53 protein-coding genes and 1 pseudogene (2 of these 54 cut by a window edge) are annotated in these 56,178 nt (G+C 63.6%); 32 read left to right on the forward strand and 22 right to left on the reverse strand.

Annotation, left to right across the window (positions count from 1 at the left end; translation table 11 throughout):
- A protein-coding gene (locus IVB41_RS20875; RefSeq protein ID WP_247434880.1) for a DUF3971 domain-containing protein crosses the window boundary here: on the forward strand, window positions 1-955 show its 3' portion. It extends 2,843 nt beyond the left edge of the window; only the last 955 of its 3,798 coding nucleotides appear in the window; its start codon lies off the left edge, out of view; the stop codon is at window positions 953-955.
- Between the two features lie 118 nt (window positions 956-1,073).
- Here the strand turns inward: IVB41_RS20875 and IVB41_RS20880 are convergent, their stop codons facing one another.
- The 4 genes from IVB41_RS20880 to tyrS all read right to left on the reverse strand — a co-directional run bounded on the left by IVB41_RS20880 (window position 1,074) and on the right by tyrS (window position 6,373).
- Window positions 1,074-2,768, reverse strand: a complete 1,695-nt coding sequence (locus IVB41_RS20880; RefSeq protein WP_247286219.1) for a methyl-accepting chemotaxis protein — start codon at window positions 2,766-2,768, stop codon at window positions 1,074-1,076.
- A 396-nt stretch (window positions 2,769-3,164) separates the two neighbouring features.
- A complete protein-coding gene (locus IVB41_RS20885) occupies window positions 3,165-3,569 on the reverse strand; it encodes a DoxX family protein (protein ID WP_247286218.1) in 405 nt (134 codons plus the stop codon).
- 221 nt (window positions 3,570-3,790) lie between these two features.
- On the reverse strand, window positions 3,791-5,062 hold the full coding sequence (locus IVB41_RS20890; RefSeq protein WP_247434418.1) for an MFS transporter: 1,272 nt from the start codon (window positions 5,060-5,062) through the stop codon (window positions 3,791-3,793).
- Window positions 5,063-5,119: 57 nt separating this feature from the next.
- A complete protein-coding gene (gene tyrS, locus IVB41_RS20895; protein ID WP_027569852.1) occupies window positions 5,120-6,373 on the reverse strand; it encodes a tyrosine--tRNA ligase in 1,254 nt (417 codons plus the stop codon).
- 163 nt (window positions 6,374-6,536) lie between these two features.
- On the opposite strand from tyrS, the gene IVB41_RS20900 reads away from it, so the two are divergent.
- The 3 genes from IVB41_RS20900 to IVB41_RS20910 all read left to right on the forward strand — a co-directional run bounded on the left by IVB41_RS20900 (window position 6,537) and on the right by IVB41_RS20910 (window position 8,759).
- Complete coding sequence (locus IVB41_RS20900) at window positions 6,537-7,640, forward strand: anhydro-N-acetylmuramic acid kinase (RefSeq protein ID WP_247434421.1); 1,104 nt, start codon at window positions 6,537-6,539, stop codon at window positions 7,638-7,640.
- Window positions 7,641-7,747: 107 nt separating this feature from the next.
- Window positions 7,748-8,425, forward strand: coding sequence for a glutathione S-transferase family protein (locus tag IVB41_RS20905; protein WP_247434424.1), 678 nt, complete (start codon window positions 7,748-7,750; stop codon window positions 8,423-8,425).
- A 10-nt stretch (window positions 8,426-8,435) separates the two neighbouring features.
- On the forward strand, window positions 8,436-8,759 hold the full coding sequence (locus IVB41_RS20910) for a multidrug efflux SMR transporter (RefSeq protein WP_247286213.1): 324 nt from the start codon (window positions 8,436-8,438) through the stop codon (window positions 8,757-8,759).
- Between the two features lie 122 nt (window positions 8,760-8,881).
- On the opposite strand, the gene IVB41_RS20915 is transcribed toward IVB41_RS20910, so the two are convergent.
- A complete protein-coding gene (locus IVB41_RS20915; protein WP_007591562.1) occupies window positions 8,882-9,529 on the reverse strand; it encodes an alpha/beta hydrolase in 648 nt (215 codons plus the stop codon).
- Window positions 9,530-9,878: 349 nt separating this feature from the next.
- The gene (locus tag IVB41_RS20920; RefSeq protein ID WP_247434427.1) at window positions 9,879-10,697 is read right to left on the reverse strand and encodes a LytTR family DNA-binding domain-containing protein; all 819 of its coding nucleotides are present in this window, start codon (window positions 10,695-10,697) and stop codon (window positions 9,879-9,881) included.
- Between the two features lie 176 nt (window positions 10,698-10,873).
- On the opposite strand from IVB41_RS20920, the gene IVB41_RS20925 reads away from it, so the two are divergent.
- The 9 genes from IVB41_RS20925 to IVB41_RS20965 all read left to right on the forward strand — a co-directional run bounded on the left by IVB41_RS20925 (window position 10,874) and on the right by IVB41_RS20965 (window position 19,732).
- The gene (locus tag IVB41_RS20925; protein ID WP_247434430.1) at window positions 10,874-12,067 is read left to right on the forward strand and encodes an acyltransferase family protein; all 1,194 of its coding nucleotides are present in this window, start codon (window positions 10,874-10,876) and stop codon (window positions 12,065-12,067) included.
- A gap of 51 nt (window positions 12,068-12,118) precedes the next feature.
- Window positions 12,119-13,258 carry a cysteine desulfurase family protein gene (locus IVB41_RS20930; protein WP_247434433.1) on the forward strand — a complete coding sequence of 380 codons (1,140 nt, stop codon included), beginning with the start codon at window positions 12,119-12,121 and terminating at the stop codon, window positions 13,256-13,258.
- A 116-nt stretch (window positions 13,259-13,374) separates the two neighbouring features.
- Window positions 13,375-14,871: a Fe-S cluster assembly protein SufB gene (sufB, locus tag IVB41_RS20935; protein ID WP_027569858.1), complete on the forward strand. Its 1,497-nt coding sequence runs from the start codon at window positions 13,375-13,377 to the stop codon at window positions 14,869-14,871.
- Between the two features lie 131 nt (window positions 14,872-15,002).
- Complete coding sequence (gene sufC, locus IVB41_RS20940) at window positions 15,003-15,752, forward strand: Fe-S cluster assembly ATPase SufC (RefSeq protein ID WP_027569859.1); 750 nt, start codon at window positions 15,003-15,005, stop codon at window positions 15,750-15,752.
- A gap of 11 nt (window positions 15,753-15,763) precedes the next feature.
- Window positions 15,764-17,068, forward strand: coding sequence for a Fe-S cluster assembly protein SufD (gene sufD, locus IVB41_RS20945; protein WP_247434436.1), 1,305 nt, complete (start codon window positions 15,764-15,766; stop codon window positions 17,066-17,068).
- Window positions 17,065-18,312: a cysteine desulfurase gene (locus IVB41_RS20950; protein WP_247408656.1), complete on the forward strand. Its 1,248-nt coding sequence runs from the start codon at window positions 17,065-17,067 to the stop codon at window positions 18,310-18,312. Before sufD ends, IVB41_RS20950 begins: the two co-directional genes overlap by 4 nt.
- Window positions 18,309-18,680: an SUF system Fe-S cluster assembly protein gene (locus tag IVB41_RS20955; protein ID WP_027569862.1), complete on the forward strand. Its 372-nt coding sequence runs from the start codon at window positions 18,309-18,311 to the stop codon at window positions 18,678-18,680. Before IVB41_RS20950 ends, IVB41_RS20955 begins: the two co-directional genes overlap by 4 nt.
- A gap of 74 nt (window positions 18,681-18,754) precedes the next feature.
- Window positions 18,755-19,165, forward strand: coding sequence for an iron-sulfur cluster assembly accessory protein (locus IVB41_RS20960; RefSeq protein WP_081747958.1), 411 nt, complete (start codon window positions 18,755-18,757; stop codon window positions 19,163-19,165).
- Between the two features lie 135 nt (window positions 19,166-19,300).
- Complete coding sequence (locus tag IVB41_RS20965; protein WP_247434440.1) at window positions 19,301-19,732, forward strand: TfoX/Sxy family protein; 432 nt, start codon at window positions 19,301-19,303, stop codon at window positions 19,730-19,732.
- A 2-nt stretch (window positions 19,733-19,734) separates the two neighbouring features.
- Here the strand turns inward: IVB41_RS20965 and fabA are convergent, their stop codons facing one another.
- The 4 genes from fabA to IVB41_RS20985 form a co-directional block, all read right to left on the reverse strand.
- Complete coding sequence (fabA, locus tag IVB41_RS20970) at window positions 19,735-20,265, reverse strand: bifunctional 3-hydroxydecanoyl-ACP dehydratase/trans-2-decenoyl-ACP isomerase (RefSeq protein WP_247434443.1); 531 nt, start codon at window positions 20,263-20,265, stop codon at window positions 19,735-19,737.
- Between the two features lie 108 nt (window positions 20,266-20,373).
- Window positions 20,374-21,441: a GGDEF domain-containing protein gene (locus IVB41_RS20975; RefSeq protein ID WP_247434446.1), complete on the reverse strand. Its 1,068-nt coding sequence runs from the start codon at window positions 21,439-21,441 to the stop codon at window positions 20,374-20,376.
- A 166-nt stretch (window positions 21,442-21,607) separates the two neighbouring features.
- Window positions 21,608-23,206 (reverse strand): DEAD/DEAH box helicase, encoded by a 1,599-nt coding sequence (locus IVB41_RS20980; RefSeq protein ID WP_247434451.1) that lies wholly within the window; start codon window positions 23,204-23,206, stop codon window positions 21,608-21,610.
- 299 nt (window positions 23,207-23,505) lie between these two features.
- Window positions 23,506-24,453, reverse strand: coding sequence for a helix-turn-helix transcriptional regulator (locus IVB41_RS20985; protein WP_247434455.1), 948 nt, complete (start codon window positions 24,451-24,453; stop codon window positions 23,506-23,508).
- A 210-nt stretch (window positions 24,454-24,663) separates the two neighbouring features.
- Between IVB41_RS20985 and IVB41_RS20990 the strand changes: the two genes are divergently transcribed.
- Window positions 24,664-26,178: a caspase family protein gene (locus tag IVB41_RS20990; RefSeq protein WP_247434459.1), complete on the forward strand. Its 1,515-nt coding sequence runs from the start codon at window positions 24,664-24,666 to the stop codon at window positions 26,176-26,178.
- Window positions 26,179-26,250: 72 nt separating this feature from the next.
- On the opposite strand, the gene IVB41_RS35635 is transcribed toward IVB41_RS20990, so the two are convergent.
- A complete protein-coding gene (locus IVB41_RS35635) occupies window positions 26,251-26,385 on the reverse strand; it encodes a hypothetical protein (RefSeq protein ID WP_256379190.1) in 135 nt (44 codons plus the stop codon).
- Window positions 26,386-26,548: 163 nt separating this feature from the next.
- Between IVB41_RS35635 and IVB41_RS20995 the strand changes: the two genes are divergently transcribed.
- Window positions 26,549-27,760 carry an FAD-dependent oxidoreductase gene (locus IVB41_RS20995; RefSeq protein ID WP_247434882.1) on the forward strand — a complete coding sequence of 404 codons (1,212 nt, stop codon included), beginning with the start codon at window positions 26,549-26,551 and terminating at the stop codon, window positions 27,758-27,760.
- A 179-nt stretch (window positions 27,761-27,939) separates the two neighbouring features.
- Window positions 27,940-28,707, forward strand: coding sequence for an outer membrane protein (locus IVB41_RS21000; protein WP_027569870.1), 768 nt, complete (start codon window positions 27,940-27,942; stop codon window positions 28,705-28,707).
- Between the two features lie 109 nt (window positions 28,708-28,816).
- Here IVB41_RS21000 and IVB41_RS21005 read toward each other — a convergent pair whose 3' ends face one another.
- The 4 genes from IVB41_RS21005 to parE form a co-directional block, all read right to left on the reverse strand.
- Window positions 28,817-29,587: an SDR family NAD(P)-dependent oxidoreductase gene (locus IVB41_RS21005; RefSeq protein ID WP_027569871.1), complete on the reverse strand. Its 771-nt coding sequence runs from the start codon at window positions 29,585-29,587 to the stop codon at window positions 28,817-28,819.
- Between the two features lie 21 nt (window positions 29,588-29,608).
- Window positions 29,609-29,794 carry a hypothetical protein gene (locus tag IVB41_RS21010; RefSeq protein WP_007591540.1) on the reverse strand — a complete coding sequence of 62 codons (186 nt, stop codon included), beginning with the start codon at window positions 29,792-29,794 and terminating at the stop codon, window positions 29,609-29,611.
- 221 nt (window positions 29,795-30,015) lie between these two features.
- A complete protein-coding gene (locus IVB41_RS21015) occupies window positions 30,016-30,798 on the reverse strand; it encodes an outer membrane protein (protein WP_027569872.1) in 783 nt (260 codons plus the stop codon).
- A gap of 465 nt (window positions 30,799-31,263) precedes the next feature.
- Window positions 31,264-33,306: a DNA topoisomerase IV subunit B gene (gene parE, locus IVB41_RS21020; protein WP_027569873.1), complete on the reverse strand. Its 2,043-nt coding sequence runs from the start codon at window positions 33,304-33,306 to the stop codon at window positions 31,264-31,266.
- 274 nt (window positions 33,307-33,580) lie between these two features.
- Between parE and IVB41_RS21025 the strand changes: the two genes are divergently transcribed.
- The 5 genes from IVB41_RS21025 (at window position 33,581) to IVB41_RS21045 (ending at window position 37,747) form a co-directional block, all read left to right on the forward strand.
- Complete coding sequence (locus IVB41_RS21025; protein ID WP_027569874.1) at window positions 33,581-34,111, forward strand: DedA family protein; 531 nt, start codon at window positions 33,581-33,583, stop codon at window positions 34,109-34,111.
- Window positions 34,112-34,334: 223 nt separating this feature from the next.
- Window positions 34,335-35,003, forward strand: coding sequence for an FMN-binding negative transcriptional regulator (locus IVB41_RS21030; protein WP_247434462.1), 669 nt, complete (start codon window positions 34,335-34,337; stop codon window positions 35,001-35,003).
- Entirely contained in the window at window positions 35,000-35,998 is a 999-nt protein-coding gene (argC, locus tag IVB41_RS21035) for an N-acetyl-gamma-glutamyl-phosphate reductase (protein ID WP_247434466.1), read from the forward strand. Before IVB41_RS21030 ends, argC (IVB41_RS21035) begins: the two co-directional genes overlap by 4 nt.
- 100 nt (window positions 35,999-36,098) lie before the next feature.
- A complete protein-coding gene (gene argC / locus IVB41_RS21040; RefSeq protein ID WP_247361204.1) occupies window positions 36,099-37,145 on the forward strand; it encodes an N-acetyl-gamma-glutamyl-phosphate reductase in 1,047 nt (348 codons plus the stop codon).
- Between the two features lie 14 nt (window positions 37,146-37,159).
- Complete coding sequence (locus IVB41_RS21045; protein WP_247434469.1) at window positions 37,160-37,747, forward strand: bifunctional 2-polyprenyl-6-hydroxyphenol methylase/3-demethylubiquinol 3-O-methyltransferase UbiG; 588 nt, start codon at window positions 37,160-37,162, stop codon at window positions 37,745-37,747.
- 22 nt (window positions 37,748-37,769) lie between these two features.
- Here the strand turns inward: IVB41_RS21045 and IVB41_RS21050 are convergent.
- The 4 genes and pseudogenes from IVB41_RS21050 to IVB41_RS21065 all read right to left on the reverse strand — a co-directional run.
- A pseudogene (locus tag IVB41_RS21050) lies at window positions 37,770-37,880 on the reverse strand (MAPEG family protein); the annotation flags it as partial.
- Between the two features lie 74 nt (window positions 37,881-37,954).
- Entirely contained in the window at window positions 37,955-38,722 is a 768-nt protein-coding gene (locus IVB41_RS21055; RefSeq protein WP_027569879.1) for an outer membrane protein, read from the reverse strand.
- Between the two features lie 182 nt (window positions 38,723-38,904).
- Window positions 38,905-39,303 (reverse strand): MAPEG family protein, encoded by a 399-nt coding sequence (locus IVB41_RS21060; protein ID WP_027569880.1) that lies wholly within the window; start codon window positions 39,301-39,303, stop codon window positions 38,905-38,907.
- 65 nt (window positions 39,304-39,368) lie between these two features.
- Window positions 39,369-41,177, reverse strand: a complete 1,809-nt coding sequence (locus IVB41_RS21065) for an alpha/beta hydrolase (RefSeq protein ID WP_247361198.1) — start codon at window positions 41,175-41,177, stop codon at window positions 39,369-39,371.
- Between the two features lie 253 nt (window positions 41,178-41,430).
- Between IVB41_RS21065 and IVB41_RS21070 the strand changes: the two genes are divergently transcribed.
- The 5 genes from IVB41_RS21070 to IVB41_RS21090 all read left to right on the forward strand — a co-directional run bounded on the left by IVB41_RS21070 (window position 41,431) and on the right by IVB41_RS21090 (window position 46,431).
- Window positions 41,431-41,706 carry a hypothetical protein gene (locus IVB41_RS21070; protein ID WP_027517741.1) on the forward strand — a complete coding sequence of 92 codons (276 nt, stop codon included), beginning with the start codon at window positions 41,431-41,433 and terminating at the stop codon, window positions 41,704-41,706.
- Between the two features lie 216 nt (window positions 41,707-41,922).
- The gene (locus IVB41_RS21075) at window positions 41,923-43,143 is read left to right on the forward strand and encodes an LL-diaminopimelate aminotransferase (RefSeq protein ID WP_027569882.1); all 1,221 of its coding nucleotides are present in this window, start codon (window positions 41,923-41,925) and stop codon (window positions 43,141-43,143) included.
- Window positions 43,144-43,172: 29 nt separating this feature from the next.
- Window positions 43,173-44,489, forward strand: a complete 1,317-nt coding sequence (locus IVB41_RS21080; RefSeq protein ID WP_247286182.1) for a homoserine dehydrogenase — start codon at window positions 43,173-43,175, stop codon at window positions 44,487-44,489.
- A 97-nt stretch (window positions 44,490-44,586) separates the two neighbouring features.
- Entirely contained in the window at window positions 44,587-45,588 is a 1,002-nt protein-coding gene (gene glpX / locus IVB41_RS21085; protein WP_007609885.1) for a class II fructose-bisphosphatase, read from the forward strand.
- 123 nt (window positions 45,589-45,711) lie between these two features.
- Window positions 45,712-46,431 carry a haloacid dehalogenase type II gene (locus IVB41_RS21090; RefSeq protein ID WP_247286180.1) on the forward strand — a complete coding sequence of 240 codons (720 nt, stop codon included), beginning with the start codon at window positions 45,712-45,714 and terminating at the stop codon, window positions 46,429-46,431.
- Between the two features lie 30 nt (window positions 46,432-46,461).
- Here the strand turns inward: IVB41_RS21090 and IVB41_RS21095 are convergent, their stop codons facing one another.
- The 3 genes from IVB41_RS21095 to IVB41_RS21105 form a co-directional block, all read right to left on the reverse strand.
- Window positions 46,462-48,282: a peroxidase family protein gene (locus IVB41_RS21095; RefSeq protein ID WP_247434472.1), complete on the reverse strand. Its 1,821-nt coding sequence runs from the start codon at window positions 48,280-48,282 to the stop codon at window positions 46,462-46,464.
- Window positions 48,283-48,475: 193 nt separating this feature from the next.
- The gene (locus IVB41_RS21100) at window positions 48,476-49,447 is read right to left on the reverse strand and encodes an MBL fold metallo-hydrolase (RefSeq protein ID WP_027569886.1); all 972 of its coding nucleotides are present in this window, start codon (window positions 49,445-49,447) and stop codon (window positions 48,476-48,478) included.
- Window positions 49,448-49,637: 190 nt separating this feature from the next.
- The gene (locus tag IVB41_RS21105) at window positions 49,638-50,318 is read right to left on the reverse strand and encodes a GntR family transcriptional regulator (protein WP_346770860.1); all 681 of its coding nucleotides are present in this window, start codon (window positions 50,316-50,318) and stop codon (window positions 49,638-49,640) included.
- A gap of 102 nt (window positions 50,319-50,420) precedes the next feature.
- On the opposite strand from IVB41_RS21105, the gene IVB41_RS21110 reads away from it, so the two are divergent.
- From IVB41_RS21110 to IVB41_RS21135, 6 genes are all read left to right on the forward strand, one after another.
- Window positions 50,421-51,215, forward strand: a complete 795-nt coding sequence (locus IVB41_RS21110; protein ID WP_247434477.1) for an enoyl-CoA hydratase/isomerase family protein — start codon at window positions 50,421-50,423, stop codon at window positions 51,213-51,215.
- 9 nt (window positions 51,216-51,224) lie between these two features.
- Complete coding sequence (locus IVB41_RS21115) at window positions 51,225-52,484, forward strand: CaiB/BaiF CoA-transferase family protein (protein ID WP_247434480.1); 1,260 nt, start codon at window positions 51,225-51,227, stop codon at window positions 52,482-52,484.
- Between the two features lie 51 nt (window positions 52,485-52,535).
- Window positions 52,536-53,528 (forward strand): tripartite tricarboxylate transporter substrate binding protein, encoded by a 993-nt coding sequence (locus tag IVB41_RS21120; RefSeq protein ID WP_247434484.1) that lies wholly within the window; start codon window positions 52,536-52,538, stop codon window positions 53,526-53,528.
- A gap of 133 nt (window positions 53,529-53,661) precedes the next feature.
- The gene (locus IVB41_RS21125) at window positions 53,662-54,144 is read left to right on the forward strand and encodes a tripartite tricarboxylate transporter TctB family protein (RefSeq protein WP_247434487.1); all 483 of its coding nucleotides are present in this window, start codon (window positions 53,662-53,664) and stop codon (window positions 54,142-54,144) included.
- A gap of 11 nt (window positions 54,145-54,155) precedes the next feature.
- Window positions 54,156-55,718, forward strand: coding sequence for a tripartite tricarboxylate transporter permease (locus tag IVB41_RS21130; protein WP_027569892.1), 1,563 nt, complete (start codon window positions 54,156-54,158; stop codon window positions 55,716-55,718).
- Window positions 55,715-56,178, forward strand: partial view of a 4-hydroxythreonine-4-phosphate dehydrogenase PdxA gene (locus IVB41_RS21135; protein WP_247434490.1) — the start only. The gene runs 541 nt beyond the window's last position; the window shows 464 of its 1,005 coding nt (coding positions 1-464); its start codon is at window positions 55,715-55,717; its stop codon lies off the right edge, out of view. The genes IVB41_RS21130 and IVB41_RS21135 overlap by 4 nt, the downstream gene beginning before the upstream one ends.

Raw genomic sequence — 56,178 nt, forward strand, 5'->3', positions numbered from 1 at the left:
CAAGGGCACGATGCGCGGCGACGTATTCGACGGCCGCGGCTTCCTGAAATCGGCGATCTCAGGCAATTCCAAGGACGATGCCAAGAGCAAGACGAAGAACGTCGATTTCGACATGGACGTGAAGCTCGGCGCCGTCATGGGTTTCAACGGCGAGGCGATGCGCAGCGTCGAGGCCAAGATGTCGCGGCGCAATGGTGCGGTCAAAGCCTTCACGTTGAGCGGCAGGATCGGAAAAGACACGCCTGTGGCCGCCGATTTGCGCGGCGGCCGCGCCCAAGGCAACCGCGAGGTGATCTATCTCCAGACCAGCGATGCCGGCAACTTCCTGCGCTTCACAGACACCACTAACAAGGTCTTTGGCGGCCAGATGGTGGTGGCCATGGAGCCGCCGACGTCGGAGCCCACGACCCGGGAAGGCCTGATCAATGTGCGCGACTTCTCGGTCAAGGGAATGGATCAACTCGATCGCGTCGCGGCGGGCGCTCCCAACGGGGCGCAGAGCGGCGTGGCCTTTACGGCGATGCGTGCGGAGTTCACGCGGCAGAACGGCGCGCTCACGATCCGCGACGGCGTGGTCAAGGGGCCGATGATCGGCGCCACCATCGAGGGCTCAATCGACTTTCCCGGCAATCAGGTCTGCATGAGCGGCACATTCGTGCCGATGTATGGCGTCAACAACATCTTCGGCCAGATCCCGTTGTTCGGCATCTTCCTCGGCGGCGGCAACAATGAAGGATTGATCGGCGTGACCTACGAGGTCGTCGGCACCCCGGCCGCGCCCGTGATGCGCGTCAATCCGATTTCGGCGATGGCACCCGGTCTGTTCCGCAAGATCTTCGAATTCAACACCGGCAAACAGAACTCGCCGTTCGAGGAATTCCCGTCGCAGTCGAACGATGGTTCGACCGGAACGACGCGCCAGCTCTCGAGCGGCTGCACCCTCGCGCGGCGATAGCGGCGAGCTGACTTCGTCATGCCCGGGCTTGTCCCGGGCATCCACGAACTTTGTTTCCATAAGCGCGCAGAACGTGGATGGCCGGGACAAGCCCGGCCATGACGACGTGCTGCCCGCCTTACGCCGCGCGCACGCCAGCCAGGAAGGTCCCGACTTCGCCGGAGAGCTGCTCGGCCTGCTTGGAGAGGTTCGAGGCCGCGGCGAGCACCATGCCTGCCGCATTGCCGGTCTCGTTCGCTGCCGTGCTGACGCCGCCGATATTGGTGGTGACCTCCTGGGTCGCCTCCGCCGTCTGCGAGACGCTGCGGGCGATCTCGGCGGTGGCGGCGCCTTGCTCCTCGATCGCAGCGCCGATCGAGGTGGCGATCCGGCTGACCTCCTCGATGGTGGCGGTGATGCCGCCGATGGCGTCTACCGCTTCCTTGGTCGCGCCCTGGATCTGGGCGATCTTGTCGCCGATCTCGCGGGTGGCTTCCGCAGTCTGGCTCGCCAGCGACTTCACCTCCGAAGCGACGACCGCAAAGCCGCGGCCGGCTTCACCGGCGCGTGCGGCCTCGATGGTGGCGTTGAGCGCGAGCAGATTGGTCTGCGCCGCGATGCTGGAAATCAGCTCGGCGACATGCTCGATCTGCTGGGCGCCGTCCGAGAGGGCGCGCACGATGGTGTCGGTGCGGCGTGCGCTGTCCACGGCACGGCCGGTGACCACGGCGGATTGCGCGACCTGACGGCTGATCTCGGTGATGGAGGAGGAGAGCTCCTCGGCGGCGGCCGCAACCGTCTGGACGCGCTGGCTGGCTTCGGTGGCGGCCGAGCCGACGACGGCGGCGCGTCGGTTGGTGCCTTCCGCGGTCGACGACATCGACTTGGCGGTGACCTCCAGTTCGCCGGAGCCCGAGGCCATCAGGCCGACGAGCTGGCCGACGGAGGCGTCAAACCGGTCGGCAAGCGAGATCAGCGCGTCACGCTTCTCCTGTTCGCTGCGGGTCTTGGTGGCGACCTGCTCGGCCTCCAGCTTGCGCGCTGTCAGCGCGGTCTGCCTGAGCACTTCGAGGGTCTCGGCCATGCGGCCGATCTCGTCGCCGCGACCGGTCTCCTCGACCGCCGCGTCGATGGCGCCTTCGGAAATGGCCTGCATGCGGTTCTTCTGGCGGTCGAGTGCGCCGAGCACGTCGCGGGCGATCAGCCAGGACAATGTCGCCATCAGCAGCATCAGGCCGATGCCGATCGCCCCCAGCTCAAGCGTCAAGGCTCGCACGTCCGCATCGATGTCGTCGACATAGAGGCCGTAGCTGATCGTCGCGTTCCAGGGCGCGAATTTGCGCGCGAACACGGTCTTGCGGACGGGCTCCGTCTGGCCGGGGCGGGGATAGAGATATGAGGTCACGCCGCCCTGTGCGGTCTCAGCGCCAGCCTTGATAATGGCGTCGGCGATCAGGACGCCATTGGAGTCCTTCGCACCGGTGATCTTGCCTTCGAGCTGCTGGTTGGCGCCGTTGACGATGAGGGACGTATCGGCGTTATAGACCACCGGATAGCCTTGGCCGCCATTGAAGCTCATGCGGCGGCCGCGCTGGTGGAACTGGACCTTCGCTTCGGCCTGCGTCAGCTTGCCGGCGCCGACTTCTTCTTCAAGTGATTGGGCGAGGTTGTGGAGCATATCGACCGCGGTCCGCATCTGCTGGACGCGGTCCTCAAGCATGCGGCTCTTGCTGAGCACGGACGACACCCCGATGATGGCCGTGACCGTGAGTGCCGAAAGACAGACCATGCTGGCGAGCTTGGTGCGGATCTTGAGGTGGCTCAGCAGCTTCATCACGGCCTCGACGGAATGGTTATTGTTGCTCGCGTCGGTAGCATGAAATTCTTACCAATCATGAATGGACGCGTGCGACGGCTGCCGCGCAAGCGGCGTCCGCGAGCCGCATGCGCAAACATCCATGCGGAAATGCGCCACGTGGGCGCATGGCAAGTCAACTGGGAGAAAGATTGTGTGGGTCTTTAGTCCCGACCGAAGCCGGTGGGAGCGGACATGAACCGATTCGGTCATCGCCTCATCATGTCGATGCTGCTGGTCGCGGTCCTCGTCCTCGTCTGGAACGTGCTGGGCTCGCGCTGAGATGGCACCCCTAAATGTTCGGGTGCCATCCCCTTATCCGCGAATCAATTGCTGATGCCTCAGCGCCGCGGGAACGCGCCGCCGGTTGTGCCGCTAGTCCTTGCCCATCGCCGCATCGGCGCTGACCGAGCCGCCGCCGGCTGCCGAGAGATAGAGGCAGGCGAAGCAGAACAGGATCGCCGCGGTGCCACCATTGAGCAGGGGCAGGAACACCGGCGTCTCGCCCTTGAACATGTGGCCCATGAAGTAGGCGAAGGCCATCTCACCCGACAGGATGAATGCCGCGAGGCGGGTGAACAGGCCGATCATCAGCAGCGCGCCAAGCACGAGCTCAAGCGTACCGGCTGCGTAGATGATCGGCGGGATGTTTGCGAAGTAGGGAAGCACCGGAAACTTGAACAGCTTGGCGACGCCGTACTGAAACAGCAGCAGGCCGGTGACGAAACGAAACAGGCTCAAGAGAACCGGTTGAAAGCGAACGAGATAGGGAAAGTTCATTGGTTTGTGCCCTCCATCCAATGCTTGCGACTAGGACCGCATTCAGTTCTGCCCTGCAAGCCGCCCAAGGGCAATTTGCGCTGACATTTTTGTCATGTCGGACAAAACACCGCAGGAGGGACTTTCACCCGCGCACCATCCACATCTTTTGCAGCTGTTCGCGTCGTGCCCATCCGTAATTTCCCGGTGACGCGAATGCCCGCAGGTTACCTCTGAGACACCTACCGCCGCAGGGCGGGCACCACCAGGAACGGGATCATCCCGAGCACTACGCTCGCAAGCGCGAAGGCGAGCAGCGCGTTGTAGCCCTGGGTCGCGTCATGGATCAGGCCGCCGCTCCAGGAGCCGAACGCCGAGCCGAGTCCGCTGCCGATCGAGATCGTGCCGTAGATGGTGCCGACGCGCTTGCCCCCGAAGATCTTCATCGCGGTCGCCGTGATCAGCGGTCCACGTGAGCCCATCATGCTGCCGAAGCAGACCACGAATCCGGTGAGCAGGAGGAGATTGGCGGAGTATTGCAACAGCCACAGCAGGAAGATGCCGAGGATCGAGATCGCGTAGCTGAGCAGCACCGACGGCCGACGTCCGATCAGGCCATCGAGCGCGGACACGCCGAGCATGCCGAACACCAGCACGACGCCGGAGAAGCCCCAGGCGGTCGCGGCCTGCAACGGTGGAAAGCCGGCATCGATCAGATAGGCCACGATCTGGGCGGCAATCGCGTACATGCCGACCGCGGTGAAGAAGAAGGTCGAGAACAGCGCCCAGAAGGCGTGATGGCGCATCGCGCTCGGAAGGGTCCAGCCGTGATCGACGAAATCCGGATCGGTCTTCTTCGCGATATGCGGCGAGCCCGAGGCGAACAGCCGCCATGGCAGCAGCATGAGCGGCACCAGCAGGCCGAGCGCGGCGAAGCCGAACAGCTGGTAGGTTTCGCGCCAACCGAGATGATCGATCAAAAGCTGCGAGGCCGGCAGCAGCGCCAGCACGCCGCCACCCATGGCCGAGTAGACCACCGCCATCGCGGTCGGCAGCTTTGGGCCGAACCAGCGGCCCAGCAGGATCGAGTTCGGCACATTGCCGATGAAGGCGACGCCGATGCCGACGCAGAGCCCGATCGAGAGCTGGAACTGCCAGAGTGACTGCGCGTGGCTTGCGATCAGGAAGGCCGAGCCGAGCAGCAACAGGCCGAGTGCATACACGATGCGCGGTCCGGAATGATCGAACAGCCGCCCGACCAACGGCGCCATCAGTCCGCTGACGAGCCAGGTCAGCGAATAGATTGAGACCACCTGGGCGCGATCCCAGCCAAAGTTTTCCGAGATCGGCTTCAGGAAGACGGTAAAGCTTTCGCTGAGGCCGCGGCCGAGCACGGCGAGTGTGAAGCAGAGCGCGAGCACCACGAGCGCGGTGCGCACGACGCCCTGCGGCGTCGCCGTGACGCGCTCCCTGGTCGCTTGCTTGGACTGTTTCTCGAGCGTGTTCTGGTCCATTGCCGATCAGGGAGCGCGCTTCGGCGCGCCCTGACAAGCAGCAAAACGCTCATACGCCTATGCAGGCCTGAGCAGGATGTGCTTCTTCTTGCCGAACGACAGCTTGATCACGCCTTCCGGCGTCAGGTCGGCCGCCGACAACGCCATCTTCTCGTCGGTGACGGGCTCGTCGTTGACGCGCAGGCCGCCGCCCTTGATCTGGCGCCGTGCTTCGCCGTTAGAGGCAACGAGGCCCGCCTTGACGAAGGCATTGAGCACGCCGAGGCCGGCGTCGAACTCGCCGCGTGGAATTTCCACGGTCGGCAGGCTCTCGGCCAGCGCGCCTTCCTCGAAGGTGCGGCGCGCGGTCTCGGCCGCCTCGTTCGCTGCGTCGCGGCCATGCAGGAGCGCGGTCGCCTCCGTGGCGAGCACCTTCTTGGCCTCGTTGATCTCGGAGCCTCCGAGCGCCTCGAGCTTCCTGATCTCGCTCATCGGCAGCGTCGTGAACAGCTTGAGGAATTTGCCGACGTCGGCATCTTCGGTGTTGCGCCAGTACTGCCAGAAATCATAGGCCGAGAACTGGTCGGCGTTGAGCCAGACCGCGCCTTGTGCGGTCTTGCCCATCTTGACCCCCGATGCCGTCGTCAGCAGCGGCGTCGTCAGCGCATACAGTTGATGGGTGCCCATGCGGCGGCCGAGATCGACGCCCATGATGATGTTGCCCCACTGGTCGGAGCCGCCCATCTGCAAGTTGCAGCCGGTCCGCCTGGCGAGTTCGACATAGTCGTAGGCCTGGCAGATCATATAGTTGAACTCGATGAAGCTCATCTCCTGCTCGCGTTCGAGGCGTAGGCGCACGGAGTCCATGGTCAGCATGCGGTTGACCGAGAAGTGCCGGCCGATGTCGCGCAGCATCTCGATGTAATTGAGCTTTGTCAGCCACTCGGCATTGTCGAGCATGATGGCGTCGCTCTTGCCCTCGCCATAGCGCAGCACTTTTGCGAACACGCCGCGGATCGATTCCTTGTTGGCCTCGATCTCGGCGACGGAGCGGATCGCCCGCGTCTCGTCCTTGCCGGAGGGGTCGCCGACCATGGTGGTGCCGCCGCCCATCAGCGTGATCGGTTTGTTGCCGGATTGCTGCAGCCAGTGCAGCATCATCATGGTCAGGTAGTTGCCGATGTGCAGCGAGCGGGCGGTGCAATCGTAGCCGACATAGGCCGTCACCTCGCCCTTGGCGGCGAGTGCGTCCAGCCCCTCGAAATCGGAGCATTGGTGGATGAATCCACGTTCCTGCAGCGTATTGAGGAAATCCGATTTGAATGCAGTCATTTGTCGGCGTGCCTGACAATTCTTGGTTTACTGTTTCGGGAGCAATTTAAGGGTCTTCCGTGGGAACTCGGTTGCTGCCCGCTACTTTGGCCTGTGGCATTATAAGATGTGTCCCTCTGGCACAAGATCGGCATGCCGGAGGGGGCTTTGAGGATGCTGATCCATGATGTTGACGGCACTCGGTTTGATGAGCGGCACCTCGCTGGACGGGGTGGACGTCGCGCTGATCGAAACCGATGGAAAGCAGGTCAAGGCGTTCGGGCCGTCCGGCTACCGGCCCTATAGTCCGGCGGAGCGCAACCTACTCCGCCAGGCGCTCAGTGAGGCCGTGCACCTGTCGCAACGCGATGCCCGGCCGGGAGTTCTGGCCGAGGCCGAACGCGCGGTGACGCTGGCGCACGCCGAAGCGGTGGCCGCCTTCGTCGCCCAGAACCGGATGAAGCCGGAAGACATCGACATCGTCGGCTTCCACGGCCAGACCGTGCTGCACCGCCCCGAGAAGCGCCTGACCGTGCAGATCGGCGATGCGCCGGCGCTGGCGAGGGCGATCCATATTCCCGTAATGCATGATTTCCGCGCCGCCGACGTCGAGGCCGGCGGGCAGGGCGCGCCATTCGTGCCGGTCTACCACCGGGCGCTCGTCCAGTCGCTGGAGCGCGAAGGGCCGATCGTTGTCGTCAATATCGGCGGCGTCTCCAACATCACCTATATCGACGGCAACGACACGCTGATCGCCTGCGACACCGGTCCCGGCAATGCGCTGCTCGACGATTACATGTACCGCACCATGAATCAGGCGTTCGACGCCGATGGAAAGTTCGCCGCGCTCGGCAAGGTGGACGAAGCCTGGATCGCGCGGGCGCTGGAATTGCCGTTCTTCGCAAGCCCACCGCCGAAATCGCTCGACCGCAACGATTTTGCTGCCCTCAAGCTGGGCGATATCGCGCCGGCCGATGGCGCCGCGACGCTCACCGCCTTCACTGCGGCGGCCATCGCCCGCATCGTCCCGCTGCTGCCACGCAGGCCGCGAAGCTGGATCGTCTGCGGCGGCGGCGCCCGCAACCGGACCATGCTCGAGATGCTGCGGGAGCGCGTGGGGTCCGCCACTGTCGAGGCCGCCGAGACAGTCGGCTGGGCCTCCGACGCCATCGAGGCGCAGGCCTTCGGCTTCCTGGCTGCCCGCGGCCTAAAGGGCCTGCCGCTGTCGTATCCCGCGACCACGGGCGTGCCGATGCCGATGACAGGCGGGGTGATCGCGCGGCCGTGAGGTGATCCTACATCGATACCGTTCAATGCAAATGCATCGAACTTGACGAATGTATGCAAATGCATCTATATTGGATGCAGTTGCATCCAACCGCCGGGATCTTTGCCATGACCGCTTCACTCAAACTGATCAGCCACAAGCTTTGTCCATACGTGCAGCGTGCCGTGATCGCGCTCAACGAGAAGGGCGTCTCGTTCGAACGCATCGACATCGATCTCGCCAACAAGCCGGACTGGTTTCTCAAACTGTCGCCGCTCGGCAAGGTGCCGGTGCTGGTCGTGACGAGCGAGAAGGGCGAGGTCGCGCTGTTCGAGAGCAACGTGATCTGCGAATACATCGAGGAGACGCAAGGCGGCCGAAAACTGCATCCGACTGATGCGCTCGAGCGTGCCGAGCATCGCGCCTGGATGGAGTTCGGCTCGGCTATTCTCGGTGATCTCTGGGGGCTGGAGACCACGACCGACCCGGCGACGTTTGAGAGTAAGCGCCAGGCACTCGTGGCGAAGTTCGCGCGTGTCGAGGCCGCGCTCAGCGCAGGCCCATTCTTTGCCGGCGATGCGTTCAGTCTTGTCGATGCGGTGTTCGCGCCCGTCTTCCGCTATTTCGATGTGTTCGATGAAGTGACCGAACTCGGCATCTTCAAGGATCTGCCGAAGGTGCGCGCGTGGCGCGCCGAGCTGGCAAAGCGTCCGAGCGTCCGTACTGCGGTGGGCGCGGATTATCCGCAATTGTTACGCGCCTTCCTCGTGCGCCACGACGCGCATCTGCTCAAGCTTGCGGCCTGAGCCCACGCCGATGTCGCAATCCATGGCCTGGCTGATGCTGGTGATCGCCGGCGCACTTGATGTCGGTTGGGCGATCTCGATGAAATATGCGGAGGGCTACACGCGCGCTGGATGGAGCATCGTCTCGCTCGTGCTGCTCGCAGCCTTCGTTGTCCTGCTCGGGCGTGCCTTGAAGGTGCTCGAGGTCGGCGTCGCCTATTCGGTGTGGACCGGCATCGGCGCGGCCGGCACCTTCGTCATGGGCGTCGTGCTGTTCGGCGAGACCTTGAGCGCGATGAAACTAGCGGGCATCGCGCTCGTCTTGATGGGAATCGTCGCGCTCAAGCTGGCTTAAAACCGAGCTTTAGTTTGGTAGCCCGGATGGAGCGAAGCGCAATCCGGGGCCTTGTCTCAGCAGATGGAGCTTCCCGGATTTCGCTTCGCTCCATCCGGGCTACAAGGCTCAGCGACGAGGCCTTAGCGCACGTTGGCGAGGCGCATGTCGAGATAGGCGGTGATGGTTTCCATCAGCGGCTCGAGCTTGGCGTCGAAGAAATGATTGGCGCCGGGGATGACCTGTTGGTCGATCACGATGCCCTTCTGCGTCTTCAGCTTTTCAACCAGCGTGTTGACGTCCTTGGGCGGCACCACCGCGTCCTTCTCGCCGTGCACGATGAGCCCAGAGGACGGGCAGGGCGCGAGGAACGAGAAGTCGTAGAGGTTGGCGGGCGGCGCGATCGAGATGAAGCCCTCGACCTCCGGACGGCGCATCAGCAGCTGCATGCCGATCCAGGCGCCGAAGGAGAAGCCGGCAACCCAGCAGGCGCGCGCTTCGGGATTGATGGTCTGCGCCCAGTCGAGCGCCGCGGCCGCGTCCGACAATTCGCCGGTGCCGTGGTCGAACGAGCCTTGGCTGCGGCCGACGCCGCGGAAATTGAATCGCAGCACCGAGAAGCCACGATGCGCGAACGCATAGTAGCACTGGTAGATGATCTGGTGATTCATCGTGCCGTGGAACTGCGGATGCGGGTGCAGGACCATCGCGATCGGCGCGTTCTTCTGCTTGGCCGGATGGTAGCGGCCTTCGAGACGGCCGGCGGGGCCGGTGAAAATAACTTCAGGCATGATGATCTCTTGATTGATCCCTTGAAGACGCTCTTCAACAATCAACCGATTGTGCGGATTTCATCGGCTGCTGGGCCGATCAAGCCGCGAATGGAAGGGTGGAGCGGCGCCCTCGGATGATGCGCGAGCGGCGCGCGGCGAACTGACGCGCGCGTTCTAACATGAGGCGAGGGTCAAAAAGCAAGCATCTTGAACATCGCCCAATGAGCTCAAGAGCTTACCCGGTCATGCCAGTGTCATGCCGACGGCTGCCGGGACCCAACCAGGTGACGGCCAGGATCGGTGGTGTGGCAACAACCAATTGGAATCACGATTGTTTATCGTTTGTCGGGCGATCGCCGGTGGCGATTCACACCGGCTCGGTGCGATCTCGCAGGGAGGCGACCGCGGGCCGATAGCGGCGGCTGCCCCCAAGCGTCTGCCCATTGTCGAATGTGAGCTCGAAATCCCCTGACGGCTTGAAGTCCACGGCGCTCACCCGGTCGAGATTGGCGAGCCTGGTCCGGTGCACGCGCACGATGGCGAAGCGGGCGAGCTCGCTTTCGGTCGCGGCCAACGTGCCGCGGATCAGGTGCTGGATGCCGCTGGCGAGGTTGTATTCGATGTAATTGCCGGCAGAGGCGACCCACAGGATGTCGCGCGGCACGACGCGAATGCGGCTGGTGCCGTCCCGGAGCCAGATCAGATCGGGGGACGACTGCTCCAATGGAACGGCCGGGATGGGCATCGCCGCCCGCACGGCCTTCCGCAGCTCGCGCCGGCTTTCGAGCAGCCAGAGCGTTGCTCCGAGCAGCAAAGCGGTCACGGCATCCTTGCGGAACTCGTATAGGACCGCCGCCAACGAGAAATGGAAGTCGTAGGCACTTCCCGCGAGCCAGAGCAGGGATTTCCGGACCGCTACCATTCCGGTGATGTGGAGGGCCGAGAAGCCAAGCAAGGCGACCGCGGCGATTCCGATCCGAATTGTCAGCGGCCGTGTCTGGCGCATGCGCCGGACGGCCAGCACCAGGATCGGCACCAGCAGCAAGATGACGATGATGCTCGACAGCTCCCAGAACAGTCGCCGGCCAATGTCATAGCTGTCGCCACGCCAGGCGGCGTCCTGCGCGCCGGAGAGCGCATTGACGATCCCGATGGCGAGCGAGACGGCGGCGATCGCGGCGAACATCGTCCCGTCGCCACTGATCCCGCCGGGCCAACCGCTCGTCCCGGACCCCGACGCCTCGTCCCCTCGCGCCCGGTCCTGATCCCAAACCGTCTCGACACGCTCCGTTTCGGGGGCATTTTGGCCGTCAGCCATGGCCCAAAACCCGTGTTTGCCGTCCCGCCGAGGAGCAGAGAACCATGTCAACACCGCAACAAATTTCGACTTCGGAACGACGCATCGATCTGGATTGGGTGCGGATTTTAGCGTTCGGGCTCTTGATCTTCTACCACGTCGGCATGCTCTACGTGTGCTGGGGGTTTCACATCAAGAGCGAGCACCGGCTGACTTGGCTCGAGCCCCTGATGCTGGTCATCAATCCCTGGCGGCTGTCGCTGTTGTTTCTGGTTTCCGGCGTCGCCACCCGTTTCATGCTGGGCAAGTACAACCTCGGTGCCTTCGTCCGCACGCGCTCGGCACGACTCCTGATCCCACTGATCTTTGGCATGTTCGTGATCGTGCCGCCGCAGTCCTACCTCCAGATCGTTGAGAGCCTCGGTTACCCCGCCGGCTTCGCCGATTTTTACGTCCGGCACTATCTGGCGTTCGGAGCGCAATTCTGCCCGAACCCCTGTATCGTGCTGCCGACCTGGAACCATCTCTGGTTCGTAGTCTATCTATGGGTCTACACCGTCGCGCTGGCCGGCGTGCTCTGGCTGCGGCCCATGCTGGCCGATCGGCTCGGCCCGAGACTGGCTGTCCTCCTCACCGGACCCGGGCTGCTGGTCCTGCCGTGCCTTTTGTTCGCGGCCTGGCGCTTGTTCCTGTTTCCGGCCTTCCCGTCGACGCACGCGCTGTTCGGCGACTGGTACAATCATGCGGACCATGCGACCGCGTTCCTGATTGGCTTCCTGCTGGCGAAAGAGGGCGGTATCTGGCGCGATATCGAACGGCAGCGCTGGATTGCGCTCGCAGTTGCCGCAAGCCTGTTCGTCCTGTTCATTCTGCTTCGTGCCGGCCTGGTCGAGCCATCGCCGATGCTGAGATGGTTCGCGAGCTCGGCCTATGGCTGCTACCAATGGCTGGCGATGGCGGCGGTGCTCGGCTTTGCGCGACGCCACCTGACGGCCGACGGCCCCGTGCGCCGCTATCTGACCGATGCGATCTTTCCCTATTACATCGTGCATCAGACCGCGATCATCATGATCGCGCACGCATTGCAGGGCAGCGGGCTATCAGCCGGAAGCGAAGCCGCCATCGTAATATCAGGCACCGCGCTCACTTGCCTCGTCGCCTACGAGATCGCGCGTCGGATCGCCTGGCTACGGCCACGGTTTGGCCTCCGGACAGAGGTCCGATCCTCGGCCGGAATTGCGCAGCAACAGCCGGCCTGATGTGCGGCGGCTGCCGATTGGCGCGAGGGTAAAAGATGCTAAGAGGGCGCCATGCCGAGCCGCGTCTATCTCGACTGGAATGCGACCACGCCGCTGCGCGCCGAGGCGCGCGCAGCGATGCTGGCCGCCTACGAGCTGATCGGCAATCCGTCCTCGGTTCATGCCGAGGGGCGACAGGCGCGGCGGCTGGTCGAGGACGCTCGTGCCGTCCTCGCCGCAGCCGTAGGCGCGCTGCCGCGGAACGTCGTCTTCACCTCCACCGGAACCGAAGCCAACGCGCTGGCGCTGTCGCCGGGCCTGCGGGGGCCGTCTGGAGGGCCTGTTGAGCGGCTTCTGGTCTCGGCCGTCGAGCATGCTTCGGTATTGGCAGGCGGCCGGTTCCCGGCAGATGAGATCGGTCAGATCAGGGTCACGCCCTCCGGCGTGATCGACCTCGATCATTTGAAGGCGCTGCTCAGCGAGGGCCCGCCGGCGTTGGTCTCCGTCATGGCCGCCAATAATGAGACGGGCGCGCTGCAGCCGGTCACTGACGTCGCGGGAATCGTTCACGGGGCCGGCGGCCTCCTGCACGTCGATGCAATCCAGGCGCTTGGAAAAATCCCTTTTGATATTAAGGTGATCGGCGCGGACCTTGCGACCTTTTCTGCGCACAAGATCGGCGGCCCCAAGGGGGTCGGCGCGCTGGTCGTGGCCGACGGCGGGGCCGGACTTGAGCCGGTGCTGCGGGGCGGCGGGCAGGAGCTGAACCGGCGCGCCGGAACCGAGAATGTCGCCGGCATTGCCGGCTTTGGAGCATCCGTGCGGGTTGCCCTTCAGGCTTTTCCGGAGGATGCGGAGCGCATGGCAACCCTCAGAGATCGCTTGGAAAATGGCATTCGCTCCATGGCCGGCGCAACGGTCTTCTCAGATGACATCAGGCGATTGCCAAATACCGTTCTTTTCACTGCTCCCGGCTTGAAAGCCGAGACCGCGGTGATCGGCTTTGACCTCGAAGGCATCGCGGTATCCTCGGGTTCCGCCTGTTCCTCGGGCAAGGTGCAGCCGTCCCACGTGCTGTCGGCGATGGGGTATGATCCCACCGTCGCCCAGGGAGCGGTGCGTCTCAGTCTGGGCTGGTCCACGGAGCCGGATGACATCAACAGGGCGTTAGAGGCTTGGCGAAAGCTCGGTAATACCCTACTTAAGGGATAAGCGATGAAACACGGCTTGAACGGTTCTAAGCGCGTGCGTCCCGCCAAGAAACATCGTAATAGTCGTCCGAGTTTGATGATCCACCGCGGTCCTTGAAACCGCGAGCGGAGGATAGAATGCCAGCCGTGCAAGAGACGGTCGAGCGCGTGAAGCGCATCGACGTCGATCAGTATCGTTATGGGTTTGAGACCCTGATCGAGTCCGACAAGGCCCCCAAGGGGTTGTCGGAAGAGACCGTCAAGTTCATCTCCGAGAAGAAGAACGAACCCGCCTGGATGCTCCAGTGGCGGCTCGAGGCCTATCGGCGCTGGCTGACCATGACCGAGCCGACCTGGGCCCGCGTCGACTATCCCAAGATCGACTTCCAGGACCTCTATTACTATTCGGCTCCCAAGCCGAAGAAGACGATCACCTCGCTCGACGAGATCGATCCCGAGATTCTGAAGACCTACGAGAAGCTCGGCATTCCCTTGCGGGAAGTCGCCATGCTCGAAGGCGTCGAGCCGAAGCCCGGCGAGGAAGACCCCAACAGGCGCAAGATCGCGGTCGACGCCGTGTTCGATTCTGTCTCGGTTGCGACCACCTTCAAGGCCGAGCTGAAGAAGGCCGGCGTGATCTTCATGCCGATCTCGGAGGCGATCCGCGAGCATCCCGAGCTGGTGCAGAAATATCTGGGATCCGTGGTGCCGACCTCGGACAATTTCTATGCGACGCTGAACTCGGCGGTGTTTTCGGACGGCTCGTTCGTCTACGTGCCGCCGGGCGTGCGCTGCCCGATGGAGCTGTCCACCTATTTCCGCATCAACGAACGCAACACCGGCCAGTTCGAGCGCACGCTGATCATCGCCGACAAGGGCTCCTACGTCTCCTATCTCGAGGGCTGCACCGCGCCGCAGCGCGACGAGAACCAGCTGCACGCGGCCGTGGTCGAGCTCGTCACGCACGACGACGCCGAGATCAAATATTCGACGGTTCAGAACTGGTACCCGGGCAATTCGGAAGGCAAGGGCGGCATCTACAATTTCGTCACCAAGCGGGGTGACTGCCGCGGCAACAATTCCAAGATCTCCTGGACCCAGGTCGAGACCGGTTCGGCGATCACCTGGAAGTATCCGAGCTGCATCCTGCGCGGCGACAATTCGCGTGGTGAATTCTACTCGATCGCGATCTCGAACGGCTATCAGCAGGTCGACTCGGGCACCAAGATGATCCATCTCGGCAAGAACACGTCGAGCCGCATCATCTCCAAGGGCATCGCCGCCGGCAAGTCGCAGAACACCTATCGCGGGCTCGTCACGGCGCATCGCAAGGCGACCGGCGCGCGCAACTTCACCGCCTGCGATTCGCTATTGATCGGCGACAAATGCGGCGCGCACACCGTGCCCTACATCGAAGCCAAGAACTCGTCGGCGACGTTCGAACACGAGGCCACCACGTCCAAGATCTCCGAGGACGTGCTGTTCTACTGCATCCAGCGCGGCCTCACGCAGGAGGAGGCGGTCGGCCTCGTCGTCAACGGCTTCGTCAAGGACGTGCTGCAGCAACTGCCGATGGAGTTCGCGGTGGAAGCGCAGAAGCTGATCTCGATCTCGCTCGAAGGATCGGTCGGCTAGCGCCGGCCTCATCCTGAGGAGGCCACGTAAGCGGCCGTCTCGAAGGATGAATATGGAAAGATTGTTGGCCTCGATCCTTCGAGACGCGCCTGCGGCGCTCCTCAGGATGAGGAGATAGATGGAAACAAGATATGGCTTTGCTCGAAGTGAAAGACCTCAAGGTTCGTGTCGAGGAGCGTGAGATACTCCATGGGCTGACGCTGACCGTGAACGAGGGCGAGATCCACGCGATCATGGGGCCGAACGGCTCCGGTAAGTCGACCCTGTCGCACGTCATCGCCGGCAAGCCCGGTTACGAGGTCACCGACGGCGAGATCCTGTTCAAGGGCGAAGACCTGCTCGCGATGGCCCCGAACGAGCGCGCCGCCAAGGGCGTGTTCCTGGCGTTTCAGTATCCGGTCGAGATTCCCGGCGTCTCCACCATGAATTTCCTGCGCACCGCGCTGAACGCGCAGCGCAAGGCGCGCGGCGAGAGCGAATATTCGACGCCGGACTTTTTGAAGAAAGTCCGCGACGTCTCGAAGTCGTTGAACATCCCGCAGGACATGCTCAAGCGCGGCGTCAATGTCGGCTTCTCCGGCGGCGAGAAGAAGCGCAACGAGGTGCTGCAGATGGCGCTGTTCGAGCCGAGCCTGTGCATCCTCGACGAGATGGATTCCGGCCTCGACATCGACGCGCTGCGCATCGCAGCCGACGGCGTCAACGCGCTGCATTCGCCCAAGCGCGCGATGGTCGTCATCACCCACTATCAGCGGCTGCTCAACTACATCGTGCCTGACGTCGTGCACGTGATGTCGAAGGGCCGTGTCGTGAAGAGCGGTGCCAAGGACCTGGCGCTGGAGCTGGAGTCGTCCGGCTACGCCCAGTACGAGGACGCGTAAGGAATTTTGCGATGAACGTTGCTGTGGCAAAGACCGGAAACGGCCGCGCGGTGAGCGATCTGTTCGCCAGCGCCGAAGGCCGTCTGCCGGGTTCGCCTTCCGTGATCGCCGTGCGGCGCGAGGCGTTCGAGACCTATGAGCGTCTCGGCCTGCCGCACCGCCGGATCGAGGAATGGAAATACACCGATCTGCGCGCGCTGGTCGGCGAGGTGCTGCCGCTTGCGGCTGCACCCGATGCGGCTGCGTTGAAGCGCGCTGCGGACGCCGTGAAAGCGCACGCGATCGCGGGCGCCCGCAAGCTGGTGCTGGTGGACGGCGTGTTCGCTGCCGACCTCTCCGACGTCAAGGCGCTGGCCTCCGAGGTGAGCGTTAAGACCTTGCGGGAGACGCTGGACAAAGATTCCGGTCTGTTGAAGACCGCGGCAACCGATGCGGTGATCGCGCTGAACGCGGCGATGGCCACCGACGGTGTCGTGCTTGATATCGCCGACGGCGTGCAGCTCTCCGCGCCGATCCAGATCATCCACATCGCGATCACCTCTTCCGCGTCGACGTTCACCCGCTCGCAGGTCGCGGTCGGGAAGGGCGCTCGTGCCACCATCATCGAGAGCTTCGTCGCGGCCGGCGCCAAGGCTTACCAGGTCAGCGATGCCGTCATCCTCTCGGTCGGCGACAACGCCGACGTCGCGCATATCCGCCTGATGGATGATTCGCCGGATGCGGTGAACATCACCTCGCAGTTCGTCACGGTCGGTGCGAACACGAAGCTGAATTTCTTCAACATGACCACCGGTGCTGCGGTCAGCCGCCTGCAAGGCTTCATCACGCTGGCGGGCGAGGGCAGCGAACTCTCGGTCAACGGCGTGAACCTGTTGCAGAAGACCGAGCATGGCGACACCACACTGGTGGTCGACCACGCCGTGCCGAATTGTGTGAGCCGCGAGGTCTTCCGCGCCGTGATCGACGACCGTGCGCATTCGGTGTTCCAGGGCCGCATCATCGTTCGTCCCGATGCACAGAAGACCGACGGCAAGATGATGATCCGCGCGCTGCTGCTCTCGGACGAAGCGGAAGCCGACAATAAGCCCGAGCTCGAGATTTTCGCTGACGACGTCTCCTGCGGGCATGGCGCCACCGCCGGCGCGCTCGACGACAGCCTGTTGTTCTATCTGAAGGCGCGCGGCCTGCCCGAGAAGCAGGCCCAGGCGCTGCTGATCCAGGCTTTCGTCGGCGAGGCGATCGAGCAGATCGCCGACGATGATCTGCGCGAGCACGTGATCGGCATTGCCGAGCGCTGGCTGGAGCGGCGCCAATGAGCACGCATCCGGCAGTCAAGAACGGCTCTTACGACGTCGCGCGCGTGCGCCAGGATTTTCCGGCGCTGGCCATGCAGATCTACGGCAAGCCGCTGGTCTATCTCGATAACGCGGCTTCTGCGCAGAAGCCGAGCGCCGTGCTCGATCGCATGACGCAGGCCTACACCTCCGAATACGCCAACGTGCACCGCGGCCTGCATTATCTCGCCAACGCCGCGACCGAAGCCTATGAGGGCGGCCGCACCAAGGTGGCGCAGTTCATCAACGCTGCGCGGACCGAGGAAGTGATCTTCACCCGCAATGCGACCGAGGCAATCAACCTCGTCGCCTCGTCCTGGGGTGAACCGAACATCAAAGAAGGCGACGAGATCGTCATCTCGATCATGGAGCACCACTCCAACATCGTGCCCTGGCATTTCCTCAGGGAACGCCATGGTGCCGTGATCAAATGGGCGCCGGTCGACGACGAGGGCAATTTCCTCATCGAGGAATTCGAGAAGCTCCTGACATCGAAGACCAAGCTGGTCGCGATCACGCAGATGTCGAATGCGCTCGGCACCATCGTTCCGGTCAAGGACGTCGTGAAGATCGCTCACGCCCGCGGCATCCCCGTGCTGGTCGACGGCAGCCAGGGCGCCGTGCATCTGCCCGTCGATGTCCAGGACCTCGGCTGCGACTTCTACGTCTTCACCGGCCACAAGGTCTACGGTCCGACCGGCATCGGCGTGCTCTGGGCCAAGTACGACCACCTCGTCGCGATGCGTCCGTTTAACGGCGGCGGCGAGATGATTCGCGAAGTCTCGCGCGACATCGTCACCTATGGCGATCCCCCGCACAAATTCGAGGCCGGCACGCCGGCGATCGTCGAGGCCGTCGGGCTTGGCGCCGCCATCGACTACGTCAATTCGATCGGCAAGGAGCGTATCGCCGCGCACGAGCACGATCTCGTCACCTACGCCCAGGACAAGCTGCGCGAGATCAACTCGCTGCGGCTGATCGGCACGGCACGGGGCAAGGGCCCGGTGATCTCTTTTGAGCTCAAGGGCGCCCACGCCCATGACGTCGCCACCGTGATCGACCGCCAGGGCATCGCGGTGCGCGCCGGCACCCATTGCGTGATGCCGCTTTTAGAGCGGTTCAACGTCACAGCCACATGCCGGGCGTCGTTCGGCATGTATAATACGCGGGAAGAAGTCGATCATCTGGCACAGGCGCTGTTGAAGGCGCGGGATTTGTTCGCATGAGTGACACGGCCGAAATCAAAGCCAATCCGATGGAAACCCAGTCGGCGCTGCCGCCTGAGGAGACCGAGCGTTTGACCACCGAGATCATCGCCGGGCTCAAGACCGTGTTCGACCCGGAAATCCCGGCCGATATCTACGAGCTCGGCCTGATCTACAAGGTCGAGATCAAGGACGATCGTTCCGTCGACGTGAAAATGACCCTGACGACGCCGAATTGTCCGGCCGCCGGCGAGTTGCCGACGATGGTCGAGAACGCGGTCGCCAGCGTCCCCGGCGTCGGCGTAGTCGACGTCAAGGTGGTCTGGGAGCCGGCCTGGACGCCGGAACGCATGAGCGACGAGGCCCGCCTCGTGCTCAACATGTGGTGACGCGTAACCCTGGCTTTAGATACTCGTTAGATCCTTGGCATTGAATTCGCTCGGCAACGGACCACATCACTGACATGACACAGATATCGTCGGGTTCAACACCAGCATCCACTCCGAAGCCGCGGCGGCCGCGCCCGCAGGTGATGCGGCTGACGGACGCTGCTGCCCAGCGCATCAACGAGCTGACCCAGCGGGCCGATTCCGAGATCGTGGGCCTGCGCGTCGGCGTCAAGAACGGCGGCTGTGCCGGTCAGTCCTACACCGTCGAATACGCCCATGATGTTCGTCCGACCGACGAGGTCGTCGAGGACAAGGGCGTCAAGATCCTGGTCGATCCGAAGGCCGTGCTGTTCCTGCTCGGCACCGAGATGGACTACAAGGCCGACAAGATGCAGGCCCAGTTCGTCTTCAACAATCCCAACCAGATCTCCGCTTGCGGCTGCGGCGAGTCGGTCGAACTGCGCCCGGCGCAGATCGACGGGTAGTTTTTCCGTCGTTGCGAGGAGCACTTGCGACGAACAATCCAGACTGTCTCTGCGGCGACAATCTGGATTGCTTCGCTTCGCTCGCAATGACGGCGGTGGTATGAAGGCTGGCCTGCTCGCCCCGGGAAGCCTGCCATGGACCGCGAATTCCTGATCGACCTGTTCGCCGATTTCGGCCCCGTCGCCATCCGAAAAATGTTTTCCGGCTACGGCATCTCCGCCGACGGCATCAATTTCGCGCTGTTCCTGCGTGCCGGCTTGTTCTTTCGCGCCGACGAGATGACCATCCCGGACTTTGAAGCGGAAGGCTCGAAGCCATTCCAATACGCGACCCGCGCTAAGACGGTGCTGGTGAACTCCTACTGGGAGCTGCCGGCCCGCCTGTTCGACGATTCCGTGGAGCTTGCGCAGTGGGCGAGGGCGGCTCTCGCCGCCGCCCAGCGCGCCAAGGTGAAGAAGCGGCCCAAGGTCAAGAAGGCGGCGAAGAAGGCCGCCAAGCCTGCGAAAGCGCGGAAGAAGGCGAGCAAAAAGAAAGCGGTTGGGAAGCGCGCCAGGCGACTGGGTTAGGTTCAGTCCATGGCCTTTGTCAGGCCAACCCTCATGTCTTTGGCGATGTAAACGCAGACACCGTCAGCCAGCACGCGGCCGTCGGCAAATCCCAGGACCAGCCTGCCGCGCCTCACCTGGCGCATGACGACCTCGTAGCGCACGCATCGTGTGTCCGGTGTGATGGAGCCCGTGAACTCCACCTCGCCGACGCCGATCGCGCGGCCCTTGCCCCCTGAGCCCGACCAACCGAGCCAATAACCGATCATCTGCCACATGGCATCCAGTCCCAGAGACGCCGGCATCATGGCATCGCCGCGAAAGTGGCAATCGAAGAACCAATGGCCTGGCGCGATGTCGAGCTCGCCGACGATATGGCCCTTGCCGAACTCGCCGCCGTCCAGGCTGATCTCCGTGATGCGGTCCATCATCAGCATTGGCGGCGCCGGCAATTGCGCGTTGCCGGGGCCGAAATAGCTGCCCTCGCTCGATCTCAGCAGGTCGTCCCTGGTGTAGGACGGTTGCGGCGTGTGAAAATCATGCGGGTTGGGCAAGACGACAAGTCCTCCGGATGCTCGCAGTCGGACGCCTCGAGACGGCGAGGGAGATGTCGTTCGTCAGGCCAGAATGTCAAGCGCAGGTGGCGGTGCGCGGCTTCGGCGTCACGCCACCCGGTTGTGCGTCTCGACCGCGAATTCCGGATCGGCCTCGCAGATCACGCGGTTGCGGCCGTTGCGTTTGGCGGCGTACAGGCAGGCATCCGCGCGTTCGATCAGCGCATCGGTGTCGTCGCCCTGCTTCAGCATGGAGACGCCGATGGAGATGGTGACGCGGCCTAGGATTTCGCCGGTGGACTTCTTTTTCAATTCCTTAGCCATCACGGCGCGGCGGATGTGATCGGCCACCGTGAGGGCCTGGCGCAGCGCGGTGTTGGGCAGCACGACCGCGAATTCCTCGCCGCCATAGCGCGCGGTGATGTCCTGGCCCTTGATGGTCTGCTTCAGCGACAGGCCGACCAGCCGCAGCACCTGGTCGCCGGTGAGATGGCCGTAGGAATCGTTGAACGACTTGAAATGATCGATGTCGACCAGCAGCAGCGACAGCGGATCGCCGGAGGCGAGCGCGCCTTGCACGGCCATGTCGATCATGCGATCGAAATATTTGCGGTTGCCGAGCCCCGTCAGCGGATCGGTCAGGCTCTCGGCGCGGATCGCCTCCAGGCTCTGCTGAAGGTTGCTGATCTCGCTCTTCGACAGCGTCAGCCGGTCTTCCAGCGCTTTGTTGGTCTCGCGCATCTCGCTGGTCGAATGCAGCAGCGTCTCGACGATCGACTTGATCTGCTCGGGGCTCTTGGCCGATGAGAGCTTTTCGGTCGCGCCCGACAGGCTGGCATCGTAGGAGCCGGTCATCCCGAGCGCGTCACCGAGTACCTTCATCACGTCGTCGATCTCGCCGATGACGCGCGCGCCGACCTTGTCGATGCGGTCGGTGGTCTTGATGTGGGAGAGGTAGGTCTCGTAGATCTGATCGAGATCGGCTTCGGTCAGCGTGCCGCTCCGCGCCAGTGTCTCGTTGATGATCTTGTTGAGCGAGGCATTGTAGCCGGTGGCGTAGACGAACCAGATCTCGTAATTGCGGGGAATTGCGGTCTGTCGTAGCGATCGGATCTGACCGAGCGCTACCTCGGCGAACGCCATTGTGCGTTCGTGTTCGTCGAGCACTTTGACCACGGAACATACCCCACAGCGATCGGCGTGCCGTCGACCGCAGCAATACTTAAATTATGTTCGTAGGCTAACGGACGATCGTGAACGCCCCGTAAATATACGTCCACGAATACGTCCAGAAAAGTGCGCGCAAGCTTTATTTCAACCAAAGCCGGGCGCGCATCGGGCTTCAGGCGCCGGCTGGGGAGCGAACCGGACGCAGCAGAAAGGCCGGCAGATGCGAGTGGTCGCCCGGCTCGCTGTCGGCCTCGCGTTGGCGGCGCGGCTCGGGACGGCCGATCGACGGCACATGCGACGGATTGGCCTGCTCGCGCGCACCGTCACGCGGCTCGGATGATGGCTTGGCTTCGCGCGGAGGCCTGGCTTCACGCGAAGGTCTGGCTTCACGCGAAGGTCTGCCTTCACGCGAAGATCTGGCTTCACGCGGAGGCCTTGCCTCGCGCGCGGGCCTTGCTTCGGAAGCGGGCCTTGCTTCGGGAGCGGACCGTGCTTCGGCTGAAGGCTGTGCCTCGCCACGCGCTTCGCGCGGCTCCTGGCTGCGCTCGCGACCGCGTTGCGGCTTGCCGCGTCCGCCGCGTGAACGTTCACGGCCGCGCTGCTCGCGCGGACGCTCGCTCGCATCGGAAGCATCGGTGCGGACTTCGAAATCGCCTTCGGCGCGCGGAATGCTCTGTCCGATCAGCTTCTCGATCGCCACCATCGACTTCTGGTCGGGCGGCGTGACGAGCGAGATCGCCATGCCGGACCGGCCTGCGCGACCGGTGCGGCCGACGCGGTGGACATAGTCGTCGGGATGGTGGGGAACGTCGAAATTGAAGACGTGGCTGACCTCGGGGATGTCGAGGCCGCGGGCGGCGACGTCGGATGCGACCAGCAGCGGCAGCTCGCCCTTGCGGAACTGTTCGAGCGCCGCCGTGCGGGCCGACTGATCCATGTCGCCGTGCAGCGCGCCGACGCTGAAGCCGTGCTTTTGCAGCGATTTATGAACGACGGCGACATCGCGCTTGCGATTGCAGAAGATGATCGCGTTCTGGAGATCCTTGGCCTCGCGGAGCAGTCGGCGAAGCAGCTCGCGCTTCTCGTGCGCCTCGCGCCCGGCCGGGACCTGACACTGCGTAACCGTGACAGCGGTGGTGGCAGGCTTCGATACCTCGATCTTCTGCGGATTGTGCAGGAAGGTTTCGGTGATGCGCCGGATCTCCGGCGGCATGGTCGCGGTGAAGAACAGGGTCTGCCGCGTGAACGGGACGAGCTTGCAGACGCGCTCGATGTCGGGAATGAAGCCCATGTCCAGCATGCGGTCGGCTTCGTCGATGACGAGCAGCTCGACGCCGGTGAGCAGCAGGCCGCCGCGCTCCGTGTGGTCGAGCAGGCGGCCGGGAGTGGCGATCAGCACATCGACACCGCGCGTCAGCTTGGCATCCTGGTCGCCGAAGGAAACGCCGCCGATCAGGAGGGCGACGTTGAGTTTCTGGCCCACGCCGTAGCGGTCGAAGTTTTCCTTCACCTGCGCCGCGAGTTCGCGGGTCGGCTCAAGGATCAGCGTGCGCGGCATGCGCGCCCGGGCGCGGCCCTTTTCGAGAATGGTGAGCATCGGCAGCACGAAGGCGGCGGTCTTGCCGGTGCCGGTCTGGGCGATGCCGAGAACGTCCTTGCGAGCAAGGACGTGAGGGATCGCCTGTTCCTGAATGGGGGTGGGGGTGGTGTAACCGGTGGCCGCCACTGCGGCGAGGACTTTTTCGGATAGTCCGAGATGGGAAAAAGACATTGAGCCTCTGGTCGAAACCGCCGTTCGGATTCGAGGGTAATAAGGCTGTCGCGTTCCACCCCAAAACGGCGCGCTCTCAAAGAAGCTGGGGGTGCTGACTCACGCGAACAAAGCGCCAAGCTCAGGAATCGCTCTTCGATACCGAGCCGCGTCGACCCGGAACATAGGGGGGAATCGGCCAAAGTCAATGGAGCAGCCGCGGGAAGGCCCTAAAAAACCTGAGGTTTTCGCTCAAATAGCGGGCGAGGCTGCGGTTTTCCGCCCAATCCAGCGGTCGGCCGGAGCTGTCCAAACGTCGGCTAACGCCCTTCCGGACCCTGGGCGCGAAAGTCGCCGGGGGCCATCCCATAGGCGGTGTTGAAGACCCTGTAATAGGTCGCGAGGCTGTCGAAGCCGCAGGCGGTCGCGATGTCGGCGATCAGCCGGTCCGGGGCTTCGCGCATCAGGCGGCGACTCCGGTTCAGGCGTTCGTCCGTCACGGTTTGCGAAAAACTCTTGGCCGCGGTTTCGAACAGCATGTGCAGGTGACGGACCGACACGCCGAGAAGGTCGGCCACCATCGCCGGCGCCATATCCGGGTTTTGCAGGTGACGCGCGATCAGGCGTCGTGCCAGCGAGAGCCGGGCGGTCCGCAGCGCGGCCTGCCCGAGGCGGCTGCCGGGCCGCAGGATGCCGCGCTCGATCAGTGCCAGATGGGCTACGGCATCGGCGGCGCCGTCATCACCCGCGGCAACCGTACCGAGGTCGGCAAAGCAGGCGTCGAGTAGGGGCGCCAGGCTGGGATCAACGAACGTCCGGGGCGCAAGCTCGCGCATGCGCTTGTCCTGCGTGGAGAGACCGCTCACGGGAATCTTCAGGATCCGCAGGTGGAAGCCTCCCGCGCCAAGCGGCGCGGCGCGATAGGGCTGGTCGGTATGGCTGGTGGCGAAGCTGCCGTTGGCGATCGTGAAGTCGCTGCCGCGCATGCCGCCGAACCAGGCGCCGCTGCCGAGTTGCTGATAGACGCAGAGGCTGTCGCCCGGCGCGTCAGCGATGTCGGTCATGCTGCGCTCGACCGTGTAATGCGAAGCCTTCAGCTCGACGAGGCCGGCTCCGCCAAGCTGACACAGCGAGAATTCGCCGAAGAAGTCCGCGCGGCGTTCGCGCTCGAGTTCGACGGTGACGCCGAACAGGCCCTTGGCGCGCACCTCGCGCCAAAAGTCGAAGCGGTCGTGCGGCTCGACCTCGTCGGTGCACCAGCGATACACGGCGTCCCCTCGCTTCCAGCGGAATTGCCCACAAGAATTGACCGAGAAAAAGCAAATTCCGGTGGCATCTACCATAGGCTAGACGACAGACCTGTGTCCTCAGAGCTGTTGAACCAGCGCTATGGCTGGGCCGACTATCACATCAACGACGCGGTTCCCATGAACCGCTGTTCGAAGGAACCGGCGTGGGCCGTTCTTGAGGGATTTTCGATGACACGTCGGCTTTTCAGAGTACTGGCAGCGCTTGGCCTCGCGGCCGGCCTCAGCGGTTTCGCGCTTCCCGCCTGTGCCGAGAAGCGCGTCGCGCTCGTGGTCGGCAACAACGACTATAGGAACGTTCCGAAGCTGCTCAAGGCGGTCAACGACGCCCGCACCATGGGCGATACGCTGAAGCAGCTCGGCTTCTCGGTGATGCTCGCCGAAAACCAGAGCCGGCAGCAATTTTCGGAGACGCTGCTCGCGTTCGATCGGACGATCGAGCCCGGCGACACCGCGTTCTTCTTCTATGCCGGCCACGGCTTCGAGATCGCAGGCCAGAATTACCTGCTGCCGACGGACGTGCCGGCAGCGACGGAAGGGCAGGAAGAGCTGGTGCGTGACGCCTCCATCCTGGCCGATCGCATCGTCGAGCGCCTCCAGAACAAGAAGGCGCGAACCTCGATCCTGGTGTTCGACGCCTGCCGCAACAACCCGTTCGAGCGCAAGGGTACCCGCGCCGTCTCCGGCGGTGGCGGGCTTGCCCCGATGGTGCAGCTGCCCGAAGGCGTGTTCTCGGTCTTCTCCGCGGGCCCGCGCCAGACCGCGCTCGACCGCCTCTCCAACGACGACGCCAATCCCAATTCGGTGTTCACGCGCACCTTCGCCAAAGAGCTGCTCCAGCCCGGCGAGAACCTGGTGCAGGTGGCGCAACGTACGCGCCGTCTCGTCAGCGAGATGGCCGACACCGTCAAGCACAGGCAGGTGCCGGTCTATTTTGATCAGATGGTCGACGACGTCTTCCTCAGCGGCATCGCCAAGGATGTCGCCGCGCGCCCGGCCGATCCGCCGGCGCAGAAGCTCGCGGCGCTGCCGCCAGTGTCGGTGCCGCGCGTGCCGAAGGAGGAGACCACCAACGCGCCGATCGCGAGCTTCTCGCGCCACAATGGCGGCTGGAGCGTGGTGTTCTCCTTTGCCGATCCGACGCTTGGCGTTTCCTGGCGCATGGCCGGCAATGGCGATTTCCGCGAAACCGGCTTCATCGATACGCTCGACCCGCGCACGCGCAAGAGAATGCCGAACCCGTCGATCGAATTGCCGCCGGACGCGCAGGCCGGCACCATTGAGGTCCGCTATGTCGACCAGTCCGGTGACATGCAGGGGCCGTTCCCGATCAGGTTCGATCCCGAAGCCGCGCTGATCCGCGACCAGCGCAAGATCCTCGACATGACCGCGACGAGCTGGCTGTCATTCCGCGAGTTCAACGGGCTGCTGGTCTACTACACGCACCTCGTGTCTTACCGCTGCGCCATCCGCGAGGTGCGCATCGGCATCGACACCGCCGTTCCGAACCAGGTGTTGAAGATGCCGGGCTGCGACATGCGCGATCCCAGTGCGATCAGCGCCGGCATGCCGCTCTACATGAAGCTCGCGCCGGCAACGCAGTTCATCTCGGTGGAGCTGACCTATCGCGACGGCAGCGTGTCGGAGATCAAAAGCTTCCGCAGCGCGAACCGCAGCAATAATTGATGAGGCGGCCGAAGGCGTCGCGCGCGCTTCTTGTTACCCGCGGCGCTTCCTGATGAAGCTCTTGAGCTTCTCCTACTCCTCGTACGGATAGCCGTTCCGTTCGATGCGCACCGGCGCAAGCGGCGGCCTGCGCGGTGCGATCATGATCAAGACGAAAAGCACGTTGATCAGGATCCAGACGCCGAGCAGTATGAGGATTGTCTGCACTGCAATTTCCTGAATGAGTCGGAATTGGCGTAAAGGCTAACGGCCATTCACAATCGCGGCAAATGAATCTTGCTTGCTGCACTGCACAGAAACCTTGACCCTAAATGAGAACCCGGCCGTGAAACCCGATACGTCGCAGAATCTCCAAGGCGCCTCGCTGAAAATGCGGTGTTGCATCGTCGGCGGCGGACCGGCGGGCATGATGCTCGGCTATCTTCTGGGGCGCGCCGGCATCGATGTCGTGGTGCTGGAGAAGCATGCGGATTTCTTCCGCGACTTCCGCGGCGACACCGTGCATCCCTCGACGCTCCAGGTGATGGACGAGCTCGGCCTGATCGACGGATTCCTGAAGTTGCCGCATCAGCGCTTGCAAAAGATGGACGGCCTGTTCGGCGGTACCCCCGTTCGCATCGCCGATCTCAGCCGCCTCCGCACCAAGTACCCCTTCATCGCCTTCATGCCTCAATGGGATTTCCTGAACTTCCTGCGCGAGGCCGGCCAGCGCTTCGCCTCGCTGAAGGTGATGATGAACACGGAAGCGGTCGATCTGATCCGCCGCGGCGAGACCATCGCCGGCGTGCGGGCGAATACGCCGGACGGCATCGTGGACATCGAAGCCGATCTCACCATCGCCTGTGACGGCCGGCATTCGACCGTGCGCCAGCGTTCCGGCCTCGAGGTCGAGGAGATCGGCGCGCCAATGGACGTGCTCTGGTTCCGCGTCGGCCGCAAGGCGAACGAGACCGAGAACGTGTTCGCGCGCGTCGAGCCCGGCAAGATGATGATCACCTTCGACCGCGGCGACTACTGGCAATGCGCCTATGTCATCGCCAAGGGGCAATACGACGCGGTGAAGGCGAGGGGATTGCAGGCGCTGCTCGACGACGTCGTTCGCATGGCGCCGATCCTGAAGAGCGGCATTGCCGATGTGAAGAGGTTCGACGATTTCAAGCTGCTCACCGTCGCGATCAACCGCCTGCCGCGCTGGACGCGGCCCGGCTTGCTTCTCATCGGCGACGCCGCACATGCGATGTCGCCGGTCGGCGGCGTCGGCGTCAATCTCGCCGTGCAGGATGCGGTCGCGACCGCAAATTTGCTGGCGGACAAGCTGCAAAACGGCTGCCCGTCGGAGAACGAACTCGATGCCGTGCGCCGTCGCCGCGAATTCCCGGTGAAGATGACGCAGCGAATGCAGATGATCGTGCAGAACAACATCATCAGCGGCGCCTTGCAGGGCGGCGACCGGCCGCTGAAAGTGCCGCTGATCGTGCGCCTCATCACCGCGCTGCCGTGGCTCCAGGGCATTCCGGCGCGTCTGCTCGCGCTCGGCGTCCGGCCCGAGCACGTGCAGTCGAAGGCTGCGCCGGCACGGTAGCGCAAGGACTCGGTAGGGATAACGCGGCGTTAAATCGCGCTCAGCGCGTTGCCTGCGTACAACAGTTCAGATAGATTGAAGGCGCGCTGCTTGCCAATCCGGCGTCTTAACTGTCTTGATTCAAATTTGAGTAAGAACTGCGTGTGAGCGTGCACCCATCAAAGGACACGGGGTGTACCATGCGTAACAAGTTGATTGCCGCCTTCGCCTGCACGACCGCTCTGGTTTCGACCGGCGCCGCTTCCGCCGCCGATCTCGGTGCGCGCTACACGAAGGCGCCCGCCTATGCGGAGCCGCTGTTCAACTGGACCGGCTTTTATGTCGGCGGTCACATCGGCGGAGCATGGACCAACGAGCAGTTCATCAACAACGGGACCGGCGCGCCGTTCGGCGATCTGACCCCGGGGCAGGGCTACCGTCAGCGCAACTCCGGCATCCTGGGCGGCGCCCAGATCGGCTACAATTGGCAGGCCAACAACTACGTGTTCGGTATGGAAGGCACGATCTCGGGCCTCGACAACAAGGGCTCGTTCTTGAACACCGCGTTCGGCGCGGGTGACGACGTGTTCTCCTGGCGCGCCAATGTGCTTGCCACCGTCGTTGGTCGCGCGGGCTTCGCCGTGCAGAACAACCTGTTCTACATCAAGGGCGGCTATGCCGGCGTGAACAACCGTCTGTCGGTCACCGATACGGTCGGTCCGGCCACCGGTTCTGGCGGTCAGACCCATTGGGCCAACGGCTGGACCGTCGGTGCCGGCTGGGAATACGGCATCACCCGCAACTGGATCGTCGGCCTCGAATACAATTACGCAGCTTTCGGTAGCCAGACCTATCAGCTCGGCGGCACCTCGGGCAATTACAGCTTCGATGCCAAGCCGCGCGACCTCCAGTGGGCCGTCGTGCGCGCCAGCTACAAGTTCGACGCGCCTGTGATCGCCCGCTACTGAGTGGATCAACGAACGACCAAGCAACCATAAAAGACGATCACTGCCCAAATTCAAAAGCCCCGGCATTGTCCGGGGCTTCTTTTTTGTGTGCAGGTTTCTGGCGTACGGCCTAGGCCATCACCGAGAACCCGCCATCGACGGGGATCGCGGTGCCGGTGACGAAGTTGGACGCGGACGAGGCAAGGAACACCGTGATGCCGGCGAAGTCGTCGATGTCGCCCCACCGCCCCGCCGGCGTGCGTGCCAGCACCCGCTCGTGCAATCCCGATACCTGCTGCCGCGCACCGCGGGTCAGGTCGGTGTCGATCCAGCCGGGAAGGATGGCATTGACCTGGATGTTGTCGGGCGCCCACGCATTGGCGCAGGCGCGCGTGTACTGAACGATACCGCCCTTGCTCGCCGCATAGGCCGTTGCGAAGCTCGCGCCGAAGATCGACATCATCGAGCCGATGTTGATCACCTTCCCGTTGCCGGACGCCTTCAGCGCCGGATAGGCCAGCTTCGAGCACAGGAAGGCGCTGGTGAGGTTGGTGTTGATCACCGTATTCCATTCGTCGAGCTCGAGCTCGTGCGGCGGCTTGCGGATGCTCATGCCGGCATTGTTGATGAGGATGTCGATGCGGCCGAGATCCCCGACGACACGCTCGACCATCGCGGCGATGGCCGCCTTGTCGGTGACGTCGGTGGCAACACTGATCGCCTTCACACCGCGTTGACTGAGATCGGCCACGGCGGCGGCCGATTTGGTTTCGTTGCGTCCGACCACGGCGATGTTGGCGCCGGCATCGGCGAGGCCGCGGGCCATGCCGAGCCCGATGCCGCCATTGCCTCCCGTGACGATCGCGACCTTGCCGCGGAGATCGAACCGACTGGATGTCATGCTGCTATTCCCTGGTTTCTTCTATTGGTTACTCTGCCAGATCAGCACCAGCCCAAAGCCTGCCATGGCTGCGCCATAGCCGGCCCATTGCAACTGGTTGACCATGAAGCTCGATCGCGGCCACGCGACGGTGCCCGTGCCCTGTCCGATCCAGAGCAGCCCGACGGCAAGGGCAAACAGGCCTGCTACAAGCAGAAATCTGCGCATGCATTCCTCCCCATGGGTCCGCTTCTGTCGTGACGCGGCATGACCACTGCCGCGGCCCGAAAACCTGGCGGGAGACTAGCCGTAGCCGTGGTTCGGATACAATGGCCGCTGATGCAGTTCGCAGGGCGGATGCATGTCCATATGCAAGGTCCGCTGAAGCACCGTACAACGAAAAAGCCCCGGACGATGCCGGGGCTTTAACGTCTGAACTTGCGTTCGGATCAGTACTTCGCGACGACCGGACCGGTCCAGTTGAAGCGGTAGACCAGCGAGGTCGAAATCGTCTGGTTCCAGCTGTTGGCGCGGATGTCGCGGCCGACGAGGACGTTGCCAGCATCGAACAGTTCGTTCTGGGTCTTGGCGTTGTAGAAGGCCGAGCGATATTCGGTCTTCATGAACCAGCCGGGCGACTGGATGCCGAAGATGTTCAGGTTGTTCTCGACGCCGCCGCCGATGAACCAGCCATTGCGGTTGTAGCTGTTGAGATGGATACCGGCGGGCGCGCCGGCCAGGGTCATGAAGTTGGTCTGGCCGAAGTGAGCGCCCGAGTAACCGCCGTTGACGTAGGAGAGAACGTTCGGAGCGACCAGCCAGCCGAGGCGGACACCAGCGGCCCAGGAATCTTCCAGCTTCTGGTTGCCAGTGATGCCAGCGATCGGGTCCTGAATGGTAGCACGGATGCTGCCGAACTGACCGTCAGCGAACACGCCGGCGACCCAGGTGCCGCTGAACTGCCAGTCGTAGCCGAGACCGACGGTGCCGAACCAGCCCGAGCCACCCTGGCGCTGATCGATCGTCAGGGGAACTGCGCCAACCGTGGTCTGCACGCGCTGGTCAGAGGCCGAGAGGCCGCCGCCGGCGCCGCCGAAGATGTAGAAGCCGGTCCAGTTGGCGACGGGAGCCGCCATCGGCGCCTTCACGTAGGGACGGGCGCCAAGGTCAGCGGCCGAGGCCGAACCGGTCATCGCGGCAACCGCGGTCAGTGCGAGCAAAATCTTCTTCATCTTAAAATCCCCAAGCTTTGGTCTGTCTGGAAGGCGCGAGCGCACTGAAGTCCGTGTGATCTGATGTCCCGGACTATACCTGCTTCTCTCCGAAATGCTGTTGCAGAGCAGGCACAGTCGCCGGGAAACGCCGCACGGCAGGGATTCTGAGCACCATCGTGGAAATTCAAAATAGTCATGTATTATCAATTCAGTAGGTCGAATTTTGCGATTTGTATTTTGGTAACTTCTCGTTAGTAAATCCGGCTTTGTCCGAAATGGAGGCAATCCTGCATCAGCCCGGCTGGGTGAGTCGTTGGCCGAGTCGCGATGCGACGAGGCAGGGAATCACCGAAGCCGTGGCGGACCGTTGGCAGGATCGGCGGGCAGGATCGTCGGGAAATGGCGGTTGTCGTCCCCAAAAACAAAGAGCCCCGGCTTCATGCCGGGGCTCTTGATGGGATACGACCGAGCAGCGCCTGCGGATCAGACGTCCAGCAAATCGTCATTGGCGAATTCAGCCTTGTCCGAGATGAACGCGAAGCGCGCTTCGGCCTTGGTGCCCATCAGCCGCTCCACCGAATCCGCCGTGGTGTCGCGGTCGTCGGCGAGCAGAACCACTTTCAGCATGGTCCGCTTGGCCGGATCCATGGTGGTTTCCTTGAGCTGCGCCGGCATCATCTCGCCGAGGCCTTTGAAGCGATTGACCTCGACCTTGGCGTTGGCGTTGAACTCGCTCTTGATCAGCGCTGCCTTGTGCGCGTCATCGCGGGCGTAGACCGACTTGGTGCCGTTGGTCAGCTTGTAGAGAGGCGGCACGGCGAGGAAGAGATGGCCTTCGTCGATCAGCCGCGGCATCTGCCGGTAGAAGAAGGTGATCAGCAGCGAAGCGATGTGGGCACCGTCGACATCGGCGTCGGTCATGATGATGATGCGCTGATAGCGCAGATCCTCCTCGCGATACTGCGCGAGCATCCCGCAGCCGATCGCCTGCACGAGGTCGGCGAGCTGCGTGTTCGCCGTCAGCTTGTCCTTGCCGGCGGAGGCGACGTTGAGGATCTTGCCGCGCAGCGGCAGCACGGCCTGGGTCTTGCGGTCGCGCGCCTGCTTGGCACTGCCGCCGGCCGAGTCTCCCTCGACGATGAAGAGTTCCGAACCGTCCAAACCGGCATCGCTGCAATCGGCGAGCTTCCCGGGCAGGCGCAGCTTTTTGCCGGCGGTCTTGCGCGCGGTCTCCTTCTCTTGCCGGCGGCGCAACCGCTCCTCGGCGCGATCGACCACGAAGTCGAGCAGCCTGTTGGCCTGGTTCGGATTGCCCGACAGCCAATGGTCGAACGGATCCTTCATCGCCTGTTCGACGATGCGCTGCGCTTCGGCCGTGGCAAGGCGATCCTTGGTCTGGCCCTGGAATTCGGGCTCGCGCACGAATACCGAGAGCATCACGGCTGCGCCGACCATCACGTCTTCAGACGTAATGGACGACGCGCGCTTGCCCTGGCCGACGCGCTCGGCGTGATCCTTGAGACCTCGCAGCAGCGCGCTGCGCAAGCCGGATTCATGCGTACCGCCATCGGGCGTCGGCACGGTGTTGGTGTAGGACGACAGGAAGCCGTCGGCATCCGCAGTCCAAGCCACCGCCCATTCGCAGGCGCCATGCGCGCCGTTGCGGCCCGACTTGCCGGAGAAGATGTCGGGATGCACCAGCGTGTCGGCGTGGATCGCCGCCGCCAGATAATCCTTGAGGCCACCGGGGAAGTGGAACGTCGCTTCGGCCGGCACGTCGTCGACGCCCTTGAGCAGTTCAGGCGCGCAATTCCAGCGGATCTCGACGCCGCCGAACAGATACGCCTTCGAACGCGTCATTTTGAACAGGCGCTGCGGCTTGAACGCTGCCTTTGCACCGAAGATGTCGGTGTCCGGCTTGAAGCGCACGCGGGTTCCGCGGCGGTTGTTGATCTTGCCGAGATCCTCGAGCTTGCCCTTCGGGTGCCCGCGCTCGAACGTCATGCGGTAGAGTTTCTGGCTGCGCGCGACCTCGACCTCGAGCAGCGAGGAGAGGGCGTTCACCACGGAGATGCCGACGCCGTGCAGGCCGCCCGAGGTCTCGTAGACCTTGGAGTCGAACTTGCCACCTGAGTGCAGCGTGCACATGATGACTTCGAGCGCCGACTTCTTCGGGAATTTTGGATGCGGATCGATCGGGATGCCGCGGCCGTTGTCTGTGACGGTCAAAAAGCCGTCCGCGCTCAACTCGACTCCGATGAAGGTCGCATGCCCCGCGAGCGCCTCGTCCATCGAGTTGTCGATGACTTCGGCGAAGAGGTGATGCAGCGCCTTCTCGTCGGTGCCGCCGATATACATGCCGGGCCGGCGGCGCACCGGTTCCAGGCCTTCGAGCACCTCGATGTCGGCTGCGGTGTAGTCGGCCTCGGCACCGCCTGCGCGCGGGGTCGCCTTGGCGGCGCGGGGCTTCGGCTCATCGCCGCCGAAAAAATCGTCTTTTGCTTTGGGCTTCAACTGCTTGGACATATATCTTTATGCGTTTTGAGGGCCGCATGAGCGGCGAATCGGTTGGGCCGACTATGCCACTTCTGACCTGGAAAGGTTATCGCAGGGCGGGCCGGGCGGTGTGGTTGGGAGCCAATCCCGGCGATTTTACGCCGCACCCCCAACGAATTCCCGGCAATGTGACGGTCCGGTCCGGTCTGGACCGGACTTTGTGACTTGATGTCACACAAGTCCTTGGCTTACCAGTCCTTTTCATCGAGCAGCACCTTCGGGCAGGGCGGAAAGGCTATTTTGAATGGAGCAGTTTGCGCACGCGCTGGCGGATTTTGTGCGCGCTCACCAGACATGGGCAGCTCCCATCGTGTTCGTGCTCGCCTTCGGGGAGTCGCTCGCCTTTATCTCGCTGCTGATCCCGGCCTGGGGCGCGTTGGTCGCGATCGGCGCGCTGATCGGCGCGAGCGGCATCAGCTTCTATCCGGTCTGGATCGCCGGCGGCATCGGCGCCGCGCTGGGCGACTGGGTCTCCTACTGGTTCGGCTACCGCTACAAGGAGAAGGTCGCGCAGATGTGGCCGCTCTCGCGCTATCCGGAACTCCTGCCCCGGGGCGAGGCCTTCGTGCGCAGCTGGGGCGTGCCGAGCATCTTCATCGGCCGCTTCTTCGGTCCCTTGCGTGCCTCTGTGCCGCTTGCAGCCGGCATTTTCGAGATGCCCTATTGGAGCTTCCAGGCCGCCAATTTCGTCTCGGCGCTGATCTGGTCGGCGGCGCTCCTGCTGTTCGGCGACGTGATCGCGAAGATCATGGAATGGATCTGGCGGGTGGTGTGACGTCCGAACCTTGACGCGAACCGCAACTGGCCCTATAGCCCCGCGCCATGATCAACGCCGCGACTATTTTGTTCGCCCGTCGCCGCCGCCGCTCTTTAGCGGTTTGGGCGGTCGATCGCGTTTGAGATCATCGTCTTTGCCGCTGGATCCGATCCGCGGCATTCTCTCTCCTGTCAGTGCGATCTGATCCGGCGGCCCCAAGGAGGCCCAGCAGGAGACAACGATGTACACGCCACCCTTTTTCAAGCAGGACCGCGCCGCGAGCCTGAAGTTCGCCGACACGCGCGGCTTCGGCACCATGTGCGCGTTCGACGGCCACAAGCCGATCGCCTCGCCAATTCCGTTCTATTTGACCTATGCCGCCGACGGCACGCCGCAGGCCGCCTTTCACGTCGCGCGTCACAATCCGCTGCTAAAGCTTGCGGACGGGACGACCTCCTGGCTGCTCGCGGTCAACGGCCCCGATGCTTACGTGTCACCGGACTGGTACGTCTCGCCGGATCAGGTGCCGACCTGGCTCTACCAGTCGGTCCATCTGACTGGGCCGGTGCGGTTGTTGTCGGATGGTGAACTGGCCGTGCAGATCGACACGCTCAGCGACAAGTTCGAGAGCTGGCTGTTGCCGAAGAAGCCGTGGACCTCAGCCAAAATGACGGCGGGGCGGCTCGAGGCGCTGAAGAAGGGAATCGTGGGTCTGGTCATGACGGTTGAAGAGGTCGAAGGCAGCTTCAAGCTCAACCAGCACAAGTCCGACGCCGACTATACGGCGATCGCCAACGCACTTGGCGCGCAGGCCCATGCCGACGCCAAGGAGATCGCGCAACTGATGCAGGACGTCAGGCCGGAGGCCTTGGCATCCGAAACCAACATGCTCGAAAGGAGCGCGCCATGACCTTTTCTGAAGCCAGCCTCGTCGACACCAAAAATGCCCCGAAGACCGGCGCTGCGACAAAGCCCTCCACCGTCTTTGTCGACGGTGGCTCCGGCACCACCGGGCTCGGCATCAACGAGCGGCTGAAGCTGCAGAACGACGTGGTCGTGAAGACGATCGCCGACGACAAGCGCAAGGATCCCGCGGCCAAGAAAGCGCTGATGGAGGAGGTTGACCTCGTCATCCTCTGTCTGCCGGACGATGCTGCCAGGGAAACGGTTGCGCTCATCGATAGCATGGGCGCTGCGGGACCGAAGGTGCTGGATGCATCGACCGCGTACCGGGTCGCGCCCGATTGGGCCTATGGCTTTCCGGAACTGACGCCGGATCAGGCTGGCAAGATCAAGGCTGCGAAGAAGGTCTCCAATCCCGGCTGCTATCCGACCGGCGCGATCGCGCTGCTGCGACCGATCGTCGATGCCGGCCTGCTGCCTGCGGACTATCCCGTCACCGTCAATGCGGTGAGCGGCTATTCCGGCGGCGGCAAGTCGATGATCGCGAGCTTCGAAGATGGCAGCGCGCCGTCTTTCGAGCTCTACGGCCTCGGCTTCGAGCACAAGCATCTGCCCGAGATGCAGCTCTATTCGAACCTGACGCGACGGCCGATCTTCATTCCCTCGGTCGGGAATTACCGGCAGGGCATGCTGGTGTCGGTGCCACTTCAGCTCGACACGCTGCCCGGCAAGCCCAGCGGCGCGGACCTGCAAGCCGCGCTGGCAAAGCGCTACGCCGGCTCAAAATACGTCACGGTAATGCCGCTGCAGAACGAGGCGACCAAGGGCGGCAAGCTCGAGCCGGAGGCGCTCAACGAGACCAACATGCTCGAGCTCCACGTCTTCGCCAGCGACAAGTACCATCAGGCGGTGCTGGTCGCGCGGCTCGACAATCTCGGCAAGGGCGCCTCCGGCGCGGCCGTGCAGAACATGCGGCTGATGCTGGGCCTTGCCGACGAGTAGCCGATCGAGCGTTGCCCGCAAGATCAGTCCGGTGGACGAAGCGACGCCGCAACTTTCTACTCCGGCAAGACGATCCAGCGACGCCTGAAAGGAACGTGTGATGAGTTTGAAGAAAATCGGCATTCTCGGCGCGTCCGGCTACACCGGCGCCGATGCGGTGCGCCTGCTGGCGCGGCATCCGAATGCGGAAATCACGGCACTCACCGCAAACACGCATGCCGGCAAGGCCATGAGCGAGGTGTTTCCGCATTTCTTCATGCTGGATTTGCCCCAACTCGTGGAATGGGAAAAGGTCGACTGGACCAAGCTCGACGCGGTGTTCTGCGGATTGCCGCACGGCACCACGCAGCAGATCATCGCGGCCGTGCTGAAAGCCAACCCGAAGATCAAGGTCCTCGACATGTCCGCCGATTTCCGGCTACGCGACAAGGAAACCTACGCGCAGTGGTACGGCCACGAACATCAGGCGCTCGAGTTGCAGGGCGAAGCCGTCTACGGCCTGACCGAATTCTATCGGGAGAAGATTACCGCGGCGCGGCTGGTCGCCTGTCCCGGCTGCTATCCGACGGCAGCGTTGTTGGCGCTGGTGCCACTGGCGAAAGCAAAACTGATCGACGTCGATGACATCCTGATCGACGCCAAGTCAGGCGTCACCGGCGCCGGACGCGGCCTGAAACAGAACACGCTGTTCAGCGAGGCGGGCGAGGGGATGTCGCCGTATTCGGTCGGCACGCACCGGCATGCACCGGAGATCGAACAAGAGATCGGCGTCGCGGCGGGCGCGAGCGTGACCGTCAATTTCACGCCGCATCTCATACCGATGTCGCGGGGCGAACTCTGCACGTCCTACGTCAAGCTCAACGGCGCGACGCCGGACGATTTGCGGGCGGCCCTCGAGCAAGCCTACGCGAACGAGCCGTTCGTGCATGTCGTCAAGAAGGGCGTGCTGCCGCAGACCCAGAACGTACGCGGCTCGAACTATGTCCAGATCGGCGTCATCGCCGACCGGATCAAGAACCGCGCCATCGTGATTTCGGTGCTCGACAATCTGGTGAAGGGCTCGGCCGGTCAGGCGATCCAGAACATGAACCTGATGTTCGGATTCCCCGAGACCGCTGGACTGGAGCAGATCGCGCTGTTTCCCTGATCGGAGTGATCGCCGTGGACGAAGGGACTCTGCAATTCTATCGCAGCAACGCCCGGTCCTATGCGGACTGGGCGAAGGCGCCCTCGACGCGGCTGCGAGGCTTTCTTGCTCTGCTGCCGTCCGGCGGCTCGATCCTCGAGCTCGGCTGTGGCGCCGGCAATCATTCGGCGGTGATGCTGGCCGAAGGTTTTTCGGTGCGCGCCACCGACGGCTCGCCTGAAATGGCCGAGATCGCGTCGCAGCGGCTCGGTCATGCCGTCGAGGCGATGCGGTTCGACCAGCTTGACGCGCACGAGGCCTATGACGGCGTCTGGGCGAGCGCCTGTCTCCTGCACGTGCCGCGCGACGAACTCACCGGCATCCTGGCGCGGATTCATCGCGCGCTCAGGCCGTCAGGCGTGTTCTATGCCAGCTACAAGATGGGCGAGGGCGACGGCCGGGACAGTCTCGGGCGCTATTACAATTATGCGTCGCCAGAATGGCTCGAGGCGACTTACGCCAGCGCAGGCCCATGGATCACGCTGTCATCGGACAGGAACGTGATCCAGAGCTTTGACGAGACGCCGGCGAACATGCTGCATCTCGTCGTTCGCAAGGCCTGATCTAAGACAACAAGGCCTGATCTCAAACCACCTTGAAGATCGCGACGGTCAGCACGGCCTGCGCGATGAAGCCGACGGTGAAGGCCACCGTGCGGAACACCGGGATCCCGAGCGCATAGACGATCGGTTGCGCTGACGAGTAGCAGCAACATTCGCTGCTCGTCATGGCCGGGCTTGTCCCGGGCATGACGGTTGCGAGACGCTTCCTCAGTACTTCGCGATGATCGGGCCGCCGAATTTGTAGTTGATGCGGGCGGTGATCAAATCGACGTCCTGGCCGATGCGGTCGGTGCGTGAGAACGTGCCGACCGGCGTCAGCGCGCCGTTGGAGGTAAGCGTGACGTCGTGACGGCCCATGAACAGATGGTCGTATTCGAGGCCGACCGACCAGTTCGGGGCGAAGCCGTATTCGATGCCGATGCCGACCGTGCCGCCCCAGCGGGTGTCGTCGGCACGATCGAACTCGGCTCCGGCCAGACCACCCGTTCCGATGCCGCGGTAGCGATCGCGGGTGACGGCGGCGCCGCCCTTCACGTAAAGCAGTGCGTTATTCCAGGCGTAGCCGACCTGGCCCGTGAACAGGCCGAAAGCATCGACGCGGGTGCGGTTCGCGACGCCGGCTACGGTGCTGGTGTTCCGGCCCGAGAGATCGGCCCAGTCGCCCTGTGCTTCGAGGCCGAACACGAAGGCGCTGTTCTGCCAGCGATAACCGATCTGGCCGCCGGCGACGGCGCCCGTCGCGTCATGGCAGCCTTCCGCAACGCCGGGCGCGAAACCAACAGTCTGGTCCCAGCAATTGCGCGACGAGCCATAGCCGCCGTTGGCGCCAATGTAGAAGCCGCTCCAATCATAGGTCGCCGCGATCATCGGCGGCGCCTTGGTGTAGGGACGGGCGGCGAGATCTGCGGCACTGGCCTGGGTCGCGACGGCCGCGAGCGAGAGGCCGGCGAGCGCGGATGCAATCTTCCAATTCATGTTTGCCCCGAATCATCAATGCGATGGGCAAATATACCTGTGGATGGGTGATCCTTCGTGTCAGCCTAGGGATCGCATCCCTGTTTTTGTCGCACTGTCATCCTTTGGCAACACCGGCGGCCGCGGCAGGCCTTCGAGCATTTCACCCCTTTGTTGCAGGCGCTAAGCCATCGGAGATCCGATCAAACCACCTTGAAAATCGCGACGGCCAGCACGGCCTGCGCGATGAAGCCGACGGTGAAGGCCACCGTGCGGAACACCGGGATCCCGAGCGCATAGACGATCAGATGCGCGACGCGCGACCAGAAATAGACGGCGCAAGCAAGCACCGTCCATTGCGAGGAGTAGTCGATCGCGTTCAGGATCAGCACCAGCGGCGCGAACAGCACGAGGTTCTCGACGGCGTTGTCATGCGCGAACATCAGGCGGTTCGCCCATTCCGATTGCGGCTTGTCGGTGCGCGAGGGATTGGCCATCGCGCCACCGAGACCGCGAATCTGGCAGCGGTTGATGGTGTAGGGAATCCAGAGGATTCCGGTCAGGACCACCGTCAGTGTCAGCCAGAACAATTCACGCGTCATAACCCGGTCCCCTCATCAATTTCTGCTGCATGCGTGGAGCTTATACGAAAGCGCGGAAGATTCTGCTATGCGCGAACCCTGACATAGCTGCCGGGCGCGTCCTCGATCGGGGGAAACGCCTCGCTGCCGACCGTGCGGGCCGGGACTTCCTCGGGATCGAGTGCGCCCAGCCATTGCCGCCAGTCCGGCCACCACGAGCCCTTGTGCTCGACCGCGCCCTTCATCCACTCGGCGACGTTGGCGGACTTCGCGTTGTCGTTGGTCCAGTACTGGTATTTGTTCGAGGCGGGCGGATTGACCACGCCGGCGATATGGCCCGAGCCGGACAGCACGTATTTCACCGGGCCGCCGAAGAACTGGGAGCCGTACAGCACCGATTCCGCCGGCGCGATATGGTCTTCGCGGGTTGCGAGATTGTAGATCGGCACCATGACCTTGGAGAGATCGAGCAAGGTGTTGTCCAGCACCAACGTGCCGGTCGAGAGCCGGTTCTCCAGATAGCAATTGCGCAGATAGTAAGAATGGTTCGACGCGGTCATGCGCGTCGCGTCCGAATTCCAGTGCAGCAGGTCGAACGCGCTCGGCTGCTGGCCCTTGAGGTAGTTGCTGACGACATAGGACCAGATCAAATCGTTGGAGCGCAGCATGTTGAAGGCCATCGCCATCTTCGAGCCTTCGAGCACGCCCGCCGCCTTCATGTCCTGCTCGAGGGATGCGATCTGCTCCTCGTCGACGAACACGAGCAAATCACCGGCATGGGTGAAGTCGACCTGTGCCGCGAAGAACGTCGCGGAGGCCACGCGCTGGCGGCGCTTCTCGGCGAGCCAGGCCAGCGTGGTCGCGAGCATGGTGCCGCCGACGCAATAGCCGGCGGTGTGCACCTTCATCTCGCCGGTGACCTTCTCGATCACGTCCATCGCCGTGAGCGGGCCTTCCTTCATGTAGTCTTCCCAGCTCTTGGCACCGAGCCGCTTGTCGGGATTGACCCATGAGATCACGAACACGGTGATGCCCTGATCGACGCACCACTTGATGTAGGATTTCTCCGGCTTGAGATCGAGGATGTAGAACTTGTTGATCCAGGGCGGGATGATCAGGAGCGGCGTGCGCAGCACGTTCTCCGTCGCCGGCGCATACTGGATCAGCTGCATCATCTCGTTCTGGTAGATCACCTTGCCGGGCGTCGTCGCCATGTTCACGCCGACGACGAGATTGTCCGGATTGGACTGACGGATCTTCAGCGTGCCCTTGCCGGCGGCGATGTCCTCGGCCAGCATCTTCAGCCCGCGCGCAAGATTTTCGCCGCTGCTGGCCACCGTCGCGCGCAGCACTTCCGGATTGGTCAGCACGAAGTTGGAGGGTGACATCGCGTTGGTGAGCTGCTGAACGTAGAACTCGGCCTTGCGGCGGGTCAGCGGATCGAGCCCCTCGGCGTCGCGCACAAGCTCCTGCGCAAATTTGGTCGTGAGCAGGTAGAGCTGCATCAGGAAATCGAAGAACTGGTTCGACTTCCATTCCGGATCGGCAAAGCGCTTGTCGCGCGGCGACGGCGCGATCGCGGGCGGGGCGTCCTGACCGGCCATGCGGCGCGCCGCCGAGCCCCAGAGATCGAGATAGTCCTTGGCGAGCTTGGTCTGGAGTACGGAGGACCGCGACGTATCCGACAGCCAGTATTCGGCGACGGCAGTGAAGGTCTTGACGACCTCGGTAAGCTCCGCCGGCGGACGATCCTGCACCTCGCCGCTCTCGCGCGGCTTCAGGTACGCGGCGAGCGCCTTGCCGCCGCTTTCCATCGCCCGCGCGACATTTATCGCGAAGGCTTCCGCATCGAACTTCGTCTCGGGTTTGGGCGTATCGGTCGTGGCCATACTCATGAGCAGAACAGTAACGATTCATTCCGTATTCGTCACCGCGAAGCTCGCATGTTTGGCATTAAACACTCTCGAAGATGTGTTGCAGTGCGATAAATTTTCTTGGTTCCGTCACAATCGAGCCGCACCGCTCGGCTTGGTGGACCGGGGCTATTTTCTCGCTCGGATCATTTGGGCAGCAATGGTTTGAGCTTGGGCGCGGACTTGGGTAAGGTTGCCCGGGGCCGTGCTTTGGGACGAAGTGGGGATTTCCCTGGTGTTGGCGTTGAGGGACCTGCAAAAGTCGCGACGGATCTGTGGCGCGCTGCTGATGGCGACGCTCGCCCTGGGCGGCTGCTCGAGCCAGCTCGCGGATATGACGCCTTCCGATGCGCAAGCGCATCCCAGGGAGGCCGGTAGCTATCTGCCGGTGCACGATCTGCCGCCGGATCGCGATCAGGCGGTGATGCCGCCGGACCAACGCGCCAAGATCGAGGCCGAACTTGCTGCCGCGCGCGACCGTCAGGCGGTTGCCACCAAGGACGCGAAATAGGGCGCTGCAAGGTAATCGCTGGCGCCTCCGCCTCGCCGTGCTAAAAGACCTTAGTTCAGCCGAGAGTCAGGGCGAACGACTTCAGTCAACGTCGTCGATAATTGCTCTAAGTATTTGATCTTGAGTAATTTTCGTGAGGGATGCGGGCGCCTTTCCGCCTGGTCTTTTATGGCCTGTCGATTCTGTCCTGACCGGTTGCCCGGAGCCGAGAGAGCCATGGAAGAGTTTTACCGCATCCGCCGCCTTCCGCCTTATGTGTTCGAACAGGTCAACCGGGCCAAGGCAGCCGCGCGGAATGCCGGCGCCGACATCATCGACCTCGGCATGGGCAATCCCGACCTGCCGGCGCCGGCGCACGTGCTGGAGAAGCTGAAGGAGACGCTGGGCAAGCCGCGCACCGACCGCTACTCGGCCTCCCGCGGCATTCCCGGGCTGCGCCGGGCCCAGGCCGGCTACTACGCCCGCCGCTTCGGCGTGAAGCTCAATCCCGACACCCAGGTGGTGGCGACGCTCGGCTCCAAGGAGGGGTTTGCCAACGTGGCGCAGGCGATCACCGCGCCGGGCGACGTCATCCTTTGTCCGAATCCGAGCTACCCGATTCACGCCTTCGGCTTCTTGATGGCGGGCGGCGTGATCCGCTCGGTGCCCTCGGAGCCGACGCCGCAATTCTTCGAGGCGGTCGAGCGGGCGATCGTGCATTCGATCCCGAAGCCGCTGGCGCTCGTCGTCTGCTATCCTTCGAACCCGACCGCCTATGTCGCGAGCCTCGACTTCTACAAGGACCTGGTCGCATTCGCGAAGAAGCACGAGATCCTGATCCTGTCCGATCTCGCTTATGCCGAGGTCTATTTCGACGAGAACAACCCGCCTCCGTCGGTGCTCCAGGTGCCGGGCGCGATGGACGTCGCCGTCGAGTTCACCTCGATGTCGAAGACCTATTCGATGGCTGGCTGGCGTATGGGCTTCGCGGTCGGCAACGAGCGCGTGATTGCGGCACTCGGCCGCGTCAAATCCTATCTCGACTACGGTGCGTTCACGCCGATCCAGGTCGCAGCGACCGCCGCGCTGAACGGACCGGACGATTGCATCAAGGAGATGCGCGACACCTACCGCAAGCGGCGCGACGCGCTGGTGGAATCGTTCGGCCGTGCCGGCTGGGAGATCCCGCCGCCGGAAGCGTCGATGTTTGCCTGGGTGCCGCTGCCGGAAGCCTTCCGCAGCGTCGGCAGCATGCAGTTCGCGACCCTGATGGTTGAGAAATCCGGTGTCGCGGTCTCGCCCGGCGTCGGCTTTGGCGAGCATGGTGAAGGATATGTCCGCATCGCCATGGTGGAAAACGAGCAACGGATCAGGCAGGCCGCGCGCGGCGTGCGCCGCTTCCTTGAAAGCGGCATCGAAACGTTGCACAACGTCGTTCCGCTCGCCACTCGGCGTTAAGTTCTCTTCCGCAGGTTTTCCAAAGCATCATGGTTGCACCCCTGAAAGTGGGCATAGCGGGGCTCGGCACCGTGGGCGCCGAAGTTGTCCGTCTGATTGAAACGCAGGCGCGCGTGCTTGCCGGCCGCAGCGGCCGCGGCATCCGGGTGGTCGCCGTCACCGCGCGCTCGAAGGCGAAGAAGCGCGGCGTCGATCTGCGCGGCATCGAATGGGTCAAGGATCCGCTTGCCCTCGCCACGCATCCCGGCATCGACTGCTTCGTCGAGCTGATGGGTGGCTCCGGCGATCCCGCGCTGGCGGCGGTGGAAGCTGCGCTGAACGCCGGCAAGTCCGTTGTCACCGCCAACAAGGCGTTGCTGGCAAAGCACGGCCTCAAGCTGGCAAAGGCCGCCGAAAAGCACGGCGGCGCGCTGAATTTCGAGGCAGCTGTCGGCGCTGCGATCCCTGTCATCAAGACGTTACGCGAAGGTCTTGCCGGAACCGGCATCAACCGGGTCTACGGCATCCTCAACGGCACCTGCAATTACATCCTGACCCGGATGGAGCAGGAGGGCCTGTCCTTCGCCGAATGCCTGAAGGACGCGCAACGGCTCGGCTATGCCGAGGCCAATCCGTCGTTCGACGTCGACGGCCACGATACCGCGCAAAAGCTCGCCATTCTCGCCAGCCTCGCTTTCGGCACGAAAGTTGCTCAAAGCGCGGTGTATGTCGAAGGTATCTCCTCCATCGCGCCGGAAGATCTCCGTGCCGCCGACGATCTTGGTTACCGGCTCAAGCTGCTCGGCGTCGCCGTTCGCACCGCCAAGGGCATCGAGCAGCGCGTCCATCCGACCATGGTTCCGAAATCCTCGTCGATCGCGCAGGTGATGGGTGTCACCAATGCGGTCACGATCGATGGCGAAGGCATCCCGCCGATCACGCTGGTCGGCCCCGGTGCCGGGGGAGCGGCGACCGCATCCGCCGTCGTGGCCGACATCGCCGACGTCGCGCGTGGCATCCGCGCCAATCCGTTCGGCCGGCCGATTTCGCAGCTGCGCGATACCAAGAAGGCGCCGATGGAGCGCCACGAGGGCGGCTACTATATCCGCCTTCTGGCACGCGATTTCCCGGGCACCGCGGCTGCGATCGCGACCCGGCTCGCGGAGCAGAAGATTTCGATCGAGTCGATCGTGCAGCGCCATCCCAATGGCGGCGCTGCGCCGGCAGACGGGAAGGCGGTCCCGGTGCCCGTCATCCTCATCACCTATGCCACGCACGAGGACGCCGTGCGCCGCGCGCTCGCGGCCGTGCAGAAGGACAAGGTGATCAGCGGACGGCCGCAGGTGATACGGATCGAGAAGAACTGAGCATGCTTAAGCAATGACACGGTTCGAACGAACTGTGGGTGTTACGAGTTGATGTGGCGGAGATGTCCGTCCAAAACTGTTTCGAAGGAGTGAGCCGATGTCGACCCATATTTCAGTCCCGCCGCAAGCATTGCTCGAGCGCATTCTCACGCTGGAAATCGTGCGGGTGACGGAGCGGGCGGCGGTGTCTTCGGCGCGTCTGCGCGGGCACGGCAACGAGAAGGCGGCCGATCAGGCCGCAGTGGATGCGATGCGGCGCGAGCTCAACAAGCTGCCGATCGAGGGCACGATCGTCATCGGCGAGGGCGAGCGCGACGAGGCGCCGATGCTCTTCATCGGCGAGAAGGTCGGCATGAACGCCGGCCCGCAAGTCGACATCGCGGTCGATCCGCTCGAAGGCACCACGCTGTGCGCCAAGAACATGCCAGGCTCGATCGCCACCATGGCCATGGCCGACGGCGGCACGCTGTTGCACGCCCCCGACGTCTACATGCAGAAGCTCGCGATCGGTCCCGGCTATGACAAGGGCGTCGTCGAGCTCGATGCGACGCCGGCCGAAAACGTCCGCCGCCTCGCCAAGGCCAAGGGCGTCAAGCCGGACGGCATCACCGTTCTCGTGCTCGACCGGCCGCGCCATGCCAGCATCATCGAGAGCGTGCGCTCGACCGGCGCCGCCGTGCGCCTGATCACCGACGGCGATGTTGCCGGCGTGATCCACTGCGCCGACCCTGATAATACCGGCGTCGATATGTATCTCGGCACCGGCGGCGCGCCGGAAGGCGTGCTCGCGGCCGTGGCGTTGCGCTGCATCGGCGGCCAGATGCAGTGCCGTCTCATCCTCGACTCCGACGAGAAGCGGGAGCGCGCCGCCAAGATGGGCGTCAACGATCCCAAGATGATCTACGGCATCGAGGACATGGCGCGCGGCGACTGCCTGTTCGCCGCCACCGGCGTCACCACGGGCTCGCTGCTGTCAGGCGTCAAATTCCGCAAGGACGGCGTGATCGAGACCGAGACGGTGGTGATGCGTTCCGTCACCGGCACCGTACGCTACATCAAGGCCGAGCACCGCGAACTGGCGAAGTTCCATTTGGACTGATTTTCTCCGTCATTCCGGGGCTCGCAAAGCGAGAAGCCGGAATCTCGCGCCACAACTTTTGGATTCCGGGTTCGCGACTTCGTTGCGTCCCGGAATGACAACAAAAAAATCAGGGGAGCGCCCATGTCTGATCTGTCCGTCGTCAAAGCGCTCGTCTTCGATGTGTTCGGCACCGTCGTCGACTGGCGCACCAGCCTGATCACGGACTTCATGTGGTGGGCGAAGGGCCGCGGCATCTCCGCCGACTGGACCGCACTGGTCGACGGCTGGCGCGGCATGTACATGGCTTCGATGGATGACGTGCGCAAACATCCCGAGCGCGGCTATGTCATGCTCGATGATCTGCATCGCCGCTCGCTGGAAAAGCTGGTCGCGCAATTTTCGATTCGAGGCCTGACCGAAGCCGATCTCGATCACCTCACCAAGGGGTGGCACCGGCTGCACCCGTGGCCCGACAGCGTCGCGGGCCTGACGCGGTTGAAGACGAAATTCGTGATCTCGCCGCTGTCGAACGGCAATGTCGCGCTGCTGACCAACATGGCGAAGTTCGCAGGGCTTCCCTGGGACCTCATCATGTCGGCCGAGCTGTTCGAGCACTACAAGCCCGATCCCGAAACCTATCTTGGCGCCGCGCGCCTGCTGTGCCTCAAGCCGGAAGAGGTGATGATGGTCGCCGCCCACAACGGCGATCTCGCCGCCGCGCAGAAGAACGGGCTGAAGACGGCCTTCGTGGCGCGGCCAACCGAATACGGTCCGCTCCAGAAAGTCGATTTCGAGGCCACCGGCAATTGGGACATCGTCGCCAGGGATTTTGTCGGAATCGCCGACAAGCTCGGGTGCTAGGGCGGCTGCGACTTTGCAGAGGGCCAAGGCTCAGCGTCGCAGCACGTTCCACGGCGCGAAGGCGTTGTTGACACCCTCGAGCGCCGGTCCGAGTTGCGGCACATGCCGCAGCAGCACCGATTTCATTCCGTTGTTGTGGATCCAGTCCATACCGAAATTGGTGTAGACTTCCGCCCGGTAGTCATCGGTGAAGAACCGGTCGCTCTTCAAACGCCGCGATGCCATCAGGATGAAAATGCGGAAGGCGGTATCGCTGAAGCCAAAACCGTCCGGCAGGTCCTCGGCCAATAGTCCGACCATCAGATCAACGCGATCGACGTCGCCCTTGTAGATCGCGCGCATCTTCCCGGCCGCGCTGGGGATGCTGGTGATTTCCTCGAACGTCTTGATCCGCTTTTTGCCGACCAGTTCGCGGAACCGATTGTAGCGCGGCACGCCGCGCTCGCGATCACGCATAATGTCGATCGCCGCCACGTCGAGCAGCGGCTGGTCGTCTTTCGTGAACCGGCGCAGAAAGTTCGGATAATTGTGGAGGCGAATGGCGCCGGGATGAGCGGTGCCGAACGAGTACAGCAGGTCGACGAAGCCGTGAGTCTGCATGAACTCCCGGGAGGCGCGCCCCTGCATATTGACCAAGTCGCTAGGGGTAATCTCTGTGCTATCGAGCCGCCGTACATCCATCGTTTCGGGGATCAGCGGGTGCAGGCGGTACACGGCGGTGAATTCCTCGGTCATCGCATAGGGCGCGCTGTGCTGATCCGTCGGAGAGCCGATGATGCCAAAGGCGGCTTCGCTGTTCTTGCCGAGCACGGCGCGCAGCACCCGGCACGGGATCCCCGACCAGTTGGCGTGCATGCCGAAGTCCAGTGCGGGATGGCCGAGGATGCCTGGCGTCCATTCGACGGTGTGGATCTTGGCGATCAGGGCCGCGTTGATCAGGCGAGCGCGCTGGAATAGCTCCTGGTCCTTCCAGGTCGGATACCGCGCCTTCAAGCCGTCGCAGATGACATTGTGCTCGCGTGCGAAGAGGTTGTGCAGCAGGCTGAGCCCCACCCACCAATTGTCGTTGAAGCCGGTGAGATCGGCGCCCGGATGCACCGGATCGGCTGGAAGCATCCCATCATTGCCGACTGCGATCTTCCCATCTGCCCGCGAACGGATCTGCATCTGCCTCGCGCGGTCGCTGCCGTAGATCTGTCCGGCATCCCACCAGTGCGAGTTGAGGTTGCGGAACGTGGGGGTCGCGCCGAGCCATGGTTCACGTGGCGTCTCGTCGCAAACGGTCCGACGGATCTTCATGCAGCCGTCGATCCGCTCATCCGCAGGCCATTCGTCGTTTGGCTTCAGCGGAATTTTGAACTCGTTTCCCGACTTGGGGGCCCCATGGCTGAACCAATTATGGGTTTCGAACTGGATCCAGGCGGCGGCCAGCAGATTGAGGCTGGTCGCGGGAATGAATTCGCGGCGCGCCAGCAACTCCTCCGAGATCACGCGCGGACTGGGTTCGAGCAGGTCGTCCAGGCGGTCCGGCACGCATTCGGGCAGCGCGAAATTGCGTCCGAACCGCGCGCCAGCCATCCCCATGCGCGGATGGTCGAGGCTGTTGAACGAGCCGTCGGCGGAACGCCAGCGGTCATTGCCCGTGCTCCAGCGAGGCGATGTCGTGCCGTAGCCGGTATGGTGCAGATTGTGCTCCCGCAGCCGATCGCGGAACGCCGAGAGATTGGCAGCTCCGAGCAGCCTCGGCAATTTGTCCCATCTGACAAAGAAGTTGATGGCCCGATAGACAACATCCGGGACCCATTGGAGCAGGCCGCGATGGAAGACAAAACCATCGTTCTCGCGGGACATTGACGCTCCCAAACAAATTCGCGTGAATAAATTCGGTTTGCAATTAGTAGATGTAGTTCAATAACACCAAAATGTCCGCCTGCCAACGCCGCCGGAGACATTGCGGATTGCAGTTGCTTGCCGGTCAGCCGGACGGCGGTGATCGTTCGGATGGTCCGGGCGGCGCTTGCGCCACCCGGACCTGATCCGGCGATTACAACGTCATCTGCATCGGTTCGGGATAATAATGGAATCCTTCGCCGGCCTTGGCGACATGGCCATAGCCCGGCCAGGCGAAGTGATAGGACATCACGGGCACCTTGTTCGCCGCGAGCATGGTCAGCAGTTTTACGCGCGACTCGGCCGCCTGCTTGGGATCGGTGTCGTAGGAGAATTCCATCCGCGGCCGCTCCAGCAGCAGCACCGAATGATGCGAGAGGTCGCCCATGAAGGCGAAGGACTTGCCGGCCGACGAGACCATGAAGATGGTATGGCCGACGGTATGACCGGGGGCCGAGATCGCCTGCACGCCCGGCAGGAATTCCTGGCCGTCCTTGAAGAACACGATGCGGTCGCGCACCGGCAGCAGGTTCTTGCGGGCGTGAACGACGAAATCCTTGGCGTCGCTGCCGAGCTTGCCTTCGTCGGTCCAGAAGTCGAAATCGGTCTGCGAGATGTAGATCTGCGCGTTCGGAAACAGCGGCTTGCCGCCGTCGTCCACGATGCCCCCGATGTGGTCGATATGGGCATGCGAGCAGACCACGGCATCGATGTCCCCGGGCTTGATGCCTGCCTCGGTCATGCTCTTCTGCTGCCGGCCGGTGGTGGCGCCGAACAGCTTGGAACTGCCCATGCCGGTATCGAACAGGATGAGCTTGTCGCCGGTGTTGACGATCGGCGAGTTCTGTTCGAGCACGACATTGTCCGGCGACAGGAAATTGTCGGCGAGCATCTTCTTCACCTCTTCCTTGGGAACGCCGGTGAAGGTCCCGGAGGGGTCGCCGAGCGGAAGCGGTCCGTCGGAGACGATCGTGACTTCGGCATCGCCGAGAACGAAGCGGTGCCAGTAAGGCGTCTGGGTGCCGAGCTTGGGAGCGCGCGCCATCGCGCTGCTGCCGAGCATTGCGCTGGCACCAAGGCCAGCCCCGAGGGCAAACAAGGACCGACGTGAGACATCGATTGTCATGCGTTTCCTCCGCTTTTGTGTTTTGTTTTGCGCAATTGTCGCGTGTTACCTTCGGCCTGCGCCGATCGCCTCGCGTCAGCACGATCCGACCGATGCGGTCAAATGCAATCAATGATTGTGTCGCGATTGTGTCTCTTGACCGCGCGTTGTGGCGGGACCGCAGGTTTCTTTCTGCGTCGCGAATGCCGTCTCACGAAATCCGCGGCACCAGGTCGCTCCCTTCCGTTTCGGCAAAGCCCGCCTGCAAAACCTCTTCGCGCTTGTGGCGTAGATGCGCGCGCAGGATATGGGCGAGGCCGACGCCGTCGCGCCTCTGCAGTGCGTTCAGGATGGCGTCATGCTCCTGCACTGCGACCGCCCAGCGCTCGGGCGTCATCGGCGTGACATAACGCGCGCGCCGGATGCGCGCGGTCACGGACGCATACAACCCCGCGAGCACCGGGTTGCCGGCCGCAGCGACGATGCCTTCGTGAATGGCGCGGTTGCCGCGATAGTACTGGATGAGGTCGCCATCACGATAATGCCGCACCATGTCCGCGTGCGCGGCGGCGATTGCAGCGATCTCGGCATCGGTGATGCGTTCGCAGGCGAGTTCGCCGGCGAGCGCCTCGAGACCCTGGCAGACCTCGAACAGGTCGCGCATGTCCTTGTCGGTCAGTTTTGCCGCACGCGAGCCACGGTGGGGCAGGAGCTGCACGAGCCCTTCGGCGGCGAGCACCTTGAGCGCCTCGCGTAGCGGCGTGCGCGATATCTGGAGCCGTTCGCACAGCTCACGCTCGGGAATCCGCGCGCCCGGCGGGATTTCGCCGTCGAGCAGGATGGCCCGGATGCGGCCGACGACTTCCTCATGAAGCATGGGTCTGAAGTCCATTTGAATGCAAAAATGAAGATACGTGCGAATTAAGGCAAGTTCCAGCTTGTAAATCGACAATTTTGCATTCAAAAATGTAGAAAAGCAGAAGGACATGAGGAAATGGACCAGCAGGTGGTGGCGGAAGACCTCGTTTTCGAGTGCCAGGACGGTATCGGGCGGATCACCTTCAATCGTCCGCAGGCCCGCAACGCCTTCACCTTCGCGATGTACGAGCGGCTTGCCGCGATCTGCGAGGAGATCAACGACGATCAGGCGATCAAGGTGCTGGTGCTGCGCGGGGCCGGCGACAAGGCGTTTGCCGCGGGCACCGACATCAATCAGTTCCGCGATTTCAAGTCGCCGCAGGACGCGGTCGACTACGAGAACCGCATCGATCGGGTGCTGACCACACTCGAACAGTGCCGCGTGCCGACGATCGCCGCGATCAACGGGTTCTGCACCGGCGGCGGCGCCGGCATTGCCGCGGCCTGCGACCTCCGCATCGGCACCCAAAGCGCGAAAATCGGCTTTCCCATTGCCCGCACGCTCGGCAATTGCCTGTCGATGTCCAATGTCAGTCGTCTCACCGCGCTGATCGGCGCTGCCCGCGTCAAGGATCTGATCTTCACCGCGCGCCTGGTCGAGGCGACGGAGGCTGCCAGTGTCGGGCTGCTCGGCGAGGTCGTCGAGGATCTCGCCGCGCTCGATCGACGCGCGGACGAGGTTGCCCGATTGCTCGCCAGCCACGCGCCGCTGACGCTGAATGCGACCAAGCAGGCCGTGGCGCGCCTGCAAAGGCGGCTGACGCCGGACGAGGGCGAGGACCTCATCCTGATGTGCTACACGAGCCAGGATTTTCGCGAAGGGCTCGATGCTTTCCTCACCAAGCGCGCGCCGCAATGGCGCGGCCAATAGGACGCCCCGATGCAAAGCGATCGCTCGCAATCAACCTCCGCCCGTTCGGGGCCGCTTGCCGGCCTCAAGGTCATCGACCTCACCCATGTCATGGCAGGGCCGACCTGCACCTTGATGCTGGCCGATATGGGCGCCGACGTGATCAAGATCGAGAAATCGCCGAACGGTGACGACACCCGCCATTCGGTGCCGCCGAAGATTGGCGACGAGGCGGCCTCGTTCCTGATGATGAACCGCAACAAGCGCGGCATCGTGCTGGATCTGAAGACCGATGGCGGCAAGCAGGTGTTGCGGCGGCTGATCGCGGGCGCCGACGTGCTGGTCGAGAACTTTGCGCCGGGCGCCATGGAGCGCCTCGGCTTCGGCTATGAAGACCTGCACAAGCAGCATCCGACGCTGATCTATTGCTCGCTGTCGGGCTTCGGCCGCACCGGACCCTACAAGCATCGCCGCGGCTTCGATCTGGTCGCCCAGGCCATGAGCGGCATCATGAGCTTTACCGGCGAACGTCCCGATGGTCCGCCCGTGAAATGCGGCCCGCCGCTGTCCGACATCACCGCCGGCCTGCTGGCGAGCATGGGCATCCTCGCAGCCTACACGCACCGTCTCAAGACCGGCGAAGGGCAGTGGGTCGAGACCTCGCTCTATGAGGCCGCGCTGGTGCAGACCTACTGGCAGTCGACTATCGCGCTCGCCGCGGGCACCGCGCCGCGCGCGATGGGTTCGGCCCATCCGCTCAACGCGCCATATCAGGCCTTCGAGGCCTCCGACGGCTGGCTGGTGGTCGGCGGCGCCAACAAGAAGCACTGGCTGTTGATGCTCGACGCGCTCGGTGCGAGCGAGCTCGCATCCGATCCGCGTTTCATCAACGGCGCCGACCGCATGGCCAATCTGAAGGAGCTCGAAGCCGTCCTGAGCGAGCGCTTCCGCACCCGGACGCGGGCGCACTGGCTGGCGGCACTGGACGAGAAGGGCGTGCCGTGCGGACCCGTGCACGACATGCTGGAGGCGCTCAGCGATCCGCAGACGCTGGCGCGCGAGATGGTCGTCGAGGTCGAGCATTCCACGCTCGGTCCGGTGAAGACGATCGGCTTGCCGGTCAAGTTTTCGGAGACCCCAGGCAAAGTGCGTACGGGCGCGCCGGTCTACGGTGAGCATACAAGCGAGGTGCTGGTCGAGCACGGGTTCGACCAGAAGCAGATCGAAGCGCTCGAAAAAGAAGGCGCAATCGTGCTGGCATCGGGAAGACGCGAGGAACGCGTCGCCTGACCGGGCGTCGAAAACGCAAGAACAAGAGACAAAAATCAGCTGGAGGACATCATGGGTCGGACGTCAACACTTCTGCTCTCCGCCGCCGCAACCGTGCTCGCCGGCACGGTGCCGGCGCTCTCGGCCTGGCAGCCGCAAAAGCCGATCGAGTTCGTGGCGACCGCGGGACCCGGCGGCGGCACCGACAATCTCGCGCGCGCCGTGCAGAACATCATCACCAAGCACAAGCTGGTGGAGCAGCCGATCGTCGTCGTCAACAAGGGCGGCGGCAGCGGAGCGGAAGGCTATGTCTACGGCAAGGCATCCGCCGGCGATCCCTACAAGGTGATCTTCGGCACGTCGAATGCCTGGCAGCAGCCGCTCGTCTCCAAGGTCGCCTTCAACTACACCGATCTCACTGCCATCGCGGCAATGGCGCAGGACGAGTTCCTGCTCTGGGTCAAGCAGGACGCGCCCTACAAGACGGCGGGCGACTATCTGAAGGCGGCCGCATCGGGCGAATTCAAGATGGGCGGCGCGCAGTCGAAGGATACCGACGAGGTGCTGACCCGCATGATCGAGAAGGCCGGCCACATCAAGCTGACCTACATCCCCTTCAAAAGCGGGGCCGAGACTGCCGTGCAGCTCGCCGGCGGACACCTCGACTCCCACGTCAACAATCCCAGCGAAAGCATCGGGCAATGGCGCGGTGGGACGCAACGGCCGCTTTGCGTTTTCAGCCCGAAGAGGCTGCCGCAGGGCGCCAAGGTCACCGCGACCGAAGGCTGGGGCGACGTTCCGACGTGCGTCGAGCAGGGTCTCGACATCAAGCAATATGAGCAGCCGCGGACGGTGTGGCTTCCCGGCAAGGTCACCCCGGACCAGGCCGCGTTCTATGTCGACCTGATGAAGAAGGTGCAGGCGACACCGGACTGGAAGGATTACATCGAGAAAACCTCCCAGGTCGACACGTTCCTGACCGGCGCCGATTTCGACAAGTTCATCAAGGAGGACCTCGAGCACGTCAAGCAGGTCGCGGGCGAGCAGGGCTGGTTGGTCAAGTGAGGCGGCGCAAGCCTCCAACCCCTCCGTCGTCCCGGCCTAGTGCGCAATTGCGCACTAGGCCGGGACGACACCGAGCGTTGGGGAACATGCGTGCCATAGCCGGCCATTGTACTTAGCCTGACCGGAGCCTCCCATGATATCGCGCCGTGCCCTCGAACTTGCGACCGCAATCCTCACCGGCAGCTTTGGTGTGGCCGTCGTTGTCTCCAGCCTCGATAACGGTATCGGCTGGTCGAGCGCGGGCGTGGACGCCGGCACGTTCCCGTTCCTGACCGGCATCATCATCTTGCTTGGAAGTCTCTACAATCTGGTGCGCGGTTTGATGCCGGTTACGTCACTGGCGAATGTCCCCATCGCGATCACGTCGATTGAGTTGCGCCGCCTTGCCGGCCTGTTCGTGCCGGCGGCAATTTTTGTGGCTGCGATCCCGTTGGCCGGGATGTACGTCGCCTCAGCCCTGTACATCTTCGCGGTGCTGGCGATCCCCCGACAACAATCCGTGCCGCGCGCGCTTGGCATGGCGGCGGCGACGGCGCTCGCGCTCTACATCGTGTTCGAGCGCATGTTCCAGGTGAGCTTGCCGCACGGCGCGCTCGCCGCGGCCTTCGGCTTCTGACGGAGAGGCCGATGGACAATCTCCAGGAACTCCTTCACGGCTTTAGCATCGCGATCACGCTGCCGCATCTGGCACTGATGGTGATCGGCGTGCTGCTCGGCATTCTTGTCGGCGTGCTGCCCGGGCTGGGTGCTCCGAACGGGGTGTCGCTGCTGCTGCCGCTGACCTTCGGCATGCAGCCGGTCTCTGCCATCATCCTGCTCTCCAGCATGTATTGGGGCGCGTTGTTCGGGGGATCCGTGACCTCGATCCTGTTCAACATCCCGGGCGAGCCGTCGTCTGTCGCCACCACCTTCGACGGCTACCCGATGGCGCGCGACGGCCGTCCGACCACGGCCCTCGCCACTGCCTTCGGCTCGGCGGCGTTCGGCGCGCTGATCGGCGTCATCCTCATCACCTTCCTCGCATCATGGGTGGCGCAGGTCGCACTCGCCTTCGGGCCGGCGGAATATTTCGCGGTCTATTTCCTGGCCTTCGCCAGCTTCGTCGGCATGGGCGGGACGGCGCCGATCAAGACCGTCGTCGCGCTGGCGATCGGCTTCGCCATTGCCGCCATCGGCATCGACACCGTTTCCGGCAGCGTGCGTCTCACCATGGGCGTCGACGAACTGGTCAAGGGCGTGAACTTCGTTGTCGCGGTGATGGGGCTGTTCGGCATTGGCGAGCTGCTCGTCGCCGTCGAAGAGGAGTTTCATGCCCGCGCGGTCTCGTCGAAGATAGAGTGGCGCGAGGTATTTCGCGCGATCGGCCGCCTGCCGCGGCATAGTGTGGCACTGCTGCGCAGCGCGGCCATCGGATGCTGGATGGGGATCACGCCAGGCGGCCCGACCGCGGCATCCTTCATGAGCTACGGCATCGCCCGCCGCTTCTCGCGCCGCGGTCGATATTTCGGCACCGGAGAGGTCGAGGGCATCATCTCGCCGGAGACGGCCGATCATGCCGCCGGCACCAGCGCGCTTCTGCCCATGCTCTCGCTCGGCATTCCCGGCTCGGCCACTGCGGCCGTCATGATGGGCGGGCTGATGATCTGGGGCCTCAATCCCGGGCCGATGCTGTTCGTGGACCAGAAGGACTTCGTCTGGGGCCTGATTGCCTCGATGTACGTCGGCAACATCGTCGCCGTCGTGCTGGTGCTGCTGACCGTGCCGGTCTTCGCCGCCCTGATGCGGATTCCCTTCGTGATCATCGCGCCGCTGATCGTGATCATCTGCGTCGTCGGCGCCTATTCGGTGTCGAACTCCTATCTCGATGTCGTCATGATGCTCGGCTTCGGCATCGTCGGCTACCTCTTCAAGAAGCTGTTCTATCCGCTGGCGCCGCTCGTACTCGCGATCGTCATCGGCGACAAGGCCGAGGATGCGTTTCGGCAGTCGATGCTGATGTCCAAGGGATCGCTCGGGATATTCTTCGCCAACAAGCTCGTGACGTGCCTGATCGTGGCCGGCATCGTGCTGTTGCTGCTCCCGCTCGTGCTGCAGCTTGCGCGCCTGGTGCGCAAGCCTGCGCCGTCCGCTGACGAGATTACAGCCCAAGAGAGAGCTCAAGAGACCGCTCGGGAGAAAGTGATCATATGACCGCACAGCCGCTCATTGCATTGGCAATGGGAGATCCCGCCGGCATCAGCCCGGAATTGACCGCCAAGCTCGTGGTGCAGGACGACATCCGCGCGCGTAGCCGGATCGTCGTGATCGGCGACCGCCGCATCTTCGACGAAGGCGCGCGCATTGCCGGCGTCAAGCCGGAGCTGACAACAGTGGAGCAGGGGGCCGATCTGCGCGCGGCGGAGGGCGAGACGCTGTTCGTCGATCTTGGGCACCTCGATCCCGGCGGCGTCCAACAGGGGGTCGCGAGCCTCGCCGGCGGCAGGTTCGCGCTTGCCAACTACAAGCAGGCGCTCGAGCTCGGCCGCGACGGCCGGGTCGATGCCGTCTGCTTCACGCCGTTCAACAAGCAGGCGATGCGGCTGGCCCGCGCCGAGTATGACGACGAGATCGCGTTCTCCGCGGAAGTGGTCGGGCTCAAAACCCCCGCAAG

The sequence above is a fragment of the Bradyrhizobium sp. 44 genome, from assembly GCF_023073095.1.
Classification (GTDB): Bacteria; Pseudomonadota; Alphaproteobacteria; order Rhizobiales; family Xanthobacteraceae; genus Bradyrhizobium.

Excerpts from the sequence above, each read along its gene's own strand:
- IVB41_RS20880 (WP_247286219.1), bottom strand. The coding sequence starts at position 2,768 with ATGAAGCTGCTGAGCCACCTCAAGATCCGCACCAAGCTCGCCAGCATG.
- IVB41_RS20885 (WP_247286218.1), bottom strand. The coding sequence starts at position 3,569 with ATGAACTTTCCCTATCTCGTTCGCTTTCAACCGGTTCTCTTGAGCCTG.
- IVB41_RS20890 (WP_247434418.1), bottom strand. The coding sequence starts at position 5,062 with ATGGACCAGAACACGCTCGAGAAACAGTCCAAGCAAGCGACCAGGGAG.
- tyrS (WP_027569852.1), bottom strand. The coding sequence starts at position 6,373 with ATGACTGCATTCAAATCGGATTTCCTCAATACGCTGCAGGAACGTGGA.
- IVB41_RS20900 (WP_247434421.1), top strand. The coding sequence starts at position 6,537 with ATGATGTTGACGGCACTCGGTTTGATGAGCGGCACCTCGCTGGACGGG.
- IVB41_RS20905 (WP_247434424.1), top strand. The coding sequence starts at position 7,748 with ATGACCGCTTCACTCAAACTGATCAGCCACAAGCTTTGTCCATACGTG.
- IVB41_RS20910 (WP_247286213.1), top strand. The coding sequence starts at position 8,436 with ATGTCGCAATCCATGGCCTGGCTGATGCTGGTGATCGCCGGCGCACTT.
- IVB41_RS20915 (WP_007591562.1), bottom strand. The coding sequence starts at position 9,529 with ATGCCTGAAGTTATTTTCACCGGCCCCGCCGGCCGTCTCGAAGGCCGC.
- IVB41_RS20920 (WP_247434427.1), bottom strand. The coding sequence starts at position 10,697 with ATGTTCGCCGCGATCGCCGCCGTCTCGCTCGCCATCGGGATCGTCAAT.
- IVB41_RS20925 (WP_247434430.1), top strand. The coding sequence starts at position 10,874 with ATGTCAACACCGCAACAAATTTCGACTTCGGAACGACGCATCGATCTG.
- IVB41_RS20930 (WP_247434433.1), top strand. The coding sequence starts at position 12,119 with ATGCCGAGCCGCGTCTATCTCGACTGGAATGCGACCACGCCGCTGCGC.
- sufB (WP_027569858.1), top strand. The coding sequence starts at position 13,375 with ATGCCAGCCGTGCAAGAGACGGTCGAGCGCGTGAAGCGCATCGACGTC.
- sufC (WP_027569859.1), top strand. The coding sequence starts at position 15,003 with ATGGCTTTGCTCGAAGTGAAAGACCTCAAGGTTCGTGTCGAGGAGCGT.
- sufD (WP_247434436.1), top strand. The coding sequence starts at position 15,764 with ATGAACGTTGCTGTGGCAAAGACCGGAAACGGCCGCGCGGTGAGCGAT.
- IVB41_RS20950 (WP_247408656.1), top strand. The coding sequence starts at position 17,065 with ATGAGCACGCATCCGGCAGTCAAGAACGGCTCTTACGACGTCGCGCGC.
- IVB41_RS20955 (WP_027569862.1), top strand. The coding sequence starts at position 18,309 with ATGAGTGACACGGCCGAAATCAAAGCCAATCCGATGGAAACCCAGTCG.
- IVB41_RS20960 (WP_081747958.1), top strand. The coding sequence starts at position 18,755 with ATGACACAGATATCGTCGGGTTCAACACCAGCATCCACTCCGAAGCCG.
- IVB41_RS20965 (WP_247434440.1), top strand. The coding sequence starts at position 19,301 with ATGGACCGCGAATTCCTGATCGACCTGTTCGCCGATTTCGGCCCCGTC.
- IVB41_RS20980 (WP_247434451.1), bottom strand. The coding sequence starts at position 23,206 with ATGTCTTTTTCCCATCTCGGACTATCCGAAAAAGTCCTCGCCGCAGTG.
- IVB41_RS20990 (WP_247434459.1), top strand. The coding sequence starts at position 24,664 with ATGACACGTCGGCTTTTCAGAGTACTGGCAGCGCTTGGCCTCGCGGCC.
- IVB41_RS20995 (WP_247434882.1), top strand. The coding sequence starts at position 26,549 with ATGCGGTGTTGCATCGTCGGCGGCGGACCGGCGGGCATGATGCTCGGC.
- IVB41_RS21000 (WP_027569870.1), top strand. The coding sequence starts at position 27,940 with ATGCGTAACAAGTTGATTGCCGCCTTCGCCTGCACGACCGCTCTGGTT.
- IVB41_RS21005 (WP_027569871.1), bottom strand. The coding sequence starts at position 29,587 with ATGACATCCAGTCGGTTCGATCTCCGCGGCAAGGTCGCGATCGTCACG.
- IVB41_RS21010 (WP_007591540.1), bottom strand. The coding sequence starts at position 29,794 with ATGCGCAGATTTCTGCTTGTAGCAGGCCTGTTTGCCCTTGCCGTCGGG.
- IVB41_RS21015 (WP_027569872.1), bottom strand. The coding sequence starts at position 30,798 with ATGAAGAAGATTTTGCTCGCACTGACCGCGGTTGCCGCGATGACCGGT.
- parE (WP_027569873.1), bottom strand. The coding sequence starts at position 33,306 with ATGTCCAAGCAGTTGAAGCCCAAAGCAAAAGACGATTTTTTCGGCGGC.
- IVB41_RS21025 (WP_027569874.1), top strand. The coding sequence starts at position 33,581 with ATGGAGCAGTTTGCGCACGCGCTGGCGGATTTTGTGCGCGCTCACCAG.
- IVB41_RS21030 (WP_247434462.1), top strand. The coding sequence starts at position 34,335 with ATGTACACGCCACCCTTTTTCAAGCAGGACCGCGCCGCGAGCCTGAAG.
- argC (WP_247434466.1), top strand. The coding sequence starts at position 35,000 with ATGACCTTTTCTGAAGCCAGCCTCGTCGACACCAAAAATGCCCCGAAG.
- argC (WP_247361204.1), top strand. The coding sequence starts at position 36,099 with ATGAGTTTGAAGAAAATCGGCATTCTCGGCGCGTCCGGCTACACCGGC.
- IVB41_RS21055 (WP_027569879.1), bottom strand. The coding sequence starts at position 38,722 with ATGAATTGGAAGATTGCATCCGCGCTCGCCGGCCTCTCGCTCGCGGCC.
- IVB41_RS21060 (WP_027569880.1), bottom strand. The coding sequence starts at position 39,303 with ATGACGCGTGAATTGTTCTGGCTGACACTGACGGTGGTCCTGACCGGA.
- IVB41_RS21065 (WP_247361198.1), bottom strand. The coding sequence starts at position 41,177 with ATGAGTATGGCCACGACCGATACGCCCAAACCCGAGACGAAGTTCGAT.
- IVB41_RS21075 (WP_027569882.1), top strand. The coding sequence starts at position 41,923 with ATGGAAGAGTTTTACCGCATCCGCCGCCTTCCGCCTTATGTGTTCGAA.
- IVB41_RS21080 (WP_247286182.1), top strand. The coding sequence starts at position 43,173 with ATGGTTGCACCCCTGAAAGTGGGCATAGCGGGGCTCGGCACCGTGGGC.
- glpX (WP_007609885.1), top strand. The coding sequence starts at position 44,587 with ATGTCGACCCATATTTCAGTCCCGCCGCAAGCATTGCTCGAGCGCATT.
- IVB41_RS21090 (WP_247286180.1), top strand. The coding sequence starts at position 45,712 with ATGTCTGATCTGTCCGTCGTCAAAGCGCTCGTCTTCGATGTGTTCGGC.
- IVB41_RS21095 (WP_247434472.1), bottom strand. The coding sequence starts at position 48,282 with ATGTCCCGCGAGAACGATGGTTTTGTCTTCCATCGCGGCCTGCTCCAA.
- IVB41_RS21100 (WP_027569886.1), bottom strand. The coding sequence starts at position 49,447 with ATGACAATCGATGTCTCACGTCGGTCCTTGTTTGCCCTCGGGGCTGGC.
- IVB41_RS21105 (WP_346770860.1), bottom strand. The coding sequence starts at position 50,318 with ATGGACTTCAGACCCATGCTTCATGAGGAAGTCGTCGGCCGCATCCGG.
- IVB41_RS21110 (WP_247434477.1), top strand. The coding sequence starts at position 50,421 with ATGGACCAGCAGGTGGTGGCGGAAGACCTCGTTTTCGAGTGCCAGGAC.
- IVB41_RS21115 (WP_247434480.1), top strand. The coding sequence starts at position 51,225 with ATGCAAAGCGATCGCTCGCAATCAACCTCCGCCCGTTCGGGGCCGCTT.
- IVB41_RS21120 (WP_247434484.1), top strand. The coding sequence starts at position 52,536 with ATGGGTCGGACGTCAACACTTCTGCTCTCCGCCGCCGCAACCGTGCTC.
- IVB41_RS21125 (WP_247434487.1), top strand. The coding sequence starts at position 53,662 with ATGATATCGCGCCGTGCCCTCGAACTTGCGACCGCAATCCTCACCGGC.
- IVB41_RS21130 (WP_027569892.1), top strand. The coding sequence starts at position 54,156 with ATGGACAATCTCCAGGAACTCCTTCACGGCTTTAGCATCGCGATCACG.